This window comes from Faecalibacterium sp. AM43-5AT (genome assembly GCF_003603345.1).
Lineage (GTDB): Bacteria > Bacillota > Clostridia > Oscillospirales > Ruminococcaceae > Faecalibacterium > Faecalibacterium taiwanense.
Window position 1 is genome coordinate 224,942 of the sequence record NZ_QVGZ01000003.1, and the last position, 42,045, is coordinate 266,986.

The 42,045-nt window shown below is 59.5% G+C and carries 42 protein-coding genes (1 of these 42 running past the window's edge); 21 read left to right on the forward strand and 21 right to left on the reverse strand.

All coding sequences use genetic code 11. From position 1 onward, the window contains the following. The 3 genes from DW937_RS06290 to DW937_RS06300 all read left to right on the forward strand — a co-directional run. Positions 1-122, forward strand: partial view of a DUF5711 family protein gene (locus DW937_RS06290; RefSeq protein ID WP_120120445.1) — the 3' portion only. The gene continues 1,111 nt to the left of window position 1, outside the view; 122 of the gene's 1,233 nt are visible here — the last part of the coding sequence; the start codon falls outside the window, past its left edge; its stop codon occupies positions 120-122. 74 nt (positions 123-196) lie between these two features. Beyond that, the gene (locus tag DW937_RS06295; protein WP_120120446.1) at positions 197-892 is read left to right on the forward strand and encodes a hypothetical protein; all 696 of its coding nucleotides are present in this window, start codon (positions 197-199) and stop codon (positions 890-892) included. A 24-nt stretch (positions 893-916) separates the two neighbouring features. Beyond that, entirely contained in the window at positions 917-3,226 is a 2,310-nt protein-coding gene (locus DW937_RS06300) for an ATP-dependent Clp protease ATP-binding subunit (protein WP_120120447.1), read from the forward strand. Between the two features lie 496 nt (positions 3,227-3,722). Here the strand turns inward: DW937_RS06300 and DW937_RS06310 are convergent, their stop codons facing one another. Next, positions 3,723-4,325, reverse strand: a complete 603-nt coding sequence (locus DW937_RS06310) for a Type 1 glutamine amidotransferase-like domain-containing protein (RefSeq protein ID WP_120120448.1) — start codon at positions 4,323-4,325, stop codon at positions 3,723-3,725. Positions 4,326-4,504: 179 nt separating this feature from the next. Here DW937_RS06310 and gltX point away from each other — a divergent pair, with 179 nt between their 5' ends. The 4 genes from gltX to DW937_RS14900 all read left to right on the forward strand — a co-directional run bounded on the left by gltX (position 4,505) and on the right by DW937_RS14900 (position 9,687). After that, the gene (gene gltX / locus DW937_RS06315) at positions 4,505-5,974 is read left to right on the forward strand and encodes a glutamate--tRNA ligase (RefSeq protein ID WP_120120449.1); all 1,470 of its coding nucleotides are present in this window, start codon (positions 4,505-4,507) and stop codon (positions 5,972-5,974) included. A gap of 185 nt (positions 5,975-6,159) precedes the next feature. Further along, positions 6,160-8,448, forward strand: coding sequence for a PP2C family protein-serine/threonine phosphatase (locus DW937_RS06320; RefSeq protein WP_243111434.1), 2,289 nt, complete (start codon positions 6,160-6,162; stop codon positions 8,446-8,448). An 81-nt stretch (positions 8,449-8,529) separates the two neighbouring features. Beyond that, complete coding sequence (locus DW937_RS06325) at positions 8,530-9,477, forward strand: pectinesterase family protein (RefSeq protein ID WP_120120451.1); 948 nt, start codon at positions 8,530-8,532, stop codon at positions 9,475-9,477. 48 nt (positions 9,478-9,525) lie between these two features. Then, on the forward strand, positions 9,526-9,687 hold the full coding sequence (locus tag DW937_RS14900) for a hypothetical protein (protein ID WP_165852638.1): 162 nt from the start codon (positions 9,526-9,528) through the stop codon (positions 9,685-9,687). A gap of 104 nt (positions 9,688-9,791) precedes the next feature. On the opposite strand, the gene DW937_RS06330 is transcribed toward DW937_RS14900, so the two are convergent. From DW937_RS06330 to DW937_RS06380, 11 genes are all read right to left on the reverse strand, one after another. After that, complete coding sequence (locus DW937_RS06330) at positions 9,792-11,318, reverse strand: HAMP domain-containing sensor histidine kinase (protein ID WP_118527741.1); 1,527 nt, start codon at positions 11,316-11,318, stop codon at positions 9,792-9,794. An 18-nt stretch (positions 11,319-11,336) separates the two neighbouring features. After that, a complete protein-coding gene (locus tag DW937_RS06335; protein WP_120120452.1) occupies positions 11,337-12,023 on the reverse strand; it encodes a response regulator transcription factor in 687 nt (228 codons plus the stop codon). A gap of 351 nt (positions 12,024-12,374) precedes the next feature. Continuing rightward, complete coding sequence (locus DW937_RS06340; protein ID WP_120120453.1) at positions 12,375-13,421, reverse strand: ATP-binding cassette domain-containing protein; 1,047 nt, start codon at positions 13,419-13,421, stop codon at positions 12,375-12,377. Continuing rightward, positions 13,418-14,089: a molybdate ABC transporter permease subunit gene (modB, locus tag DW937_RS06345; RefSeq protein ID WP_097774260.1), complete on the reverse strand. Its 672-nt coding sequence runs from the start codon at positions 14,087-14,089 to the stop codon at positions 13,418-13,420. Before modB ends, DW937_RS06340 begins: the two co-directional genes overlap by 4 nt. Before the next feature lie 60 nt (positions 14,090-14,149). Next, positions 14,150-15,037: a molybdate ABC transporter substrate-binding protein gene (modA, locus tag DW937_RS06350; RefSeq protein WP_120120454.1), complete on the reverse strand. Its 888-nt coding sequence runs from the start codon at positions 15,035-15,037 to the stop codon at positions 14,150-14,152. A 79-nt stretch (positions 15,038-15,116) separates the two neighbouring features. Continuing rightward, entirely contained in the window at positions 15,117-16,049 is a 933-nt protein-coding gene (locus tag DW937_RS06355) for an MOSC domain-containing protein (protein WP_120120455.1), read from the reverse strand. Between the two features lie 9 nt (positions 16,050-16,058). Beyond that, positions 16,059-17,027 (reverse strand): GTP 3',8-cyclase MoaA, encoded by a 969-nt coding sequence (gene moaA / locus DW937_RS06360; RefSeq protein WP_120120456.1) that lies wholly within the window; start codon positions 17,025-17,027, stop codon positions 16,059-16,061. Continuing rightward, entirely contained in the window at positions 17,020-17,517 is a 498-nt protein-coding gene (moaC, locus tag DW937_RS06365) for a cyclic pyranopterin monophosphate synthase MoaC (RefSeq protein ID WP_120120457.1), read from the reverse strand. Before moaC ends, moaA begins: the two co-directional genes overlap by 8 nt. A 194-nt stretch (positions 17,518-17,711) precedes the next feature. Then, entirely contained in the window at positions 17,712-18,731 is a 1,020-nt protein-coding gene (locus DW937_RS06370; RefSeq protein WP_097776976.1) for a molybdopterin-binding protein, read from the reverse strand. 12 nt (positions 18,732-18,743) lie between these two features. After that, the gene (locus DW937_RS06375; protein WP_044953247.1) at positions 18,744-19,250 is read right to left on the reverse strand and encodes a molybdopterin-guanine dinucleotide biosynthesis protein MobB; all 507 of its coding nucleotides are present in this window, start codon (positions 19,248-19,250) and stop codon (positions 18,744-18,746) included. Between the two features lie 43 nt (positions 19,251-19,293). Then, on the reverse strand, positions 19,294-19,521 hold the full coding sequence (locus DW937_RS06380) for a DUF1653 domain-containing protein (protein ID WP_154256597.1): 228 nt from the start codon (positions 19,519-19,521) through the stop codon (positions 19,294-19,296). A gap of 242 nt (positions 19,522-19,763) precedes the next feature. Here DW937_RS06380 and DW937_RS06385 point away from each other — a divergent pair, with 242 nt between their 5' ends. The 4 genes from DW937_RS06385 (at position 19,764) to DW937_RS06400 (ending at position 24,453) form a co-directional block, all read left to right on the forward strand. Further along, a complete protein-coding gene (locus DW937_RS06385; RefSeq protein ID WP_120120458.1) occupies positions 19,764-21,077 on the forward strand; it encodes an SMP-30/gluconolactonase/LRE family protein in 1,314 nt (437 codons plus the stop codon). A 27-nt stretch (positions 21,078-21,104) separates the two neighbouring features. Beyond that, positions 21,105-21,665 (forward strand): TIGR01440 family protein, encoded by a 561-nt coding sequence (locus DW937_RS06390; protein WP_005937663.1) that lies wholly within the window; start codon positions 21,105-21,107, stop codon positions 21,663-21,665. Between the two features lie 5 nt (positions 21,666-21,670). Next, entirely contained in the window at positions 21,671-22,393 is a 723-nt protein-coding gene (locus DW937_RS06395; RefSeq protein WP_120120459.1) for a YggS family pyridoxal phosphate-dependent enzyme, read from the forward strand. Between the two features lie 269 nt (positions 22,394-22,662). Next, on the forward strand, positions 22,663-24,453 hold the full coding sequence (locus tag DW937_RS06400) for an ABC transporter ATP-binding protein (RefSeq protein WP_120120460.1): 1,791 nt from the start codon (positions 22,663-22,665) through the stop codon (positions 24,451-24,453). Positions 24,454-24,532: 79 nt separating this feature from the next. Here DW937_RS06400 and DW937_RS06405 read toward each other — a convergent pair whose 3' ends face one another. The 6 genes from DW937_RS06405 to DW937_RS06430 form a co-directional block, all read right to left on the reverse strand. Next, positions 24,533-25,483, reverse strand: a complete 951-nt coding sequence (locus DW937_RS06405) for an ROK family glucokinase (protein WP_120120461.1) — start codon at positions 25,481-25,483, stop codon at positions 24,533-24,535. A gap of 148 nt (positions 25,484-25,631) precedes the next feature. Further along, positions 25,632-26,516, reverse strand: a complete 885-nt coding sequence (locus tag DW937_RS06410) for a fumarylacetoacetate hydrolase family protein (RefSeq protein ID WP_120120462.1) — start codon at positions 26,514-26,516, stop codon at positions 25,632-25,634. A 14-nt stretch (positions 26,517-26,530) separates the two neighbouring features. After that, a complete protein-coding gene (locus tag DW937_RS06415) occupies positions 26,531-27,082 on the reverse strand; it encodes a DJ-1 family glyoxalase III (protein ID WP_097774274.1) in 552 nt (183 codons plus the stop codon). 161 nt (positions 27,083-27,243) lie between these two features. Next, positions 27,244-27,543: a YerC/YecD family TrpR-related protein gene (locus DW937_RS06420; RefSeq protein WP_097776983.1), complete on the reverse strand. Its 300-nt coding sequence runs from the start codon at positions 27,541-27,543 to the stop codon at positions 27,244-27,246. Between the two features lie 102 nt (positions 27,544-27,645). Continuing rightward, positions 27,646-28,140 carry a GNAT family N-acetyltransferase gene (locus tag DW937_RS06425; protein ID WP_120120463.1) on the reverse strand — a complete coding sequence of 165 codons (495 nt, stop codon included), beginning with the start codon at positions 28,138-28,140 and terminating at the stop codon, positions 27,646-27,648. An 8-nt stretch (positions 28,141-28,148) separates the two neighbouring features. Continuing rightward, entirely contained in the window at positions 28,149-28,670 is a 522-nt protein-coding gene (locus DW937_RS06430; RefSeq protein ID WP_120120464.1) for a nitroreductase, read from the reverse strand. A gap of 224 nt (positions 28,671-28,894) precedes the next feature. Between DW937_RS06430 and DW937_RS06435 the strand changes: the two genes are divergently transcribed. Next, entirely contained in the window at positions 28,895-29,488 is a 594-nt protein-coding gene (locus DW937_RS06435) for an RICIN domain-containing protein (protein ID WP_097774277.1), read from the forward strand. A 163-nt stretch (positions 29,489-29,651) separates the two neighbouring features. After that, positions 29,652-30,161, forward strand: a complete 510-nt coding sequence (locus tag DW937_RS06440) for an 8-oxo-dGTP diphosphatase (RefSeq protein WP_044953245.1) — start codon at positions 29,652-29,654, stop codon at positions 30,159-30,161. Between the two features lie 173 nt (positions 30,162-30,334). On the opposite strand, the gene DW937_RS06445 is transcribed toward DW937_RS06440, so the two are convergent. Further along, complete coding sequence (locus DW937_RS06445) at positions 30,335-31,393, reverse strand: PTS sugar transporter subunit IIC (protein WP_005937634.1); 1,059 nt, start codon at positions 31,391-31,393, stop codon at positions 30,335-30,337. Between the two features lie 342 nt (positions 31,394-31,735). Here DW937_RS06445 and DW937_RS06450 point away from each other — a divergent pair, with 342 nt between their 5' ends. The 8 genes from DW937_RS06450 to DW937_RS06485 all read left to right on the forward strand — a co-directional run bounded on the left by DW937_RS06450 (position 31,736) and on the right by DW937_RS06485 (position 40,797). Next, on the forward strand, positions 31,736-32,938 hold the full coding sequence (locus DW937_RS06450) for a GH25 family lysozyme (protein ID WP_243111435.1): 1,203 nt from the start codon (positions 31,736-31,738) through the stop codon (positions 32,936-32,938). 14 nt (positions 32,939-32,952) lie between these two features. Further along, on the forward strand, positions 32,953-33,795 hold the full coding sequence (locus tag DW937_RS06455; protein WP_120120466.1) for an HAD family hydrolase: 843 nt from the start codon (positions 32,953-32,955) through the stop codon (positions 33,793-33,795). 107 nt (positions 33,796-33,902) lie between these two features. Next, positions 33,903-34,625: a DUF4830 domain-containing protein gene (locus tag DW937_RS06460; protein ID WP_120120467.1), complete on the forward strand. Its 723-nt coding sequence runs from the start codon at positions 33,903-33,905 to the stop codon at positions 34,623-34,625. A gap of 293 nt (positions 34,626-34,918) precedes the next feature. Further along, positions 34,919-35,182 carry an HPr family phosphocarrier protein gene (locus DW937_RS06465; protein ID WP_005937619.1) on the forward strand — a complete coding sequence of 88 codons (264 nt, stop codon included), beginning with the start codon at positions 34,919-34,921 and terminating at the stop codon, positions 35,180-35,182. 106 nt (positions 35,183-35,288) lie between these two features. Beyond that, the gene (ptsP, locus tag DW937_RS06470; RefSeq protein WP_120120468.1) at positions 35,289-36,929 is read left to right on the forward strand and encodes a phosphoenolpyruvate--protein phosphotransferase; all 1,641 of its coding nucleotides are present in this window, start codon (positions 35,289-35,291) and stop codon (positions 36,927-36,929) included. Between the two features lie 183 nt (positions 36,930-37,112). After that, entirely contained in the window at positions 37,113-38,294 is a 1,182-nt protein-coding gene (locus DW937_RS06475; RefSeq protein ID WP_120120469.1) for a cation diffusion facilitator family transporter, read from the forward strand. Positions 38,295-38,313: 19 nt separating this feature from the next. Further along, on the forward strand, positions 38,314-39,501 hold the full coding sequence (locus DW937_RS06480) for a pyridoxal phosphate-dependent aminotransferase (RefSeq protein WP_097776994.1): 1,188 nt from the start codon (positions 38,314-38,316) through the stop codon (positions 39,499-39,501). An 84-nt stretch (positions 39,502-39,585) separates the two neighbouring features. Beyond that, positions 39,586-40,797 (forward strand): NADP-dependent isocitrate dehydrogenase, encoded by a 1,212-nt coding sequence (locus tag DW937_RS06485; RefSeq protein ID WP_097776995.1) that lies wholly within the window; start codon positions 39,586-39,588, stop codon positions 40,795-40,797. Between the two features lie 99 nt (positions 40,798-40,896). Here DW937_RS06485 and DW937_RS14905 read toward each other — a convergent pair whose 3' ends face one another. Together DW937_RS14905 and aroD are read right to left on the reverse strand one after the other, a co-directional pair. Next, positions 40,897-41,067, reverse strand: a complete 171-nt coding sequence (locus DW937_RS14905; RefSeq protein ID WP_165852900.1) for a hypothetical protein — start codon at positions 41,065-41,067, stop codon at positions 40,897-40,899. A 32-nt stretch (positions 41,068-41,099) separates the two neighbouring features. Beyond that, positions 41,100-41,855 carry a type I 3-dehydroquinate dehydratase gene (gene aroD / locus DW937_RS06490; protein WP_120120470.1) on the reverse strand — a complete coding sequence of 252 codons (756 nt, stop codon included), beginning with the start codon at positions 41,853-41,855 and terminating at the stop codon, positions 41,100-41,102. Between the last annotated feature and the right edge of the window lie 190 nt (positions 41,856-42,045).

Consider the following 42,045-nt stretch of genomic DNA (forward strand, 5'->3'; position numbering starts at 1 on the left):
GGAGCCAGTCGCTTTCGGCCCGGCCCCGGGCACTGATCGAGGGCAAGCAGATCATGGTGCTCAGCGGCAACACTGTGCAGGTGGTCACACCGCCGGAGCAGACAGCTTCCAGCGGACAGTGATTTTTGGGTGAGAAGATCATGCGAAAATAGCACTCTTGCGGGGAAAGTGATAAAAATAACAGGGAAAACAAGGTATGTTCAAGAATCCGTCATTTCTTTTTGATATCATATGCACGGCAGCATGGATCATTCTGGTGGTGCGCTATGCGCGCAAGGGCTTTCTTTCGTCCATTGTGCAGCTGGTGGGCAACCTGTTCAGTCTGCTGGGGGCCAAGGAGCTTTCCACTGCCTGCGCCGGCTGGGTGTTCGAGCATATGCTGGCAGGCGGCTTCCGCACCCAGATCGCAGCAAACATTGCTGCGGGCGGTGCGGTAGACCTTTCCGGCATTGCGGAAAAGTATGCGGGCTTCCTGCCTGCTTCTTTCCGCGCTTCCATCGTGGCAGCCTGCGAGCGCTCCATTGGCGCTGTGCTGGCCGATAACGCGGTGGTGCTGGCCGATTCCATTGTGGAAAACGTGCTGCAGCCGCTGCTCACACCGGTGATCACTCTGGTGCTGTTCTTCTTGTTCTACGCGCTTTTGCGCCTGCTGGTCAGTATGCTGGTCACGGTGCTGGGCCTTGTGAACAAGCTGCCGGTCATTGGCACGGTAAACCGCGGCCTTGGCTGGCTTGTGGGCGGTGCCACGGCGCTGATGGATATCTATTTGGTGCTGTGCATCCTGTGGGGCATCATCGTCATCACAGGCGGCAACCTGAATGTGCTCAACGATACGGTGATGAGCAGCAGTCTTTACTACAAAATCTTTAATCTCTTCAACCCTTTCCTGTAAAGGGTTTTGCATAAAGGAGGAACTATGGTCTGTATTCGATGCCAGAAACGTCCGGCGATCATCTTCATCCAGCGGATGGACAATGGTCAGATGAAGCAGGAGGGCTACTGCCTGCACTGCGCCCGTGAGCTGCACATCAAGCCGGTGGACGATCTGATGAAGCAGTTCGGCATGTCGGATCAGGATCTTGATAACATGGAGAACCGCATGGAAAGCATGATGGAGGAGATGGGCGATGCAAACCCGCTCTCCATGATGATGAACATGGCGAATGGCGGCGAGGATGCTGACCCGGACAGCATGGACGAAGATCTGATCCCCGGCAGCAATGCCACCTTCCCGCTGGGCTTTACCAGCAGCGAGAAAAAAGATGGCGACAAAAAGGCCGACCGCAAAAACGGCAAAAAGCCGCCTAAGCGCAAATTTTTGGATACCTATTGCGAGAATCTGACCCGCAAGGCCCGGGAAGGCAAACTGGACGATATCATTGGCCGCGACCGCGAAATTTACCGCACCATCCAGATCTTGAGCCGCCGCCAGAAGAACAACCCCTGCCTGATTGGCGAAGCCGGTGTGGGCAAGACCGCCATTGCCGAGGGCATTGCGGAGCGCATTGCCAAGGGGGATGTGCCCATCGGCCTGAAGGATAAGGAGATCTATCTGCTGGACCTCACCAGCCTTGTGGCAGGCACCCAGTTCCGCGGCCAGTTCGAGCAGCGGGTCAAGGGCCTGCTGAGCGAGGTGAAGGCCGCAGGCAACGTGATCCTGTTCATCGACGAGATCCACACCATCACCTCTGCCGGTGAGAGCGAGGGTGCCATGAATGCGGGCAATATCCTGAAGCCCGCCCTCTCCCGTGGTGAAATTCAGGTCATCGGTGCCACCACCTTCAACGAGTACCGCAAGTATATCGAGAAGGATCAGGCGCTGGAACGCCGTTTCCAGCCCGTGCGGGTGGAAGAACCCAGCGTGGCCGATACCCTTGCCGTGATGAACGGCATCAAGCACTACTATGAGCAGCACCATCATGTGCAGGTGCCTGCCGATGTGCTTTCCGCCACTGTCACCCTGAGTGAGCGCTATATCACCGACCGTTATCTGCCCGATAAGGCCATCGATCTGCTGGACGAAGCCTGCGCCTGCTGCAATCTGGCCCACCCGGTCATTTCCGAGTATCTTGGGATGCAGAAGGAGCTGGATGCCCTGAAGCAGGAAGAAGCCGAGATGGAGAATGCGGACGTCAATGAGCCCATCGACTACGAGCGCGTGGCCGAGCGCAAGACCCGCATTGCAAAGCTCGAAGCCGACCTGCCCGCAAAGCAGGCTGCTGCCAGCGAGATCCAGGTGACCATGGATGATGTGGCCAAGGTCATCGAGCTGTGGACCGGCATTCCGGCGGTCAAAATTCGGGAGACCGAGTTCGCAAAGCTGGCAAACCTTGAGGGCGAGCTGAAAAAGAAAATCATCGGGCAGGACGAGGCCGTGCATCTGGTGGCGCAGGCTATCAAGCGCAGCCGCGCCGACCTTTCCGGCCGCCGCCGTCCCGCAAGCTTCATCTTCGTGGGCCCCACCGGCGTGGGCAAAACCGAGCTGGTCAAGCAGCTGGCAAATCAGCTGTTCGACGGCCCCGACCCGCTCATCCGTCTGGACATGAGCGAGTATATGGAAAAATACGCAGTGTCCCGCATGATCGGTTCGCCTCCGGGCTATGTGGGCTACGAAGAAGCCGGTCAGCTCACCGAAAAGGTGCGCCGCCGCCCCTACAGCGTGGTGCTGTTCGACGAGATCGAAAAGGCACACCCGGATGTGATGAACATTCTGCTGCAGATTCTGGACGAGGGCAAGATCAACGATGCGCAGGGCCGCACGGTGGATTTTTCCAACACGGTCATCTGCATGACCTCCAACGCCGGCAGCAGCGACCAGAGTACCGGCGGGCTTGGTTTCAACAAGAGCGAGGAACAGCTCAGCGAGGAAAAGACCCGCAAGGCGCTGGCCCAGTTCCTGCGGCCGGAGTTCCTTGGCCGCGTGGATGAAGTGATCGCCTTCAAGCCTTTGACGGAACAGACCCTGCAGGGCATTGCGGCCCTGATGCTGGACGAGTACAAGCCCGGCATGGAGGCCAAGGGCATCGCCTACAGCTACACCCCGGCAGCCCTTAAGGCACTGGTGAAAAAGGCCGAGGGCGGCAAGTTTGGTGCGCGCGATTTGCGCCGCGTCATCCGCAAGGCCGTGGAAGACCCCGCCGCCGAAAAGCTCATCGACGGCACTCTTGCTTCCGGCAGCACTCTTGTGGTGGATGCTGGTGAAAACGGCGAAATCATCTTGAAGTAAACAAAAAGAAAGCCCCTGCATCCTTTTTTGGAATGCAGGGGCTTTTCCTCTGTTTGGCGCTGTACGGCAAACTGGAACTTGTCGCGGCGAGGCCCCTCCATCTTGCTGCCGCAAGACCGTTCTGTCACTTAAAAGCCCCACTGGGGCTTTCATTGTTCCGCTTCGCTCCACAAACGCGAACTTGTCGGGGCAAAGCCCCTCCATCTTGCTACGCAAGACCGTTCTGTCACTTAAAAGCCCCACTGGGGCTTTCATTGTTCCGCTTCGCTCCACAAACGCGAACTTGTCGGGGCGAGGCCCCTCCATCTTGCTGCCGCAAGACCGTTCGGTCGCTTAAAGTCCCCACTGGGGACTTTATTGTTCCGCTTCGCTGCGCAAACGCGAACTTGTCGGGGCGAGGCCCCTCCATCTTGCTAACGCAAGACCGTTCGGTCGCTTAAAAGCCCCACTGGGGCTTTCATTGCTCCGCTTCGCTCCACAAACGCGAATTTTCAAATTAGTCTTTGCAAATAACCTTTGAACCTTCACCATCAATTACAATTCCCTGACGGTTGTTAATTGGGCATAGATTCAAATCCGAAAACTCAGTCATTATTTTCTCGGTAACTTTCTTAAATGGTGCTGTAAGATAATGCGGAAGAACATAGAAATCAATCAAATCAATCCCTGCATCATCTTCTTGTGAGTAGTCCTCCGGCTTTTCATCCATTTGCTCGATATATTGGATGCTTGGAGCGCATATAATTGCGCCTGCCGACTCGCCGATCATCAGTTTTCCCTTTGCCAATTCTTTCTTCAACAGCTCATCCGTTCCCGTTTTACGGAGCTGGTCCATAAGAAAGAAAGAATTTCCGCCGGTAAAATATATCACATCCGCATCTTCAAAAACAGACTGTATCGTTGAATAAGCCTCCGTTGAAATATCAATTTCAGTTACGATTGCTCCCAACTTTTTGAATAATTTTCGAGCCGAGCCGACATAACCGGTGTAGCCTTCACGCAGTGAAGCTGTTGGAATAAATGCGACTTTCTTATTTTCAATTTCTTCCTTTATCAGACTTCCTACACTTGAAAAGTGCGAACATAAAAATAGTTTCATCAATATTCTCCTTTATAAATTCCGAGTTGTTGCGTTGAGTATAGCATAATGCGAACAAAAAGAAAAGCGGCGCTGTGAATGCATGATGTTATCCCGCATTGACAAAACTGCGCAGAATCAGTACAATAAAACATAGCTATCCGCAAATTTTTTGCATGAGAATAAAGGAGCGTTTTTCTATGCCGAGCAATAAAGTCCGCACCCGTTTTGCGCCGTCGCCCACGGGTTATATGCACGTTGGCAACCTGCGCACTGCTCTGTACACCTACCTGATGGCCAAGCACGAGGATGGCACCTTCATCCTGCGCATCGAGGATACCGATCAGGGCCGCTATGTGGAGGGCGCTGTGGATGTCATCTACAACACCCTGCGGGAGACCGGCCTGCTGTGGGACGAAGGCCCGGACGTGGGCGGCCCCGTGGGCCCCTATGTGCAGAGTGAGCGCATGGGCATGTTCAAACAGTATGCCGAGCAGCTGGTGGCTGAGGGCAAGGCATATTATTGCTTCTGCACCGAGGAGCGTCTGGAGGCCCTGCACGCCGAGCAGCGCGCCAACGGTGAGATGACCCACTATGACGGATGCTGCCGCGACCTGCCCAAGGAGGAAGTGGAAAAGCGCCTTGCTGCCGGGGAACCCTATGTTATCCGCCAGAAGATCCCCCGCGAGGGCGTGACCGGCTTCGACGATGTGGTGTACGGCCACATCGAGGTGAACAACAGCGAGATGGACGACCAGATCCTCATCAAGACCGACGGCATGCCCACCTACAACTTTGCAAATGTGGTGGACGATCACCTCATGGGCATCACCCACGTGATCCGCGGCAGCGAGTATCTGTCCTCTACCCCCAAGTACAACCTGCTGTATCAGGCGTTCGGCTGGGAGATCCCCACCTACATCCACTGCCCGCCGGTCATGAAGGATGCGCAGAATAAGCTTTCCAAGCGCAACGGCGATGCCAGCTATCAGGATCTGGTGGCAAAGGGCTACCTGACCGAGGCCGTGCTGAACTACATCTGCCTGCTGGGCTGGAGCCCCAAGGGCGAGTATGCCGAGCAGGAGATCTTCTCCCTGCCGGAACTGGTCAAGATCTGGTCTCCGGACGGCATCTCCAAGTCTCCGGCCATCTTCGATCCCCTCAAGCTGCGGGCCATCAACGCAGAATATATCCGCCGCCTGTCCCCGGAAGAGTTCCAGAAGAAGGCGGAGCCGTGGATCGACAAGGCCGTGCACACCTCCATTGACAAAAAGCTGCTGTGTGCAAACCTGCAGCCCCGCTGCGAGGTGCTGGGCGAGATCCCGGAGCAGCTGGATTTCTTTGACGCCATGCCCGACTACGATGTGAGCATGTACGCCAACAAGAAGCAGAAGACCACCCCGGAGACCGCCAAGGAGGCACTGGAAGCCCTGCTGCCTGTGCTCAGCGACGAAGCACTGGATTTTGGCAATCGCGATGCCGTCTTCGATGCCTGCAAGGCCAAGGCTGAGGAGCTGGGCAAGAAGAACGGCTGGCTGCTGTACCCGCTGGGCATTGCCCTTTCTGGCAAGCAGCGCACCCCCGGCGGCGGCACCGACCTTGCCTGCATGATGGGCCGTGAGACCACCCTTGCCCGCGTAAAAGCGGCAATTGAAAAGCTGAACGGCTGATTTTTGCCATAAAACCACAAAGCTCTGCAGAATTTTTGAACGCTGCAGGGCTTTTTTGCGTCTTTGGGCCGGTTTGCGGCAGAACACTGCACCGCGCCAAAAATCGCCGCGCGCCCGCGCTACAGTATATGCAGAAAGCGCGGGGAACAGAACCACAACGCCCCGCCGGAAAGCGGGGAGTTTTTATGACAGAGCGGATGGGTCTGGCAGCGGTCGGGCGGCAGAATAGACAGCGGGCAGCACTGGCACGGCGGGCGGAGCTGCGCCCGGCAGCGCGCAGGCTGGCGGCTGTGGCAGTGGGATTTGCGGGCGGCTGGGCCGTTCTGTACGGTGCACTGATGCCTTTTGGTCTGGGCTTTGTGCTGGGCTTTGCAGAGGACTGCTTTGCCCCATGTGCGGCGGGTGCGGCGCTGGGTGTGCTGCTGCACGGGTTTGGCGCGCTCTCGCTGCGCAGTGTCTGTATGCTGTGCGCGCTGGGTGCTGCAGTGGCAGCGCGGTGGATGGGTGCCAGAACACTGACCCCGGCGGCACTGGCGGGCTGCGGCACGCTGGTGGGCGTGGCGCTGTGCTTTGCCTTTGGCGGCGGCGGGGCAGAGCTGGTGTTTTACAGTGCGGCAGATGCCCTGCTGGCCGCAGCCATGGGCTTTTGTCTGCGGCAGTTTGCGCCCGAAAAGCCGGGTGCCGGGATGCTTCTGGTGGGTGCGGCCGCAGCGGCGGCACTGGGCAGCATACAGCTGTGGCAGCTGCTGCCGGGCGTGATCGTCTGCGCGGCGCTGGAACTGTATTTATGCAGCAAAGGGCAGGCCAAAGCCGCGCTTGCGGCCTGCGCGGTGCTGGGCGCTGCGCTGTGCGCGGCAGACCCGGCCCTCAGCTTTGCGGCATCCGGCCTGGCCTGTGCCACAGCGGCAGCGGCAGTGCTGGCACCCGGACGGCGCATGGAAACGGTAGCCGCCTACGCGGGCGGCTGCGTGACCGGTGCACTCTGTGTGCAGCCGCCCGGGAGCGCGTTCCAATATCTGCTGAACGTCTGCATCGGCATCACGGCCGTAGCGGCCATGCCCACAGCATGGCTTGTGCCGGAGCCGGAAGAAAAGCCGCAGGCAGGGCAGGCCCAGCCGCAGCAGTACAGTGCAGCGGCCACCCGGCTGGAACAGGTGTCCCAGAGCCTTGCATCGCTGGCAGAGACCGTGAACGATGTCTACGAAACGCTGCCGCACCGGCGTGAGGATTTCCATTGGGTAATTGATAACACACATGATACCCTTTGTTTTAACTGCGGACGGCGGGATACCTGCTGGAAGCAGGAGTATGCCGCCACGCTGGAGGGCATGGAAGCACTGCGCCCTCTGCTGGAAAGCAGCGGCGGGCTGGAAACGGCTCAATTGCCCGGGCAATTATCCCGGTGCATCCACCCGGCAGCGCTGTGCGCAGCGGCAAACCGCTCTTTTGCGCTGTACCGCAGCCGCAAGGAGGCCCGCCTTCATGCCGAAGCCATGCGCACTGCCCTGACCGAGCAGTACAGCGCCGTGGCCGAAGCGCTGGGCGTGTTGGGAGAACAGCTGGGCCGTCCGGGCGACCCGGAACCCTATAAATCCGGCCGGGTGGCGGACTTTTTTGCGCAGCTTGGCACTCCGCCGCAGGAGTGTGCCGTCACGCTGGATGATCTGGGCCGCACCCATGCGGCGGTCACGCTGCCGCGCACCCGCTTCTCGGCGCAGGAGCTGGCCGCGCTGGCCGGGGAGGTGGGCCGCATCTGCCGCCGCACGCTGGAAGTGCCGCAGGTGCTTTCCTGCAAGGGAATGACCACTCTGCTGTTCAGCGAAAAGCCTGTGCTGCGGGCCGTGTTCGGCATGGCGGGCGCGGCGGCGCGGGGCAGTATTTCCGGCGATGCGGTGCAGCAGTTCTGCAGCCCGGCGGCAGCGCAGATGATCCTGTGCGACGGCATGGGCACCGGCAGGCCTGCAGCTGTGGATGGCAACCTTGCCGCCGAGCTGACGGCCCGGCTGCTCAAGGCGGGCTTTACCGCAGAGCTGGCGGCAAGGCTGGTCAACGTGGCCCTTGCCCTGAAAAGTGAGGATGAGAGCGGTGCCACGCTGGACCTCATCAGCGTAGATCTTTACACCGGCACGGCAAGGCTGTTCAAGGCCGGTGCGGCACCGGGCTTCCTTGTGCACGGCGGGCGGGTGCGTGCTGTGGGCGACACCAGCCTGCCGGTGGGCATTCTGGGCGGAGTGAACGGACAGAGCCGGGTGGTGCATTTGACGGTGGGCGATTATGCGGTGCTGGTCTCGGACGGGCTGCTGGTGGACGGCCCGGGCTGGGTGGCAAAGCAGCTGGAGCTTTCCGCTGCGGCAGGAGAAGCGCCGGAAAAAGTTGCAAAGACGCTGGTGGAAACAGCCCGCGTGCGCGCCCAGAAGACCGGCAGGCCGGACGACATTACGGCGGCGGTGCTGCGGCTGGAAAAATGCGTTTGATGTTCATACAAACTTCGTTGATTTTCGACGGAGGAGAAGGTATACTATGAAAGCATAGAAACAAAACGGGAGGACAGAAACATGCTTACCATAACCGTAGCGCAGGATGGCAGCGGCGATTTTGCTTCGGTGTCCGAAGCGGTGCTGGCCGTGCCTTATGCCTGCGCAGCAGAGATCTGCATTGGCCCGGGCGTTTACCACGAAAAGCTGGTGTGCGAAAAACAGGATATCACCCTGATCGGCGCAGGCATGGAAAGCACCCGCATCGTGTGGGGCGACGGCGGCAAACTGCCGCACCCGGACGGCAGGCCCACCCACACCTTCCGCAGCTATACCGCGTTTTTCCGGGGGACAGAACTGCGGGTGCAGGACCTGACCATTGAAAACGATGCCGGCCCCGGGGCAAAGGTGGGGCAGGCCGTGGCGGCTTATGTGGACTGCTCTCACACCCTCTTTGAGAATGTGCGGCTGCTAGGCAATCAGGATACGCTGTTCTGCGCCCCTCTGCCGGAGAAGGAGCGGGAGAAGGATGGCTTCCTTGGCCCGGGCCGCTTTGCGCCCCGCCGCCCGACGGCCCAGTATTACCGGCACTGCGAGATCGCGGGAGATATCGATTTTATTTTTGGCGGCGCGGACGCTCTGTTTGAGCAGTGCACCATCCGCACCGTGAACAACCACCTGCCTGCAAGCTACGTCACGGCTCCCTCGGGCCGTGCCGATGGCCTTGGCTTTGTGTTCTGGGACTGCGACTTTGTTTCGGACGACTGCCCGGCGGGCACGGTGTTTCTGGGCAGGCCGTGGCGGCCCACCGGAAAGACTGCCGTGCTGGACTGCCGCCTTGGCGCACACATCGCGCCGGAGGGCTTTTCCGCGTGGCAGAGCCGCACCGACTCCGACCTTGCCAGCTTTGCCGAAGCGGGCAGCACCGGCGAGGGCGCAGCAGCGCGCGGTGCATGGGTGAAGCAGCTGGACAGCCAGCAGGCCGAAGAGCTGCTCAGATGTGCACGGAAGCTTTGTAGACCGGAATAAAAGCGGAAAATATAAAATAAAGTATAAAACGGATTTGAAGGATCTTCTATGAAAAAACTGCCGAATTTTGTCAAATGGATCATCATTCTGGCGGCACTGGCTGCAATGGGCTGGATGATGTGGGCTGTGAATGATCGTGCCTCCCGGGTGGAAATGCCCGCACCGGATAATACATTCGGAATTTATCGCACAGCAGATTCCAGCCAGTAAATCATTTGGAATGGCCGCAGCATTGCAGGCAGAAACGATGCTCTATAGAAAAAGCAAAAGCCGGGACGACCACACGGTCATCCCGGCTTTAAAATTATTCCTGATTATTCCTGCCCGGCCATCTCGGCTGCATTGGCGGGCAGGTCGTTCATGATGAACCAGAACGTAGTGCCCATGCCGATGGCGCTCTGCACACCAAAGCGGAAGCCGTGCTGCTGGAAGATGGCCTTGGTGATGGAAAGGCCCAGACCGGTGCCCTGCTTGCCGGCATCCGAACGGGAGCGGTAGTACCGATCAAAGATATAGGGCAGGTCGTCGGCAGAGATGCCGGGGCCGTGGTCCTCCACCTCGATCCGCACGCCCTCGGTGCAGCGCTGGGCCCGCAGGATGAAGATGCCGTCTTTGCCGATATGGTGCATGGCGTTGCCCAGCAGGTTATGCAGTGCGCGCTGCATCATGTTGGGGTCTGCGTAAACGGGCAGTTCCTCGTCCGGCAGCTCCAGCTGGAGCTGCCAGCCGTTCTGGGCGCAGATGGCATCGTACCGTTCACTCACCTCGTCGCACAGCTGGCCCATATCAAAGTGCACGCGCTCGCATTTGTCGGCACCGCTGGTCACCTTGCTCAGCTCCATCACGCTGGAGACCAGTGCGGTCAGGCGGTCGGTCTCGTCCACGATAATGTTCATCTGCTCATCGCGGTGGGCCTTGTCGTCGCCGGTAATGTCGCGCACCGTCTCGGCATAGCCCTTGATAAGGGTCAGCGGGGTGCGCAGGTCGTGGGAGACGTTGGCCAGCAGGTCGCGCTGCATCTGCGAAGAATGCTGCACTTCGCTTGCCATGTGGTTGAAGTCCCGGGCCAGATCGCCCAGCTCATCGCTGCGGCGGGTATCCACCTGCACGGCATAGTTGCCCATGGCCATCTGGCGGGCAGCGCTGGAAAGCTGGCGCAGCGGCTTTGTGAACCACTCACTGAACAGCCATGCCGCCGTCATGGCAAAGGCAAAGATCAGCGCCGCTGCCATGGGCAGCACGGTGCTCAGCACCTTGCCGGCTTCGGCCACATGCACAAGGCTGGTAGTGACCAGAACGGTGTACTCGCCGCCGGAGGTGTTGCGCCCTACCAGCAGCTGTGCCGAGCCGGAGAGCCGCGGCGGATTCAGGGTCTGCACAAAGCCGCCGGTGGTGCGGCATTTCTTGCGCATGGCCACAGCGGTGGAAACGATCATATCGTTGTTGGCGGAATCCGAGAGCAGCGTTTCGTGCAGGTTGCAGTAGGACTGGTTCTCGATCTTATAGATCGTGCGCATGGTGGTATCGGAAATATCCACACAGAAGCTGTTCAGCGAACCGCTGGCGTACAGCTGGGTGGCAAGCCGGTCAAAAAACGTGGTGTTGACCGTAAGATGGCCAAAAGACCATGCCGAAAGGGATTCGCCGTTTGCAATAGCCTTGTCCAGCTCGGCGGTGATGCTTTCTGCCTGAGTGGTCAGCTGTTTTTCAATGTGCTTGGTGTACAGCGGTTCCAGCAGCTGGGTGGACAGAAACCACACCAGTGCCAGCAGGAACAGACAGATACAACACAAAAACCACATCAGCTGGCCGCGGATGCCGGGGGAGTGATGGTGCCGCATGAATCCTCCGCTCCTTTATCAGCGCGTTGCGTCGGGGTCGAATTTGTAGCCGATGCCCCACACGGTAGCAATGTAGCTGCGGCACTTGCCCAGATGGCCCCGCAGCATTTTGACATGGGTATCCACGGTGCGGTCCTCGCCAAAGTAGTCGTAGTTCCACACCTTCTGCAGGATCTTTTCACGGCTGAGGGCGATGCCCTTGTTGGAAGCAAGGAACACCAGCAGGTCGAACTCCTTGGGGGTCAGGGCCACCTCCTCGCCGGAAACGCGCACCGTGTGGCTGGCCGTGTCGATGGTCAGCTCACCAAAGGTCATGGTGTCGGAGGCAGCGGCGGGCTTGGGCATGGTGCGGTTCAGCACGGCCTTGACGCGGGCTACCAGCTCACGGGGAGAGAAGGGCTTGACAACGTAGTCGTCGGCACCGCTCTCCAGGCCGGACAGCTTGTCGTATTCCTCGCCGCGGGCGGTCAGGATGATGACCGGCGTGTTGATGTGGCGGGCGCGCATCTCCCGCAGGCAGGTCATACCGTCCATGAACGGCATCATCAGGTCCAGAATGACCAGATCGAAGGCCCCGCCGGACAGTTGGGTCAGCGCAGCTGTTCCGTCGGCGGCTTCTTCACAGATATAACCGGAATATTGTAAATGTTCACGGATCAGCTCGCGGATACGCGGCTCATCGTCAACGATCAGGATCTTAGCCATAATACAGACACCTTCCTCAATAATAGACTTCTTGACCAGAATATCATACAGCAAGAATAAAAAAAAGCTGTGAAGTTTGCGTGAATGCTTTTCAAAAAAGTGCCCGCAGCGGCGGGCTGCTTCCAGTACCAGTATACCACAGAAAAACGGCCCTGCACAGCCGGAGTTTGCAGGGCAGACCGCAGGCCCAGCCGGATGGTGGTGCTTTCCGACCTGCACAATTCCGAGTTTGGCGCATATAATAGTGAGCTTGTGGATAAGGTGCGGCTGTTTGGCCGTGGGATGTGCTGTGCGGCTTTGCAAAGCCGCTGCTTTCCACAGCGCCCTGCAGAGCGGTTTTTACGCTGTCCGTCACCCCAGCGGCATGATGTTCTGCGGTGCAGTGCCCAGAAACGCCGGTGCCTCCGGCGACGCAGCGGTCAGGTTCGTCTTGCTCACCTTCCACCACAGGCGGGTGGTGCCGTCCGGCGCGGTAAAGATCAGGTTCCAGTCAAAGGGATTCTCGCTGGTGGAGTTCAGCTGCACCGGCAGAGCGTTCGGCGCAGCTGGTGCGCAGGGGGCAAAGTCGTGGGCGCGGATGCCCACGGCGGTGCAGGTTTCCGGCACCTCGGCGGCAAGGTGAAGGGGCGCATCCCAGCCAGTCAGGCGCACGGTGTGGGCATCCACGCGGGTGCAGGACAGAATGTTCTTGCAGCCGGTCAGCCGTGCGGCGGTGGTGCTCTGCGGGTCTGCAAACACCTCTTTGGTGCCGCCGGTGCGCAGCACCTGCCCGCCATCCATCACGATCATATCCCGGCACAGGCGGTAGGCTTCGTCACGGTTGTGGGTGACCAGCAGCGCCGTGCCGCCAAACCCGGCCAGCAAGCTGCCCACTTCGCTCTCCACTTCCTCGCGCAGGTAGCTGTCCAGCGCACTGAACGGCTCGTCCAGCATCAGAATTTTGGGTCTGCCCACAAGGATGCGTGCCAGCGCGGTGCGCTGCTGCTGTCCGCCGGAAAGCTGGGCCGGGTAGCGCTTGGCAAGGGATTCCAGCCGCATGGCCTGCAGCATTTCGGCGCAGCGGGCCTTGCGGGCGGCCTTGTCTTTTTCGGCTTTCAGGCCACAGAGCACGTTCTGCTCCACGGTCATGTTGGGGAACAGTGCGTAGTTCTGGAACAGCAGGCCCACGCCGCGCTGCTGCGGCGGCAGGTCGATGTGCTGGGCGCTGTCAAACAGCACCCGGCCGTCCAGTACAATGCGGCCCGCATCCGGCTTTACGATACCGGCAATGCAGCGCAGGGTCATGCTTTTGCCGCAGCCGGACGCGCCCAGAATGGCTGTGGCGGTGCTGCGCGCGGCAAAGTTGGCGTGAAGGGTAAAGCCATTCAGCTTTTTGGTAATGTTCACTTCAAGACTCATGCGCGGCCACCTGCTTTCTGTTTTTTCTCCAGCAGATTCACGGCCAGCAGCACCACTGCCGAGATCACGATATCCACCAGCACCCAGCGCATGGCACCGGCTTCGTCGTTGGTGCGCCACAGCTGGTACACGGTGGTGGCAATGGTGGCGGTCTTGCCGGGGGTGTAGCCTGCGATCATGCTGGTGGCACCGTACTCGCCCAGCGCGCGGGCAAAGGCCAGCACCGTGCCGGCCAGAATGCCTTGACGGCAGCAGGGCATCCGCACCCGCCAGAAGATCCACACGTCCGACTGGCCCAGCGTTTGCGCCGACCATGCCAGCGTTTCGTCAAAGCTTTCAAACGCGCCGCGCGCCGTGCGGTACATCAGCGGAAAGGCCACCACGATGGATGCAAAGATGGCACTGTACCAGTTCATGACCAGCTTCACGCCGAAATGCTCCATGAAAAAGGCACCCAGCGGCCGCTTTGCGCCGAACAAAAGCAGTAGAAAATAGCCCACCACCGTGGGCGGCAGCACCATGGGCAGGGTGAGCACCACGTCCAGCGCGCCTTTGACAGTGCGCGGCAGCTTGGCAATATAGTAGGCGGCAAAAATGCCAAGGAAGAACACCGCCGCGCAGCTGACGAGGGCGATGCGCAGGCTGTTCCAAAGGGGATACCAGTCCATAAATGATACCTCCGAACAAAAAGGCTTCCCCCGGAGGGGAAGCTCTGAAAAACAACGGATTTACAGTGCGCTGAAGCCCACGCCCTCGAACACGGTGGCGGCGCGGTCGGTCTGCAGATAGGCCAGAAACTCCCTGGCAGCCTCGGCGTTGGGGGCGGCCTTCAGCACGGCGGCAGGATAGATGACCTGACCGCACATCTCCTTGGTGGCCTCATCCACGGGGGTCAGGCCTGCGCTGTAGGCATCGGTGCAGTACACGACACCGGCATCCACGCTGGCTTCGGTGATCTGGGTGGTGACTTCCTTGACGTTGGAGCCGTAGGTGATGACACCGGCTGCGGCCAGTGCTTCCTCGTCCAGAGCGTAGTAGGCAAGGATCTTCTGGGTGTACTGGCCCACGGGCACATCGCTGTTGCCCATGCAGAACAGGATGTCCTCGGCCTTGAGGTGCTCGGCCAGAGAATCGAAGCTGTCGATGCCCTTATCGCCATTCTCGGGCACGCACAGAACGACCTTGTTCTCCAGCAGGTCCACGCGGGAATCGCTGTCCACGAAGTCCAGTCCTTCGGTGTTCACATCGGCGGAAGCGGTGCTGTCCAGCTGGTTCATCTGCTTCTGACCGGCGGAAATGAACAGGTCGCAGTCCGCGCCTTCCTGGATCTGGGTCTTGAGGGTGCCGGAGGAGTCGAAGTTGAAGCGGAAGGTCACCTCCGGGTGTTCTGCCGAGTAGGTCTCACCGATGGCGGTGAGGGTCTCGGTGAGGGATGCAGCGGCAAACACGATCAGCTCCATGGATCTACCGGTAGCTTCAGAAGGAGCAGCGGCAGAGCCTGCCACGGAAGATGCAGTGCTGGAAGCGGAGAAGCCGCAGGCGGTCAGGGCCGCAGCGGCACCGGCGATACCGGCAGCAGCCAGAAAACTGCGGCGGGAAATTTTAGTGTTGTTCATGATAAGCGCTCCTGTTTTTAAAATGAATTTTTGCATTTGATACGGTACAGGATGCGGTGCCGCCCACCGGGATACTTTTTTACTTCCGGGCGCATTCGCCGTCCAGCCCGGCGGCAAGGTGGATGCCGTGCGCAAGGCTGGGCAGGATGTACTCGAGGTTTTCTTTTACGGCCTTAGGGCTGCCCGGCAGGTTCACGATCAGGGTCTTGCCGCGCAGCACGCTGACACCGCGGCTGAGCATCCCGCGCGGTGTGATGGTAAGGCTATGGTACCGCATGGCCTCGGCAATGCCGGGCGCGTTGCGTTCGGCTACGCTCAAAGTCACCTCCGGGGTGATATCCCGGGGTGCAAAGCCGGTGCCGCCGGTGGTGAGGATCAGATTCACCTGACGGGCATCCGCAAGGCGCAGCAGCTGGGTTTTGAGCTGGGCGGCATCGTCCGGCAGAAGCAGTGCTTCCTCCACCTTGTAGCCTGTGGCGGTGAGCATTTCCACAATGAGCGGGCCGCTTTTGTCCTCCCGTTCGCCGCGGCTGCCCTTATCGGAAAGGGTGATCACCGCCGCACGCAGGGGCAGATCTGCCGGGGTGGGCAGCAGCTTCATCTCGTTGCCGGTGTGGATGGTGCCGCCTTTTACCACCCGTGCGAACACGCCCTCCCGCGGCATGATGCAGTCGCCGGTCTGCTGGCGGATGGCGCAGCCGCTGTGGCACTCCTTGCCGATCTGGGTCATTTCCAGCACGGCATCCCCAATGGCAAAAAAGCTGGGCACCGGCAGGGTGGCAAGATCGAACCCTTCCACCACCAGATTTTCGCCAAAGGCACCGTAGTCCACCCAGAGCTTTTGACGGAAAGCTTCAATTTTTTCCGCGCTCAGCAGGCTGACCTGACGGTGCCAGCTGCCGCCGTGGGCATCGCCCACAATACCCCACTCCGGGGTGAGAACAGCGGACGGCACCGGCGTTTTCAAGGTGCCGCGCCGGGGGCTTATGCAGATAGCCAGAATTTTACCCATAAATTTGTGTTATCCTCCGATCCGGTACATCCCTCGTGTGGCGGGCATGGAGCCTTGGCCGAAGTGATGTTCCCGGGGTTTTGCCAGAATCGTGTTTTGAATGGCCTGCAAAAGGGCCGCGTCGTCCGCGCCGCTGCGCAGCAGAGCACGCAGGTCGGTGCCGGATTCGCTGGCAAGGCACGGACGCAGAAAGCCCTGACTTGTCAGCCGTACACGGTTGCAGGAAGCGCAGAATTTGCCGTGCACGGCAGCAATCAACCCGATGCTGCCGCGCCAGCCGGGCGCAGAATAATACACCGCCGGCCCATCGCCAAAGGCCGCACCGGTCACCGGCTGCAGCTGCGGCCAGCGGCGGTAAAAGCGCTCCAGCAGTTCCGGGCCGGAAAGGCCGGGCAGCCCGGCACCAAAGCCAATGGGCATCATCTCAATAAAGCGCACCTGCAGCGGATGCTCCTGTGCGAAGGCAGCAAGGCTTTCCAACTCGCCCTCGTTCACGCCGGGCTGCGGCACACAATTCAGCTTGACCGGAATGCCGCTGGCAAGGGCCGCCCGGATGCCGTTTTGCACGGCGGCAAGCTCGTCTTTGCCGGTGATGCGCCGGAAGGTCTCCGGGTGTAAGGTGTCAAGGCTGATGTTCACGCTGTCAAGGCCCGCCGCCAGCAGGGCGGGCAGCTTCTGGGTCAGCAGCACGCCGTTGGTGGTAAGGGCAACGCGGCGGATGCCGGGAATGGCTTTCAGGCCCGCCGTCAGTTGTTCCACGCCCCGGCGCACCAGCGGTTCACCGCCGGTGATGCGCACCGTGTCGATGCCGCACTGGGCGAACAGCGCAGCCAGCCGCAGAAATTCCTCATAGGTCAGAATATCTTCGTGGGCCAGCTTTGGCACGCCGTCCGGCATACAGTAGCGGCAGCGCAGGTTGCACAGGTCGGTGAGCGAAAGGCGCAGATAGTGGATATTGCGGCCGTATGCATCAAACATAGCCGCCCTCGGCCCGCACATAGTGCCCGCTCTTGCCGCCGGTCTTCTCGACCAAGTGGATCTCGCCCAGCTCCATGCCCTTATCCACGGCCTTGCACATATCGTAGATGGTGAGCAGCGCGGCAGAAACGCCGGTCAGAGCTTCCATTTCCACGCCGGTCACGCCGGTGGTCCTGGCGGTGCACACGGCCTCTACGGCCTGCTGTTCGGGCAGAAGGTGAAAATCCACAGTCAGCTTGCTCAGCGGCAGCGGATGGCACAGGGGGATCAGCTCGCTGGTGCGCTTGGCCGCCATGATGCCTGCAATGCGGGCCACGCCAAGCACGTCGCCCTTCTGGGCGGTGCCGTCCAGAACAGCGGCAAAGGCTGCCGCATTCATAGTGATGATGCCGCGGGCCACAGCCTGCCGTGCAGTGACGGGCTTTTCGCTCACATCTACCATCACGGCGCTGCCGGACGCATCAAAATGAGTCAGATTGTTTTCGTTCATAAAGATCGTATCTTTCTTGTTAAAGTGAATCAAATTTTCAAACGTCCTCGCCCTCTCAGGCTCATTTCATTCGCCAGCTCCCCCAAAGTGGGAGCCCTTGGCAGTCCACGCAAGCTTCATCTCTTTGCCAAGGCCTCTCCCTTTGGGAGAGGTGGATTTGCGAAGCAAAGACGGAGAGGGCGAGCAAGCTGTCCTCAGCAATGCCCGAAGCCGCAGTTGGGCCAGTGGCATTCGGCGCAGCCTAAGCACAGCCCGCCCTCGCCCAGCCGGGCAATGTCCTCGGCAGTGATGGGGTCGTCGGCCAGCAGGCGCGGCAGCAGCAGGTCAAAAATGGTGCGCTTGGCGTACATCACGCAGCCGGGCAGGCCGCACACCGGCACACCGTCCAGATAGCTCACAAGGAACATGGCACCCGGCAGCACCGGTGCGCCATAGGTGATGATCTCGGCACCGGTGTTCTTGATGGCAAGCGGCGTGCGGTCGTCGGGGTCCACGCTCATGCCGCCGGTGGTAAAGATCAGCTCGCAGCCTGCGGCCTTTGCTTCCAGAATGGCGGCGGTGATCCCGGCGGGGTCATCGTCGCAGGTTTTGTGATAGGTCATCTCACAGCCGTATTCGGCCAGCTTGCCCACCAGAATGGGGGTGAATTTGTCCTCGATGCGTCCCTTGAATACCTCGCTGCCGGTGGTGATGACCGCAAACTTTTTCGGGTGGAAAGGCAGCACGTTCAGGATGGGTTCGCTGCCTGCCGCAGCCTGCATGGCATCCATCTTCTCCTGCTCGATCACCAGCGGGATGATGCGGGTGCCGGCCAGCTTCTGGCCCTTTTTCACGGGCAGGTCGCCGTGGATGGCAGCGATCATCATTTGGGGCGTGCGGTTCACGGCCAGCAGAGCGGCGCGGTCGATCTTCAAAAGACCGTCGCAGTCGGCAACCAGTTCGATCTTGCCTTCCTTCGGCTCAGTGCCGTGGATGTTGCGGCCCGCCGCTGCCTTGTACAAAAGGGCAGCGGCTTCGTCCTCGTGCAGGATGCCGGGGCGCTTCTCCCAGACATAGAGATTTTCTTTGCCAATGGAGAGCAGCACGGGAATATCCTCCGGCTGGACGATGTGCCCTTTGCGGAAGCGTGCTCCCTTGAACTGGCCGGGAATGATCTGTGTGATGTCGTGGCAGAGCACCTGCCCGACAGCGTCTTCGGTACGGATGAGTTTCATGCAGAACCTCCGTTACAGGGACGGCATCTGGTTCTCGATCCAGTCTGCCAGAGCAGTAGGATCGTCCAGTGCAAAATCAGCGCCCGGCACATCGCCCACGATGGCCATGGGCTGGAACGCGGTGCCCACCGGGCTGACCGAGCTGCGCACCACCTCGATCTTGGCCCAGCCGCTGTCGCCAAAGCCTTCCAGCAGTACAAGGTCGTAGCCGTGGCGCTCGAACAAAGCCAGCAGGTCCTGCTCGTTCAGGCGGAACTGCTCGGTAAGCAGATAGCGCCCGGCAGTAAACACGGCCACACCCTCGGCACCGGCCTCATGCAGGCGGTCGGTCTCGGCGGGCAGGCGCAGATCGTCAGCCTCGCGGATCACGCCCACCTTCAGCCCGCGGCTCTTGAGCACCGGCAGCAGCGCGGCCAGCAGAGCGGTCTTGCCGCTGCCTGCGGAACCGCTGACAGCCAGCACTGCCGGATGCTTGAAGCTCAGTTCGGCGGCAAGCGCCTGTTTTTGTTCACTGTACAAAAGTATCACCCTCCGTTTTATCCCATCGGCAAAAACTGCCGGTTCACTCCTCAATGCGCACAAAGCGCGGCTGCACTTTGCCGTCCCGCTCCACGGTCTCGCACCACATGGCGGCAGGACGCACCCAAAGCCCGCGTTCCCCGTACAGGGCGCGGTACACCACCATTTCCTCTTCGGTCTCGCTGTGGCGGGCCATGCCCAGCACTTCGTATTCGTTGCCCTTGAAATGCCGGTAGCGGCCCGGCTGCACATGATATTTGAATGCTTCCATGTTATCCTCTTTTACACTGACATGCGGCATTCCGGTGCAGAATGCCATATTTATAATCAGTATAGCATATTTCAGCACGGCAAAAAAGGCTTTGGCAGGAAAGAGGAAGAAAAAGGCGGCAGGCGGCGGCAAAAGCCGGGAGACAGAGTTGGGTGCTTGAACTGCCGCGCCACAGATGCTATACTGAAACGATAAGGGGATATCCCCCCTGAAAAAGCTCTGAAGATAAAGGAAAAAGCCCTATGAGGATCGGACTTGTTGAATTTCTGCTCATCCTTGCCATTGCGTCGCTCACCATCGGGCCGCAGGTGGCATTGTTCGTGGATCGCTGGATGCGCCGGGCAAACCGCGCCAATGCCCGCGCTGCCCGCCGCCGTGCCGAGTATGCGGCCCAGATGGCGGTGGAGCGGGACGCGCTGCTCAAGCGGTTCCGCACGGCCAGCACGGTGTTTGGCGTGTGCATCCTGCTGGCGCTGGTGTACGCACTGGTGTTCCGGCCCATCGATACGCCGCCACAAGGCTACACCGCGCCGGATGTCCGGCAGGACACCGGTGCAGCACAGACGGCCCTTGCCGCCGATCATAAGGGAACGCTGGATCTGGGCGAATATCAGGGTGTGGACTGCATCCGCACACAGGACGGCCTTGTGTATGCCGCAGCATACGACGGCGCAGCCTTAAAAAAGCGCACGAGCGACCTTGTGCGCACCGACGGCGGACACGATGCGGCCATCCTTTCCGTGGACGGTGAGCTGACCGGCTTTGCCTTTGACGGCAGCGGGGACCTGTGGCTGAGCATCCTCACGCCCGGCGGCGGCAGCCTGTGCCGCGCCGCCCACGACAGCTGGGGCACGGCGGTGGAGCAGGTTGTGACCCAGATCGACGGTGCACCGCTGGGGGATGTCTCAGCGGTGGAAGCCGCGCCGGACGGCAGGATCTACTTTGCGGTTGCTGCCAGTGCCAGTGCCGCGGACGGGCTGGAGAGCACTCTGCGCACCGAACTGCTGGCCCACACCGGCACGGGCTGTGTGTATGTATACGACCCGGCAGCACGCACGGTGCAGAAGGTGCTGGGCGGTGTGGCCGGTGCTTCCGGGCTGGCCCTGAGCCGGGACGGCAGCACGCTGTTCGTGGCTGACCTTGGGAACCGCTGTGTGTGGAGCGCTGCCGCCGATGCCCGCGACCTGACGGCGGGCGGTAAAAACTGCCAGAGCTTTGTTTCCGGCCTGCCGGGGTATCCCGGTGCGCTTGCTGTGGATGCAGACGGCACATTGTACATCGGCTACCGGTGGGCGCGCAGCAGCTGGCTGGAAAAGAACGCCGACAGCACCCTGCTGCGGGGCATTGCCCTGCGTGCAGGCCGGAATCTGCAGGAAAAGCTGTTCAGCCTGCCTGCCGATGCGCCCTGCGCGGAAGCTGTAGATACGGCAGACGGCAACTGGAAGCGGACGGTCTCCAGCAAGGGTGCAGGCGGTGTGACAGCTCTGTGCCCGGTGGAGAGCAGGCTGTATCTCGGCCTTGCAGGCAGCGAAAAGGTGCGCAGTGCAAATCTTTGATCTTTGATAAAAACCGAGGTGTTTTTTATGACAGAAGAATTCAAAAAACAGATCGAGACGCAGGCCCGGCAGGCAGTGACCGAACTGCTGGCCGAAGCAAAGCTGAAAAAGGGCGATGTGTTCGTGGTGGGCTGCTCGTCCAGCGAGATCGTGGGCGGGCACATTGGCAAGGATTCCAGTCTGGAAGCCGCGCAGGCCGTGTACGCGGGCATTGCCCCAGTGCTGGCCGAAAACGGCATCTGGCTGGCCGCGCAGTGCTGTGAGCATCTGAACCGCGCTATTATCATCGAGCGCGAAGCCGCCGAAAAATACGGCTGGGAAGAGGTGTGCGTGGTGCCGCGCCCCCACGCAGGCGGCAGCTGGGCCACTACCTGCTGGAAGAAGTTCCGGGAGCCTGTGGCCGTGGAAGAGATCCGTGCCCATGCAGGCATTGATATCGGCGGCACCCTGATCGGGATGCACCTGAAGCGGGTGGCTGTGCCGGTGCGGCTGAGCCTTTCCAAAATTGGTGAAGCGAACATTCTGTGCGCCCGCACCCGCCCGAAGCTCATCGGCGGCGAACGCGCCAAGTATACCGAGGAGGACTGAGCATCATGGCAGAAAAGAATCTGGAACAGATGCAGGAGGCCGTGGCAGAGATCCGGGAAAAGATGGCAGCCGCGGCCCGTGAGGCAGGCCGCGACCCGGCAGCGGTGCAGCTGTGCGCCGCCTGCAAGACCCGCACGGCGCAGACCGTGGCTGCAAGCGCAGCCCTGCCCATCGATGTGTTCGGTGAGAACCATGTACAGGAGCTGTGCGCAAACTTTGACGCAGGTGCTTACTGCGGCAAGCCCAGCCACTTTATCGGCCATCTGCAGACGAACAAAATTAAAAAAGTGCTGGGCCGTGCCAGCCTCATCCAAAGCGTGGACAGTGAGCATCTGCTGAACGCCATCGAGAAGGAAGCAGCCAAGGCCGGCATCGTGCAGGACGTGCTGCTGGAGGTGAACATCGGCGGCGAGGAGAGCAAGACCGGCGTGGCACCGGAAGCGCTCTGGCCGCTGCTGGATGCTGCTGCCGCACAGGAGCACATCCGGGTCAAGGGGCTGATGGCTATTCCGCCCGTGAACGACGACGATACCCGCAACCGTCGCTATCTGGCCGAGGTGTACAAGCTGTTTGCGCAGGCCGGAGAGCGCGGCTATTCCAACGTGTCCATGGAGACCCTCTCCATGGGCATGAGCGGCGACTTTGAAAACGCCATCCGGGAGGGTGCCACCCTTGTGCGCATCGGCACCGCCATCTACGGCGAGCGGGATTACAGTAAAAAAGTGTAAAAATAAAAACGGCCTCGCCCTCTCAGTCGCTTGCGCGACAGCTCCCCCAGAGTGGGAGCCTTTGGCAGTCCACGTAAACTTCATCTCTTTGCCAAGGGCTCTCCCTTTGAGGAAAGACTTCCCCCGCGCCGGGGGAAGATGGCGCGTAAGCGACAAAAGGGGGAATCTGGCAAATCCGAAGGATTTGACTGAGAGGGCGAGCCCACTGAAAAGTATCTGAAACATCCTGAATCGTAAAAGCCTGAAGAAAATCAAAAAACGGAGGAACCATGTCAAAAACCAAGATCAACGACCCCGGGGCGCACCACGCAGGCAGCGGTGCGCTGATCCGGCGTTTTCTGCCCTATCTGGCAAAGTACAAAATGACCCTGTTTCTGGACCTGTTCTGTGCAGCGCTGACCACCCTGTGTGACATCGTGCTGCCCAAGATCATGAGCACCATCACCAACGCCGCCATGGGCGTGGGCATCACCCTGACGGCGGGCATCGTGCTGCGGCTGGCAACACTCTATTTTGTGCTGCGCATCATCGACGGCGCAGCCAGCTATTACATGTCCAGCATCGGTCATATCATGGGCGTGCACATCGAGACGGATATGCGCCGCGATGCCTTTGACCACCTGCTCAAGCTGGACCACACCTACTACAACAACACCAAGGTAGGCACCATTATGGGCCGCATCACCAACGACCTGTTCGATGTGACCGAGTTCGCCCACCACTGCCCGGAGGAATTTTTCATTGCGGCCATCAAGATCGTGGTATCCTTTATTATCCTGTGCCGGGCCAGTGTGCCGCTGACGCTGGCGGTGTTCGCCTGCGTGCCGCTGATGGGCGTGGTGTCCGTTTACCTGAACGGACGGCTGCGGGCGCGGTTCCGCCAGCAGCGCGTGCAGATCGGCGAGCTGAACTCCACCATTGAGGACAGCCTGCTGGGGCAGGGTGTCGTGAAGGCCTTTGCCGCCGAGGATGAGGAACGCGAGAAGTTTGCAAAGGGCAATAGGGATTTTGAGCAGATCAAGACCCTCGGCTACTACGCCATGGGTGCCTTCAACACCTCCACCCGCCTGTTCGACGGCCTGATGTATCTGGTGGTCATTCTGGCAGGCGGCCTCTCGCTGGTGTACGGCAGGATCACCGCCGGTGACATGGTGGCCTATATGCTGTACGTCACCACCCTTATTGCCACCATCCGCCGCATCGTGGAGTTTGCCGAGCAGTTCCAGCGCGGCATGACCGGCATCGAGCGCTTTGCCGAGATCATGGACACCCCTGTGACCATCGGCGATGTCCCGGATGCGGTACCGCTGCAGCCCGGTCCCGGTGACATCCGGTTTGAAAACGTCAGCTTTGAGTACCCAGACGACCACAACAAGGTGCTGCACAACGTCAGTCTGGATATCCGGCCGGGCGAACGGCTGGCGCTGGTCGGCCCCTCGGGCGGCGGCAAGACCACCCTGTGCAACCTCATCCCCCGCTTCTACGAGGTGACCAGCGGCCGCATCCTGATCGATGGGCAGGACATCCGCCATGTCACTCTGAAGAGCCTGCGGCAGGACATCGGCATCGTGCAGCAGGACGTGTATCTGTTCAGCGGCACGGTGGCCCAGAACATCGCCTACGGCAAGCCCGGTGCCACCCGCGAAGAGATCATGGAAGCGGCGCGTCTGGCCGGGGCGGAAAAGTTCATTCTGGCCCTGAAGGATGGCTTTGATACCTATGTGGGTGAGCGCGGTGTCAAGCTCTCCGGCGGACAGAAGCAGCGCATCGCCATTGCGCGGGTGTTCCTGAAGAACCCGCCCATCCTCATTCTGGACGAGGCCACCAGCGCACTGGACAACGAAAGCGAGATCCTGGTGGGTCAGAGCCTGGAAAAGCTGGCCCATGGCCGCACTACCCTCACCATCGCCCACCGCCTGACCACCATCAAGGACTATGACCGGATCCTCGTGCTGGGCGAAGAGGGCATCGTAGAATCCGGCACCCACGACCAGCTGCTGGCAAAGCAGGGCGTTTATTACCGCCTGTGGAACCAGCTGCCGGGGGAAGATACGCTGTAAATTTTATTGAACGTACAAAGAAAACCCGGAAACGACCGTCGTTTCCGGGTTTTTAAGTTTCTGAAAAAATACCGCTGAATTATTCACCCACGATCAGGCGCACAGAACCATAGATACCAGCATCGTTGCCGAGGATGGCGGGCACGATGGGGGTCTCACGGCAGGACTTGAAGGCATAGACCTTGAAATGCTCCCGCAGCGGGGCAAACAGCACCTCGCCTGCGCGGGACACACCGCCGCCGATCATAAACATCTCGGGGTCGGTGGTGGCAGCGATGCTGGCAAGTGCCAGACCCAGCGTGTCGGTCATCTCGTCCACCTCACGGGCGGCAAGGGCATCGCCATTGCGGGCGGCATCAAACACGTCCTTGGCGGCAAACTCGGTGCCGCGCAAGGTGCAGGGAGTGTCCGGGTTCTCGTCCAGCAGCTTCTTCATGCAGCGCACAACGCCGGTGGCACTGGAATACTGCTCCAGACATCCGTGCTTGCCGCAGCCGCAGGCGGCGGTCTCGTGGCGGTCCACGGTGATGTGGCCGATCTCGCCGCCGGCACCGTGGGTGCCATCGATGACCTTGCCGTTGACGATGACGCCGCCGCCCACGCCGGTGCCCAGCGTGACCATGACCGCGCTGCGGCAGCCCTTGGCGGCACCCATCCAGATCTCGCCCAGAGCGGCCACGTTGGCATCGTTGCCCACCAGAACCTTGATGCCGCCCAGCATGGTGCTCAGCTCTTCGGCCACATTATGCTTGCCCCAGCCGCCGAGGTTTGCACAGATGATGGGCACGATGCGGCTGTCCAGAACAGGGCCGGGCACGCCCACGCCCACGCCCTCTATCTGCTCAGCGGCAAGGCCTTTTTCCTGCATCTTGCCCTGCACGGCAGCGGCCAGATTTTTCAGAATGTGCTCACCGGCGTTGGAGGTGTCGGTGGGAACTTCCCACTTTTCCAGCAGTTCGCCGGTGGTCTTGAACAGGCCGATCTTGGCGGTGGTGCCGCCCAGATCGATGCCGAATGCGTATTCCTTCATAGTTCATTTACCCCTTCTGCGGCCCGGGGCCGCATTTTTCATTCATACAGCCAGTATAGCACACCCGCTCCGAAAAGAGCAGTGCCGCTGCGGATTTTCATGCAAACAGACGGAAAACACAGTGGATATTTGGCACAAATGCCAGTGCTCACCGCACGGTGTTGGTCAGGCTGCCAATGCCGTCGATCTCGCAGCGCACCGTGTCGCCGGGCTTCAGAAACTGCGGCGGGTCCATGCCCATGCCCACGCCTGCCGGGGTGCCGGTGGCAATGATGGTGCCGGCCTTCAGGGTCATGCCCTGAGTCAGCTCGTGGATCACGTGGTCGATATCAAAGATCTGCAGGCCGGTGTTCGAGTCCTGCCGCTTTTCGCCGTTGACAAAGCTTCGGATGCCGAGCTTGGGCGGGTAGGTGCCGAACTCGTCTGCGGTAACGATGCAGGGGCCGATGGGCGTGAAGCCATCGAGGCTCTTGCCGAAGTACCACTGCTTGTGGGCGGTCTGCACATCGCGGGCGGAAACATCGTTCAGGATGGTGTAGCCGAACACATAGTCTTTTGTCTGCCCGGCGGGCACATCCCTGGCATCTTTGCCCAGAACCACAGCCAGTTCGCATTCGTAGTCCAGCTTCTGCACAAGGTCGGTGTGAGCTTCAATAAAGCCGCCGTCCGGCACAGCGCGGGAAACGCGCTTGGAAAAATAAATGGCATCCTGATGTTTGGTTGCAAAGGCATCGGCAGAGTATTTCTCCGCTTCGTCCGAGTGGGCCATGTAGTTGATGCCAAGGCACACCACATCCTGCGCCGGGCAGGGAATAGGGCTTTGCAGCTGCATGGCATCCACGGGCAGGGCCGGGATGCCCGCAATGGCAAGCTGCAGGCCTGCCCGAACCTGCGGGGTCAGAAAGGGGATGGCATCGGACAGGGTTTCGTAGGAAAGGCCCAGCCAGCTCAGCGGCCAGATCTGTGTGCCGTCCGGCGAAAGAATAGCCGGATCTTCTACGCCGTCCGGCAGGCGGCAGGTGACAAAACGCATTTCAGTTTCCTCCCTCAGTGGCGGTAGGCGATGGCGTTCTGGATGCGGTCGGCCTCAGCCTGCCCGGCCAGCTGGCGCACCAGCTCCAGCGCAAAGGGGATGGCACCGCCCAGACCGTAGCTGGTGGTGATATTGCCGTCCACTACCACTTCGGTATCCAGCACCTCAGCACCGGCCAATTTGTCTTGGAAACCGGCGTGCGCCGTGGCTTTTCTGCCCTCCAGCAGGCCGAGAGATGCCAGCACGCTGGGTGCTGCGCAGATGGCAGCTACCTTTTTGCCGCTCTTTGCAAAGGAAACGCAGGTGTCGGTAACGGTCTTGTTGGCGGCAAGGTTCGGGGTGCCGGGGATGCCGCCGGGCAGCACCACCATGTCCACATCCGAATAATCCACCTCTTCGGCCAGTGCGTCGGCGGTGATGTGCACCTTGTGGCTGCTCACGATCTCGCGGCTGCCGGATGCGCTGGCCACGGTCACCTCCACCTTGGCGCGGCGCAGCAGATCGACCACCAGCAGGGCTTCACATTCCTCGGTGCCCTCGGCAAAAAATACAACAGCTTTGCTCATAAAAATCAAACCTCCCTGATTTCTGATGAAGACGGCGCATCTGCGCCGCATGAGGAAAAACGATAGAAGTACCCCGCTGGCGTGGGGACTTCTGCCTTCCCGGTCGAATGATAAAAGCCGCATACCGCACGGGCGGCACGCGGCATGGTTTGTGTGGAAGTTCAGTTTTGATCGTCGGCAGCTTTTTCCGCTTCCAGCAAGGCGCGCAACACGCTGTCGTCGGCACTCAGCACCCGGCTTACCCGGCTGATGATGGCGCTGGATGCACCGGTCTTATCCATGATCTCGGTGTAGATGCGCTTGTCCACCAGCATCTCGGCAATGTTGTAGCGCTGCTCCATTGCGCTCAGCTCGGAATAGCTGCACACATCCTGTAAAAAACGGTAACACTGTTCCGGGGTCTTGAGCTGCAAAAATGCCTGATACAGACCGGACTGGCCGGTAGGATGATCTTTTGCCATGTTATTCTCCTTTTTTGCAGATGCCGCCCACAGGCAGACACTTTATTACACTACACCAGTGTAGTACAAACGGGGAGAAATTTCAATAGCATTTGCGGCTTTTTAGCCCAGCGTGTGCTCAAATACCACTTCGTCCCGGGGGACGGTGCCGTTTTCCTGCTCGGCGGGCTTTAAATTGCGGTAGCGCAGGGCCTTGAAGAACTGCTGCACCGGCAGGGCCTTGGTGTGCACGGTGCACCACACACGGCCCTTGCCCTCGCCGCGGGCCAGCCGCTCGCAGGAGAGCACGATGTCCCGGCCCAGTGCCTTGCCGCGATATTCGGGCCTGAGGTACAGGTGCATCAGATGCAGGGCGGTGTTCTCCATCTTCCACGCAAAGTAGCCGATGGTCTTGCCGCCCAGAACCACGAGGAAGTAGTTCACATCGTTGTCGATGTCCTCCTCAATGGCATCGGCGCTCTGCAGCTCTTCCACAAGGGTGTCCAGCTGCTTTGCGGGGTAATAGCGCTTGTACACCTCATGCCAGAGTTCACTGGCAAGGTCGGCGGTGGCGTGGATATATTTGGCCTTGGCGACCAGCTTGTAATCAGGCTTCATAGTTCTCCTTACACTTTTACGATATAATCCGGCTTGCGGGGTGCTGCGGGCTTGGGGTCTGCAGCAGGGTAGCCCAGAATGCAGTGGCCGATGCCGACCCAATCGCCCTCGATGCCCCACTGCCGGAGCAGGGCCTTGCCCTCTTCTGTTTCAAACTCTTCCTTTGCGCGGTTGATCCAGCAGCTGCCCAGCCCCAGCGAAGCTGCAGCCAGCATCAGGTTGCCCATGACAAGGCTGCCGTCGGGTACGGCATTTGCGGCGTGAGCATCGGCCAGCACCACCAGAATGGTGGGAGCGCCGTACATGGGGTCGGTGTCCTTGCCCATGACAGCGGCGTTCATGCGGGTGAGCTGGGCGCGGGTGGCAGCGTCCTGCACCACCACGATCTTTGCGCTCTGGCGGCCCATGGCGCTGGCGGCGTAGGTGCCGGCTTCCAGCACGGCATCCAGTTCTTCGTTTGTGATCTGCTCCGGCTTATAGGCACGGCAGCTGCGGCGGTTTTTGATGGTTTCCAAGGTTTCGTTGGTCATAGCAATTCCCTCCCTTAAAACATGTGCCTTTATTGTATCACAACAAAGGCCGGAGTGCAAAGAGAAACCAGCAGGAAACGCTTTTGTTGCACGTAAACGTTATCGTTGCGGGAATCATGTCAAAATGCACAATAAAACGTAAAAAGATTATGGAAAAGCATTCTTGCTGCCAAAGGACAAATACGCTATAATAGGGCTACCAAACTGGAAAGGAGTCGTGCTCTATGGCAAAGGCATCGCAGGCAGTCATTCTGGAAAATGAATTTTATATCATCAAAGCCCCCAATGGAAAGGTACTGGAAGTAAAGAACTTCAACACCGAGAACGGCGCGGCCATCCAGCTGTGGAGCTATGCAGGCCATCCGTGGCAGCAGTGGCAGTTCGTGGATGCAGGCGAGGGCCGCTGGCGCATCTGCAACCGCTTTACCGGCAAGATGATGGATCTGGCCCTTGGCGGTGTGGTGGAGGGCACATGGCTGCACCAGTGGGACCGCACCAGCGGGCTGAGTCAGTGCTGGGCGCTGGAGCCCACCCGCAGCGGGCGCACCCGCATCCGCAATGTGCTGGCGGATAAATACATTGACCTTGTGGGCATGAACACCGCCAACGGTGCACAGGCCCAGATCTGGAACTTTGTAGCAGGCGGCAATCAGGAGTGGACGCTGGAACGCATCGATCCGGACACCGCCCAGAGCGGCCGCCGCGCTGAGGAAGCCAAAGACCCGCAGCCCACGCCCAGCCAGCGCAAGCATCAGAACGACCTTGTGCGCAAGCTGAACAATGCGGGCAAGGGAAGAGCAAGCCGGAAGGGACAATGATTTTAAATTGCCGCCGCGTTGCTCTGGCATATTCAGAGGAAAAAGTTATTTTTGGTTTGCACCCCGGCAAAGCCTGCGGGCTTTGCCGGGGGTGTTTTTTCACGGGAGGGGCCGCAACGAAAAACGGCATTTTCCACAAAAACAAGATCAGAAGGAGAACGCAATGAATCTAGGAGCCTTCATGAACCCCGAATTTCCCATTTTCAGCACCACGCTGTGCTATCTGGAACGGGACGATGCCTACCTGATGCTGCACCGCATCAAAAAGCAGGACGACTACAACCACGACAAATGGATCGGCGTGGGCGGAAAGTTTGAGCGGTTTGAAAGCCCGGAGGACTGTCTGCTGCGGGAAGTGAAGGAGGAAACCGGCCTGACGCTGAAGCGCTTCCGCGCCCGGGGTCTGCTGACCTTTATTTGGGGCAACATGACCGAGTTCATCCACCTGTACACCGCTGATGAATGGACGGGCGAGATGGTGCAGGGCGATGCCTGCAGGGAAGGCGTGCTGGAATGGGTGCCGAAGGATAAGGCGGCTGAACTGCCCATCTGGGAGGGCGACAAAATCTTCTTCCGGCTGCTGAATGAGGAACGGCCCTATTTCTCCCTCAAGCTGGTGTATGAAGGCGACACCCTCACGCAGGCAGTGCTGGACGGGAAACGGATCGTTTGAGCTCCATCTGCTGCGCGACAGCTGCAGGCTGACGGTAGCAAAAGGCTGTTCACCGCCCGGCCCCTTATCGTGAAAAGGCAACGCCGGAATGACCGCAGTCATTCCGGCGTTGCTATATATAAAAATATTTTTCCGCTGATATTGTCAGAGCGAAGCGGAGACAATTCTAAAAATCAGTTCAGCTTCAGATCGCCCTCTTTGATCCAGCCCAGCTTGCGCTCGATCTCGCAGAAGATCACACTCAGCACGGCGGGCAGAACAAAGCACAGCAGCACCATGGCAGCCCAGTCCATCGGGGTGATGGCGGCTTTGGTACCGGCGGCAATGTCGCTGACCCAGCCGGTGTACACGCCGATCTGGCCCACCAGACCGCAGGTGCCCATGCCGGAAGAGACAGCGGCACCGTTCATCTCAAAGTGGAACACGCAGGTGGCCAGCGGGCCGGTGATGGCACTGGCCAGTGTGGGCGCGATCCAGATACGGGGGTTCTTGACGATGTTGCCCATCTGCAGCATGCTGGTGCCAAGGCCCTGACTGACCAGACCGCCCACGCCGTTCTCCTTGTAGCTCATCACGGCAAAGCCGATCATCTGGGCGCAGCAGCCTGCCACGGCGGCACCGCCGGCAAGGCCGGTCAGACCCAGCGCGGCGCAGATGGCGGCAGAGGAAATGGGCAGGGTCAGCGCCACGCCCACAATGACGGATACCAGAATGCCCATGACCAGTGGAGCCTGTTCGGTGGCCCACATGATCAGGGTGCCCACCTGACTTGCGGCAGCGCCAATGGGTGCGGCGATCAGCATGGAAAGGCCCACGCCGGAAAAAATGGTCACCAGCGGGGTCACGAGGATGTCCACGCGGGTCTCCTTGCTCACGGCCTTGCCCAGTTCGGAAGCCACGATGGCAATGATGAGCACGGCCAGCGGACCGCCTGCGCCGCCCAGAGCATTGGCCGAGTAGCCTACGGTGATCAGGCTGAACAGCACCAGCGGCGGGCAGTGCAGCGCCCAGCCAATGGCGCAGGCCATGGCCGGGCCGCTCATGGCGGTGGCGTAACCGCCAAGGTCTACCAGCACGTCAAGGCCGGTCTGCTGACCCAGCGTCTTGATGATGGTGCCGATCAGCAGGCTGGCAAACAGGCCCTGCGCCATGGCACCCAGCGCTTCAATGAGATAGCGCTGCGGGGTGATGACGATATCCTTGCGTTTTAAGAAATCTTTCACATTTGACATGAGAAACTGCCTTTCTGTTTCAAGATGGTGGATTCAATGCAAAAACTGCATGTCAAGTATAATACCATACACATGTCAAGACAACAAGACAAAATGCTGATTTTGCTGGAAATATCTGCAATTTTTGGCTTTGTGCAATGTTTTTGCGGGCTGAGACGTATCTGTTTTGGAGCATTTTCTGATACCGGGGCGGCAGCTTTTCGGAGCTGCGCTTTGCAGTGTGCGGCAATTGACGGGGGCTTGCCCGCGGGTGTATACTGAAAGAGTATTGAGAAGATGAAACGCTGCCCTTTTTGCGAAGGGCGGCATCCCGATAAAAATGCATGAGGTTTGGAGCACAGCATGAAAAAAACGTTCTGGAATAAACTGACTGCCCGCGGCACCCGCGGCAAAACGCGGTGTGCAGCGGCAGTTCTGGCATTGGCAATGACCTTTTCAATGGGCGCACCGCTGGCACTGGCTGCACAGCCGGAAGAAAGTACCGCGGCAGTGACCGAGACTGTTTCTGCACAGCAGGAAACGGCAATGCCCACCCTGCAGACGGAGACCCCGGAGCTTGCTGCACAGGACCCGGAAGCACCGCCTGTACAGGCCACCGAAGCGGAGGAGAACAGCACGAACCAGCACACGCCGGAAAACAGCGTGGTGCTGACACCGGAAGAGATCCGTGCCGCGCTGGATGCCGGTGCCATGGATGCCGCCGAGGCCCAGTGCATCGACCTGAGCGATGAGAACGGATTTTTCAGCTGGCTGCTCAATTTCCTGTTCGGCTGGCTGGGAAAAGACGAGTCTCAGCCGGAGCCGGTCTATTCCGGCTGGCGCACCTCCGGCGGTAAGACCTACTACTACAGCCAGACCACCAACAAGCCGGTGACCGGCATCCAGTGCATCGACAATAAACTCTATTACTTCAATGCGGACGGTGTGCTGGAAAATGGAAAGACCTTCGGTGTGGATGTTTCCAAGTATCAGAAGAACATCGACTGGAACCAGATCAAAAAGGCAGGCGTGAGTTTTGTGATCGTCCGCATCGGCTACCGCGGCTATGGTGCTTCCGGCACGTTGGTGCTGGACCCCATGTTCGAGGAGCATTTCACCAATGTGAAGAATGCGGGCCTGAAGGTGGGCGTGTATTTCTTCAGTCAGGCTACCACCGAGGAGGAAGCCAAGGAGGAAGCCTTTGCCTGCGCCTACGTACTGAACGGACGCAAGCTGGATTACCCCATCTTCTTTGACACCGAAGCATCCGGCGCTTCCAATGGTTCCGGCCGTGCCGACGGTCTGGGTATGGAGGACCGCACCAAGTGCGCCATCGCCTTCTGTGAGGAGGTCAAGGCACAGGGCTACAAACCCGGTGTGTATGCCTCTACCCTGTGGTACCGCAAGCGTGTCAATCTGAACAGCCTGAAAAAATATACCATCTGGAACGCGCATTATGGTGTTGCCAGCAGCCCCATCGACTGCGCCCTGTGGCAGGGCACCTGCACGGCACGCCTGCCCGGCTATAAGGGCGATATGGACGTGAACATCAGCTACATCGGATAAGTGAGGAAACTGCAATGGACCGCATTCGCCTGATCGCATCGGACATGGACGCGACCCTTCTGGACGAGTACAGCCAGTTGCCGCCAAAGTTTACCGAGACCATCCGTGCACTGGCCGGGCAGGGCATCTTGTTTGCCGCCGCCAGCGGGCGGCCTCTGTACACACTGGAAACGATGTTCCCGGATCTGCTGGAGGAGATCATTCTCATTGGCGACAACGGCGGCGCTGCCCGCTGGAAGGGGAAAGACCTGTTTGTGTCCGAAATGCCTGCCGAGGGCTGGCGGCAGCTGGCCCGCAGCACAAAGCAGGCCGGAGACGTGGGCCTTTTGTGCGGACTGCAGGCGGCCTACGCGGAAAAGCAGGACGAGAAATACGATAAAGTTTTCAAGAATTTTTATACCCGGGTGGAATACGTGGATGATCTGACTGCGGTGGAAGCGGCGGCGGATAAGTTTACCGTCTATCTGCCCAACGACGACTCGCAGAAAGCCTTCGACCGGATCTACGGCGCATTCCACACCGGAAATGGCGGTGCATTCTCGGTGGCAGTGGCAGGCAGAAACTGGGTGGACGTGATGAACCCAGGTGTGCACAAGGGTGCAGCACTGGCAAAGGTGGGTGCACTGCTGGGCATTCCGGCCGACAGCATGATGGCCTTTGGCGACACCTACAACGATGCCGAGATGCTCACCACCGCGAAGTACGGCTTTTTGATGGAGAACGGCAGCGGACCGCTGCGGGCGCAGGTGCCGTTTCTGGCACCGTCCCACCGGGAATACGGCGTGATGCAGGTGCTGAAACAGGTGCTCCGCCAGAACGGCGAAGTAAGCTCGGAAGATTTTACAAAAGCACATTGATCGATATTGACAAAAGGGCAGGTTTTACCTGCCCTTTTGTCATACACCCCAGCTGTGCTGAATAAATTGTTCTCAGAGCAATAAACAGGCTGGGGAGGCATGGGGATATGTTTGTAGTCACGTTGAGCAAAACGAGCCTGAAAAAACTGGGTCTGGGTGCCATGTGCTGCGCACTGGTGGTGGGCAGTGCTCTGCTGGGCCGGTTCATCAGCAACCGCACCGTTGCGGTCTCGGCGGCGGTGAACAAAATTGAGAGTGCACAGGACATCCAGACATGGTTCACCGGCTACGGTCTGGATGTGGACGGCGCATCCATCACGGCAGACAAGGTTAAGATCCCCCGCAAGTGGGATGACAGCTTTTCGGCCTTCAACGGGGTGGTGCAGCAGAGCGGCATGGACCTTGCACGCTACAAGGGCAAGACCGTGGAAAAATGGACGGCGCTGATCCCGGCGGCAAGCAGCGGCGAGACCAGCCGCTACGGCGTGCTGTTGGTGTACCGCAAAAAGGCCGTGGGAGCTTACCTGCTGGAACGGCCCTCCGGCGTTGTGGTGGGCCTGAAAGACATGCAGGCCGCCATGGCGGAAGCTGAGGCACAGCAGACTTCCGGCGAGGACTACGAGGGCGACTGGGGTGAGCGCCACGACGAAGAGCTGACCGGAAGTGAACCGGCACAGCAGACCTCCGGCGAGGACTACAGCGGCGATTGGGGCGAACGCCATGACGAGGAATTGACCGCCCAGCAGACCTCCGGTGAGCCGGATGCCGTGCCGCAGGCTGTGCCTTATACGGAACTGCCGCTGGATGCCGAGGGCTACCCGGTGGAATGAGCACCGGAACGACTTGCCAAAGCCGGAAACGACCGGGAACGGCTTCGGGTTTTGATGCAAAATCAGGCCGCAATTTGCCTAAAATTTGCGCACAAGCAGAAGAAAAAGTGAAATGCGTGCATTTTTGTCACATTTGTATGTTCAATTGTACCAAAATTTTGCATAAAAAATTAGCAATATGAAATGGTGAAAAATTCCCGGCAAGGGTTTATAATAGATGTATCAACCGTGCCGCGGCTCGGCCGCGTCTGGTGCAAGTGCAGAAGCGCCGCACGGGATCAAGTAAGGAGAAAATGATTATGAAGGAATTCCAGTATACCGTTAAGGATGCATGCGGCATCCACGCTCGTCCCGCCGGTCTGCTCGTCAAGACTGTCAAGGGCTTTGCCAGCAGTGCTACCCTGGAAAAGGACGGCAAGAGCTGCGATATGCGCAAGCTGATGGCTCTGATGGGCATGGGTGTAAAGCAGGGTGAGACCGTTACCGTCAAGGTCGAGGGCGACGACGAGGAAGCTGCAGCAGCAGCCATCCAGAAGTTCCTGACCGAGAACGTCTGATTCCGCAGTTAAGATGAGGAAGGCCCTCGCGGGTGAGCTGCGGGGGCTTTTTTTGGACTGTCGGAGCAGTGCGGCCCCGGCACAGATGAAGAAGGAGTAGTGTGCAATGCAGGTAGGCACCGGTAAGAGCATCCTGAATGGCATCGCCATCGGCAAGCTCAAGATCTACAAGAAAAAGGATACTGCCATTTCTGCCGCAGAGGTAGCGGATACCGCAGCGGAAGTGGCGCGTTTTGAAGAAGCGCAGCAGAAGGCCATTGAGCAGCAGACTGCGCTGTATGAAAAGGCACTGGCAGAGGCTGGCGAGGACATCGCCGAGGTGTTCAACATCCATGCCATGATGCTGGAAGACGACGACTTTGTGGATGCCATCAAGGAGATCATCAACAGCCAGAAAAAGTGTGCCGAGTACGCCGTCAAGACGGCAGGCAACAATCAGGCTGCGGTGTTCGCCGCCATGGATGACCCGTATTTGCAGGCCCGCAGTGCAGATGTCATCGATATCGCACAGGCCATTCTGGACATCCTGCAGGGGGTGGACAACGCCAGCCTGCAGGGCACCGAGCCCAGCATTCTGGTCGCGGAGGGTCTGGCCCCGTCTGAGACCGTCCGCATGGATAAGAGCCTGCTGCTGGGCTTTATCACCCGTGAGGGCAGCTCCAACAGCCACACCGCCATTCTGGCCCGCAGCATGAACATCCCTGCCCTGATCCAGTGCAAGGACATTCAGGACGACTGGGACGGCAAGATGGCGGTCATCGATGGCTACAACGCCTGCGTTTACGTTGAACCCACCCCCGATCTGCTCAAGAGCCTGAAGAAGCGCCAGCAGGAAGATCAGAAGAAGCAGGCCCTGCTGCAGGAGCTGAAGGGCAAGCCCAACACCACGCTGGACGGCAAGACCATCAATGTCTTTGCCAACATCGGCGGCATGAGCGATGTGGGTGCTGTGCAGCAGAACGATGCCGGCGGCGTAGGCCTGTTCCGCACTGAGTTCGTCTACCTGAACTGCAAGGACTTCCCCACCGAGGACTACCAGTTCGAGGCCTACAAGCAGGTGGTGGAGAGTCTGGCTCCCCGCAAGGTGGTCGTCCGTACCTGTGACATCGGTGCCGATAAGACCGTCGATTACATGAAGCTGGATCACGAGGAGAACCCCGCTCTAGGCTACCGCGCCATCCGCATCTGCCTGACCCGCAGGGACTTCTTCAAGACCCAGCTGCGCGCTCTGCTGCGTGCTTCTGCCTACGGCAACATGAGCATCATGTTCCCCATGATCACCAGCCTGCGGGAGCTGCAGGATGCCAAGGCTGTTCTGGAAGAGTGCCGCGCAGAGCTGACCGCCGAGGGCGTCAAGATGGGCCAGAACATCGAGGTAGGCACCATGATCGAGACCCCCGCCGCTGTGCTGATCGCGGACGAGCTGGCTGCCGAGTGCGACTTCTTCTCCATCGGCACCAACGACCTGACCCAGTACACCTGTGCGCTGGACCGCCAGAATGCAAAGCTGGAACCGTTCTTCAACCCGCACCATCCCGCTGTGCTGCGCGCCATCAAGATGACCATTGAGGCGGGCCACCGCCACGGCATCTGGGTGGGCATCTGCGGTGAGCTGGGTGCCGACACCGCCCTGACCGAGACCTTCCTGCGCATGGGCGTGGACGAGCTGTCCATGAACGCCAAGAGCATCCTGCCGGTGCGCAAGATCATCCGCAGCGTGGACCTGAGCAAGCCTTCTGAGAAGTAATTCATCCGAGGATCCCGGTTTACCGTTCCCATAAAGCTCCCCGGCAGGGCATCCCGCTCTGCCGGGGCTTTTCTATACCGGGCAAAAGTTTTCGGAAAATACTTTAAAACGATAAAGCGAAATGCTATACTATAAGCGATGACAGGGTATGCAGGTGTCCAGCGCTGCCCATGGAGGACCGTTATGACTCAGTTTTTGATTCGTCTTTTCATCCGCCAGCCCGACCATGCGCAGGACCCTAAGGTGCGCGCCGCCTACGGCAACCTTGCCTGCTGGGTGGGCGTGGCATGCAACCTGCTGCTGTGTCTGGGCAAGCTGACCGTAGGCACTCTGTTCGGCTCTATTGCCATCATGGCAGATGCCCTGAACAACCTGTCGGATGCCTCGTCCAACGTGGTCAGTCTGGTGGGCTTCAAGCTGGCCGGCAAGGCCCCGGACGCAGAGCATCCCTTCGGCCATGCCCGGTATGAATATCTGGCGGGGCTGGTAGTCAGCGTGACCATTCTCGGCATCGGCTTTTCGCTGCTGAAGGAATCTGTGGTCAAGGTGCTGCACCCCACCCCGGTGATGTTCAGCTGGCTCACGGTGGCCGTGCTGATCGCATCCATCCTCGTCAAGCTGTGGATGAGCGGCTTCAACCGCACCATCGGGCGTATTATCGGCTCCGAGACCCTCATTGCCACTGCTGCGGACAGCCGCAACGATGTGCTGAGCACCAGCGCGGTGCTCATTGCAGCGGTGCTGTGCCGCGTGACCGGCTGGGATGTGCTGGATGGCCTGATGGGTGTAGGCGTGGCGGCGTTCATCCTGATCTCCGGCTGGGGCCTTGTGATGGATACGCTCAGCCCGCTGCTGGGCGAAAGCCCCAGCGAGGATCTGGTGGACCACATCGAGCAGAAGGTGCTCTCTTATCCCGGCGTGCTGGGAATGCATGACCTGATGGTGCACGACTACGGCCCGGGACACCAGTTCGCCTCCCTGCATGTGGAGCTGCCCGCCGAGCAGGACCCGCTGGAGGCACACGACCTGATCGACAACATCGAGCGGGACTTCTTTAAAAACGACAACCTCATGGTGACCATCCACTACGATCCCATCGTCACCTCGGACGCTGCCGTGGGCGTGCTGCGCGCCCGCCTGACCGAAAAGCTGCGTCAGATGGACCCGGAGCTTTCTCTGCACGATCTGCGCATCGTGCCGGGCAGGACCCACACCAACGTGCTGTTCGATCTGGTGCTGCCGGCAGGCTATGCAGGGGATAAGGTAGAGCTGCTGGCACAGCTGGAACAGTTCATCAAGGAACAGGATGCAGCCTACAGCTGCATCATCAAGGTGGAACAGAGCTATACGGCTGCCCACAAATAAACTCTCAGGGGGAAGTATTATGCTGAATGAGACCTACCGCGCGATGCTCGGCAATAAGAGCGTCATCCGCGAGACCTTCATGTACGGCAAACAGCGTGCCGCAGAGATCGGATATGAGAATGTGTTCGATTACTCGCTGGGCAACCCCAGCGTGCCCTGCCCGCAGGAGTTCACTGCCGCCATGCAGGACCTGCTGGCCAACGAGGAACCGGTAAACCTGCACGGCTACTGCCCCAGTCAGGGCGACCCGGGCTTCCGCACCGATGTGGCAGCGCACCTGACAAAGACCTTTGGCCTGCCCTATGAGCAGAAGCACATCTTCCCCACCACCGGTGCGGCGGGTGCCATCGCCCATGCCATCCGTGCGGTCACGCAGCCCGGCGACGAGGTGCTCACCTTTGCGCCCTACTTCCCGGAGTACGGCCCTTATGTGGCGGGCACCGGGGCAGTCCTCAAGGTTGTGCCGCCGCAGGCACCGACCTTCCAGCCCAATCTGGACGCATTCGAGCAGATGATCGGCGAAAAGACCACCTGTGTGCTCATCAACACCCCCAACAACCCCACCGGCGTGGTCTACTCTGCCGGGACGCTCACCCGTATGGCAGAGATCCTGACCGAGAAGAGTAAGGCGTTCGGCCACAATATCTTCCTCGTCAGCGATGAGCCCTACCGGGATATCGCATTCGACGGCAAAAAGGTGCCCTACCCGGCGGCGTTCTACCCCCACACTCTCACCTGCTTCTCCTATTCCAAGAGCCTGAGCCTGCCCGGCGAGCGCCTTGGCTATGTGGCGGTGCGTCCGGGCTGTGAGGGCGAGGATGTGCTGGTGGACATGATGGCCCAAATCTCCCGCTTCACCGGCCACAACTGCCCGCCCAGCATCATTCAGCGGGCCGTAAGCCGCTGTCAGGATGTGACCAGTGATCTGAGTGTGTATGAGACCAACATGAACCTGCTGTACGATAAGCTCACCGCGCTGGGCTTTGAGGTGGAGCGCCCCGGCGGTACCTTCTACATCTTCCCCAAGGCTCTGGAAGAGGATGCCAACGCTTTCTGCATGAAGGCCCGGGAGTTTGACCTGCTGCTGGTGCCCAGCGACAGCTTCGGCGTCAAGGGCTATGTGCGCCTTGCCTACTGCATCGATACCGAAAAGGTCAAGCGCAGCCTGCCTGCCCTTGAAAAGCTGGCAGCCGCTTACCGCAAATAAACATTCTGCCGAACTGCCCGCGCGGCATCTGGCAGTGCAGCGCGGCTGGAGAAACGATCCAAAGAGAGGAAAGGGAACCCTGCTATGGAAAAGATCAAAATGACCACGCCCCTCGTCGAGATGGACGGCGACGAAATGACCCGCATTCTGTGGAAGATGATCAAGGACGAACTGATCCTTCCGTTTGTGGACCTCAAGACCGAATATTACGATCTGGGCCTGCCCAACCGCGACGCTACCGCCGACAAGGTGACCATGGATGCCGCCCTTGCCAACAAGAAGTACGGCGTTTCGGTCAAGTGCGCCACCATCACCCCCAATGCCCAGCGCATGGACGAGTATAAGCTGCATGAGATGTGGAAAAGCCCCAACGGCACCATCCGCGCGGTGCTGGACGGCACCGTGTTCCGCGCACCCATCATGATCGACAGCATCAAGCCGGTGGTCAAAAACTGGAAAAAGCCAATCACCATTGCCCGCCACGCCTACGGCGATGTGTACAAGTGCACCGAGTTCCGCATCCCGGGTGCAGGCAAGGCTGAACTGGTGTTCACCGGTGCCGATGGCTCTGAGCAGCGCGCCACCGTGTTTGACTTTGAGGGCGCTGGCGTTCTGCAGGGCCAGTACAACAAGGATGATTCCATCCGCAGCTTTGCCCGCAGCTGCTTCAACTACGCACTGGATGTGAAGCAGGATCTGTGGTTCGGCGCAAAGGATACCATCTCCAAGAAGTACGACCACACCTTCAAGGATATCTTCCAGGAGGTGTACGACACCGAGTATAAGGCAAAGTTCGAGGCCGCAGGCATCACCTACTTCTACAGCCTCATTGACGATATCGTTGCCCGCGTCATTCGCAGCGAGGGCGGCTTTGTCTGGGCCTGCAAGAACTACGACGGTGACGTGATGAGCGATATGGTCTCCACCGCCTTTGGCTCTCTGGCAATGATGACCAGCGTGCTGGTCAGTCCGGACGGCAAGTACGAGTTCGAGGCCGCCCACGGTACCGTCACCCGCCATTACTATAAGTACCTGAAGGGCGAAAAGACCTCCACTAACCCCATGGCTACCATTTTTGCGTGGTCTGGCGCGTTTAAGAAGCGCGGTGAACTGGACGGCCTGCCGGAGCTGGTGAAGTTTGGCGAGGCACTGGAAGCCGCCAGCCTGCAGACCCTGAACGACGGCATCATGACGAAAGACCTGTGCGGTCTGGCTGAGGGCATCACCCCCACCGCCGTGGACAGCGAGGGCTTTATCAAGGCCATCCGCACCCGTCTGGAAGCCAAGCTGGCATAAAACGATTTTCAATATAACATAAAAACCGGAACGATCCACCCGAAAAAGGGACGATCGTTCCGGTTTTTGTTTTAGGCAGGATGTGCGACAAACTGGAATTTAGTAACGCAAAAGGAAATATACGACATATACCCAACTAAGTAATCCATGAAAAATCGCCCAACCGACAGACTTCCACGTTGTATAACTAATAACCATAGCTAATGCACTTCCAAAAGTTATTCCTGATTTTACCGTTTTCTTGACATTCGTTGATTTATTATCTTCCATGTTTGTTTCCTCCACAAATTCCGAGTTGTTGGTTACAAATGCAGTGCATCCAGTACTTCATTTACGATGTCCAGCGATACCTGCCCCGGTGCACTGGCCTGCCCGGGATTGGCAAAGGTCATGGCGGAGCCAAGGGCTTCGCCGGAAAGGCGGCTCACAGCGCCCAGAGCTCCCATGCTCATGGTAATGATGGGAGTCTCCGGATGCCGGTCGGCCATTTCAGCGGTGGCAGCCAGAAGCTCCAGCACATCGGCACGGCTCTGGGGCATCACAGCTAGCTTGGGCAGATCAGCCCCGGCCTGCTGCATGGCAACCATGCGGCTCACCAGTTCGGCGCGCGGCGGCGTTTTATGGAAGTCGTGGCTGGAACACACCACTGCAGCCCCGGCGGTGTGGGCATCTTCGATCAGCGCGGGAAGCTCTGCGCCTGCAGTGAAAAATTCAATGTCGATCAGATCGGCGCAGTCGGTGGCAAAAACGGTGCGGATAAAATGAAGATACTCTTTGTGGGCCAGAGCGACTTTACCGCCTTCGGATTTTGTGCGGAAGGTGAAAAGAAGCAGTTGATCCTTCAAGGCAACACGGAGCTTCGCGGCGCAGTGCACGATAGCCGGAAGGTCTTTTGCGCCTTCAAAGCAATCAATACGCCATTCCACACAATCGGCGCGCAATGTGGAAAACTCGGCAGCTTTTTCAAGAACGGCGGTTTCCGTGGGCTCTACAATAGGAATAATAACTTTGGGGCGGCCCTCGCCGATGCAGCAGCCGCGGATATTGACACAGGACATGGCGCTTCTCCTTTATGTAATAAGTATAGCTACCTTATACAGGATACGGGGATAACTCCATAATACGTTCTGTGCACAGTCTTGTCAAGAAAAAAGGAGCGTCTTGTAACGGGTGAAAAACAGGGGGGATTCTTTGCTCTGCAAAGAAATTGGAAAAAAGTTGTCAAAAAGTGTTGACAAGGAGGCGGGG

Coding starts and splice junctions, on each gene's coding strand:
- DW937_RS06420 (WP_097776983.1), bottom strand. CDS start 27,543: ATGGCAAAAGATCATCCTACCGGCCAGTCCGGTCTGTATCAGGCATTT.
- DW937_RS06310 (WP_120120448.1), bottom strand. CDS start 4,325: ATGAAACTATTTTTATGTTCGCACTTTTCAAGTGTAGGAAGTCTGATA.
- DW937_RS06425 (WP_120120463.1), bottom strand. CDS start 28,140: ATGAAGCCTGATTACAAGCTGGTCGCCAAGGCCAAATATATCCACGCC.
- DW937_RS06410 (WP_120120462.1), bottom strand. CDS start 26,516: ATGCGTTTTGTCACCTGCCGCCTGCCGGACGGCGTAGAAGATCCGGCT.
- DW937_RS06405 (WP_120120461.1), bottom strand. CDS start 25,483: ATGAAGGAATACGCATTCGGCATCGATCTGGGCGGCACCACCGCCAAG.
- DW937_RS06380 (WP_154256597.1), bottom strand. CDS start 19,521: ATGGAAGCATTCAAATATCATGTGCAGCCGGGCCGCTACCGGCATTTC.
- DW937_RS06440 (WP_044953245.1), top strand. CDS start 29,652: ATGAATCTAGGAGCCTTCATGAACCCCGAATTTCCCATTTTCAGCACC.
- DW937_RS14900 (WP_165852638.1), top strand. CDS start 9,526: ATGAAAAAACTGCCGAATTTTGTCAAATGGATCATCATTCTGGCGGCA.
- modB (WP_097774260.1), bottom strand. CDS start 14,089: ATGGACTGGTATCCCCTTTGGAACAGCCTGCGCATCGCCCTCGTCAGC.
- DW937_RS06355 (WP_120120455.1), bottom strand. CDS start 16,049: ATGGGTAAAATTCTGGCTATCTGCATAAGCCCCCGGCGCGGCACCTTG.
- DW937_RS06325 (WP_120120451.1), top strand. CDS start 8,530: ATGCTTACCATAACCGTAGCGCAGGATGGCAGCGGCGATTTTGCTTCG.
- DW937_RS06395 (WP_120120459.1), top strand. CDS start 21,671: ATGGCAGAAAAGAATCTGGAACAGATGCAGGAGGCCGTGGCAGAGATC.
- DW937_RS06415 (WP_097774274.1), bottom strand. CDS start 27,082: ATGAGCAAAGCTGTTGTATTTTTTGCCGAGGGCACCGAGGAATGTGAA.
- DW937_RS06335 (WP_120120452.1), bottom strand. CDS start 12,023: ATGGCTAAGATCCTGATCGTTGACGATGAGCCGCGTATCCGCGAGCTG.
- moaC (WP_120120457.1), bottom strand. CDS start 17,517: ATGAACGAAAACAATCTGACTCATTTTGATGCGTCCGGCAGCGCCGTG.
- DW937_RS06320 (WP_243111434.1), top strand. CDS start 6,160: ATGACAGAGCGGATGGGTCTGGCAGCGGTCGGGCGGCAGAATAGACAG.
- DW937_RS06475 (WP_120120469.1), top strand. CDS start 37,113: ATGACTCAGTTTTTGATTCGTCTTTTCATCCGCCAGCCCGACCATGCG.
- DW937_RS06455 (WP_120120466.1), top strand. CDS start 32,953: ATGGACCGCATTCGCCTGATCGCATCGGACATGGACGCGACCCTTCTG.
- DW937_RS06370 (WP_097776976.1), bottom strand. CDS start 18,731: ATGAAACTCATCCGTACCGAAGACGCTGTCGGGCAGGTGCTCTGCCAC.
- gltX (WP_120120449.1), top strand. CDS start 4,505: ATGCCGAGCAATAAAGTCCGCACCCGTTTTGCGCCGTCGCCCACGGGT.
- DW937_RS06340 (WP_120120453.1), bottom strand. CDS start 13,421: ATGAGTCTTGAAGTGAACATTACCAAAAAGCTGAATGGCTTTACCCTT.
- DW937_RS06430 (WP_120120464.1), bottom strand. CDS start 28,670: ATGACCAACGAAACCTTGGAAACCATCAAAAACCGCCGCAGCTGCCGT.
- DW937_RS06465 (WP_005937619.1), top strand. CDS start 34,919: ATGATTATGAAGGAATTCCAGTATACCGTTAAGGATGCATGCGGCATC.
- DW937_RS06450 (WP_243111435.1), top strand. CDS start 31,736: ATGAAAAAAACGTTCTGGAATAAACTGACTGCCCGCGGCACCCGCGGC.
- DW937_RS06445 (WP_005937634.1), bottom strand. CDS start 31,393: ATGTCAAATGTGAAAGATTTCTTAAAACGCAAGGATATCGTCATCACC.
- DW937_RS14905 (WP_165852900.1), bottom strand. CDS start 41,067: ATGGAAGATAATAAATCAACGAATGTCAAGAAAACGGTAAAATCAGGA.
- DW937_RS06435 (WP_097774277.1), top strand. CDS start 28,895: ATGGCAAAGGCATCGCAGGCAGTCATTCTGGAAAATGAATTTTATATC.
- DW937_RS06460 (WP_120120467.1), top strand. CDS start 33,903: ATGTTTGTAGTCACGTTGAGCAAAACGAGCCTGAAAAAACTGGGTCTG.
- aroD (WP_120120470.1), bottom strand. CDS start 41,855: ATGTCCTGTGTCAATATCCGCGGCTGCTGCATCGGCGAGGGCCGCCCC.
- DW937_RS06485 (WP_097776995.1), top strand. CDS start 39,586: ATGGAAAAGATCAAAATGACCACGCCCCTCGTCGAGATGGACGGCGAC.
- DW937_RS06300 (WP_120120447.1), top strand. CDS start 917: ATGGTCTGTATTCGATGCCAGAAACGTCCGGCGATCATCTTCATCCAG.
- DW937_RS06330 (WP_118527741.1), bottom strand. CDS start 11,318: ATGCGGCACCATCACTCCCCCGGCATCCGCGGCCAGCTGATGTGGTTT.
- moaA (WP_120120456.1), bottom strand. CDS start 17,027: ATGTTTGATGCATACGGCCGCAATATCCACTATCTGCGCCTTTCGCTC.
- DW937_RS06400 (WP_120120460.1), top strand. CDS start 22,663: ATGTCAAAAACCAAGATCAACGACCCCGGGGCGCACCACGCAGGCAGC.
- modA (WP_120120454.1), bottom strand. CDS start 15,037: ATGAACAACACTAAAATTTCCCGCCGCAGTTTTCTGGCTGCTGCCGGT.
- DW937_RS06295 (WP_120120446.1), top strand. CDS start 197: ATGTTCAAGAATCCGTCATTTCTTTTTGATATCATATGCACGGCAGCA.
- DW937_RS06390 (WP_005937663.1), top strand. CDS start 21,105: ATGACAGAAGAATTCAAAAAACAGATCGAGACGCAGGCCCGGCAGGCA.
- DW937_RS06480 (WP_097776994.1), top strand. CDS start 38,314: ATGCTGAATGAGACCTACCGCGCGATGCTCGGCAATAAGAGCGTCATC.
- DW937_RS06385 (WP_120120458.1), top strand. CDS start 19,764: ATGAGGATCGGACTTGTTGAATTTCTGCTCATCCTTGCCATTGCGTCG.
- ptsP (WP_120120468.1), top strand. CDS start 35,289: ATGCAGGTAGGCACCGGTAAGAGCATCCTGAATGGCATCGCCATCGGC.